Source organism: Corynebacterium sp. HMSC070H05 (assembly GCF_001837615.1).
GTDB lineage: Bacteria > Actinomycetota > Actinomycetes > Mycobacteriales > Mycobacteriaceae > Corynebacterium > Corynebacterium coyleae.
In genome coordinates this window covers 1-57,671 of the sequence record NZ_KV833288.1, presented here as the reverse complement: position 1 = coordinate 57,671, position 57,671 = coordinate 1, and the positions used below count along the sequence as shown (strand labels likewise).

Here is a 57,671-nt window from a genome sequence, read left to right as displayed (position 1 = left end):
GGCGCCGGAGGCGATGGCGCGGGCAACGGCGTCGCGGGTGGGCGCGTAGTCGAGGATGCCACGCATGCCGGATAAGTCATCGGTGACCACCACCCCGTTGAACGGCACTCCGCCGGGGTAGTCGCCCTCGCGCAGCACGCGGTAGGCCTCGGGGTTCATGGAGCTGGGCACGCCGTCGGGGCCAAGGCCCGGCACGATCATGTGGCCCATCATGACGCTGGCGCGCGGGAACTGCGTCAGCAGCGGGCCGTAGGGGCGCATGTCTAGGTCGCGGACCTGGTTCAGCGGCGGGGTGACGGCGAGTTGGTGGTGCGTGTCGCCGGAGGCGCGCCCGTGGCCGGGGAAGTGTTTGAACGTGGGGGTGACCTGGGCGTCGGTGAGCCCCTGGGAGAACAGCGTGGCCACCCGCACGACTTCGGCCGGGTCGCCGTGGAAGGCGCGGTCGCCGACGATGTCCAGGTCGGTCACATCGAGGTCCAACAGTGGCGCGTAGTCCACGTTGATGCCGTGCGCGCGCAGGGAGCGGCCGATGTCCCAACCGGTGCCGCGGATGACCTCCGGCGGGGTGCCGGCCAGCGCGCGCGGCGGCATGAACTCGCCGAGCACGTTGGTGTGGCGCTGCACCCGGCCGCCCTCAAAATCGATGGCGACGACAAACGGCCTGTCGTACTGTTCCCGCAGCGCATTGATGTTGCGGCCCGACTCGGTGAGCAGCTGCGGGTCCGCCCAACTCGGGATGATCAGCCCGCCGGCACCCTGGTCGAGCGCAAACCGCGCCTGCTCGTAGTTAGTCACGCCGACCACCATCAGCGACGCCACCCGTGCCCGCAGGTCCTCGGGCACGCGTTGTTGCGCGGGGCTGAGCAGCGCAGAAGCTTCTTGCTTATCGACGACCCCACCCTCCGACGCCGTCGACGTCACCGTCACCACCTCTGGGGTCGGGTTGGCTTCCTCCGCGGGCTCGGGGGCGCTACACGCGGCAAGCGCAACGCACGCCGCGAGCGCAACGGCGCGCGTGGCGTGCGCTGCGCGTGCGGCGACGGCTCGATTCCGCATGTGATTGACCCCTGTATTGCGTGTGAAAACGCCCTTACTCTACTCGCTGCTGGTAGCCTTTTCCGACATGTCCCATACCGTTGACCTCCCCGAGCCACTGAAGCGCCACGCCGCGTCCCCTGTCGTGGCGAGCGCCGTCGTTGGCATTGTGCTCGGCGTGGTTGGTGTGCTCGGTATTGCGGCAGCGTCGGGCCAATCGACGGTGCCGGAGAATACGGCTGTTTCCGCTGATGATGCGGTGCTTGGCGGGCCGGAGTACGGTTCGCGGAAGTAGGGCTGGGTGGGGTCGTCGAGAAGCGCCCATGTTCTTGGGTGGCTGGTCCTGACCCTGCTTGCGCTGGCGCAGCCGCCGGGGCAGGTGGCGGCCGACACCAAGTTTGATCTGGTTGCCAACCCGGCGCGGTTTTTGGCGCGGGCCACGCACGCATACACGGATGAGTTTCCGCTGGGCCAGGTGCAGAACCAGGCGTACGGGTATCTGTTTCCGCAGGGCGCGTTTTTCTGGTTGTTTGGGTGGTTGCCGGACTGGTTGACGCAGCGCGCGTGGTGGGCGTTGTTGCTGGGTGTGGCGTATTCGGGCACGTTGGTGCTGGCGCGTCGCATCGGGATCACGGGTACGTGGCCGCCGGTGCTCGCGGCGTTGCTGTACGCGTTGAGCCCAAGGATTTTGACCACGCTGACGGCGATTTCTTCGGAGGCCTGGCCGGTGGCGCTTGTGCCGTGGACGTTGGTGCCGCTGGTGCAGCGTCGTCCCCAGGTGGCGCCGGCTGTGGTGGCGGTGGCGTGCATGGGCGCGGTCAACGCGACGGCGACCATCGCGGCGTGCCTGCCGGCGTTTGTGCTGCTGGTGGCGCTGCGCCGCTTCCGCGAGGCCGCCCGGTTCACGCTGGGTGCGGTGTTGGTGTCGGCGTGGTGGATCGGCCCGCTTTTAGTGCTGGGTATATATTCGCCGCCGTTTACAGACTTCATCGAGTCCGCGCATGTGACCACCGCGTGGCTCAATCCGGTGGAGATTCTGCGCGGCACCACCAGCTGGACCCCGTTCGTGGACACGGAGCGCGTCGCAGGCCACCTGTTGGTCGCGGAGCCGGTATTCATCATCGCCACCTGCCTGATCGCCGCGTTCGGCCTGGCGGGCCTGGCCCGGTGCGACATGCCGTGGCGCGGGCCGCTGCTTGCGGTGTTTGTGGTGGGCTTTGTGGTGTTGGGGTCGTCGCCAATGCTTGCACCGCTTTACGACGACACCCTCGCCCCGCTGCGCAATCTCCACAAGTTCGACCCGCTGGTCCGGCTGCCGTTGGTGCTCGGGGCGGGGTTTGTGGCCTCACAAGTGCGTCGCCCGCAGGTGGTTGGGGTGGCGTTGGCGGCTGCGGTGGCGCTCGCGCCCGCGTGGTCGTTGCGCCTGCTGCCGGAGGGCACCTGGTCGGAGGTCTCCGAGGACTGGGTGGCGGCCGGTGAGTGGTTGGAGGAGCACGCCGCAGGCACGCGCACGTTGGTGGTGCCCGCCGCGTCCTTTGCGCGCCAGCATTGGGGGTGGACGCGCGACGAGCCGATCCAAGCGCTGACCAGCACGCGCTTTGCCTTTAGGGATGCGGTGCCGCTGGTGGATCCGGAGGCGATTCGTGGGCTGGACGGCCAGGTGGCGGTCGCAGATCAGCAGGCGCTGCGCTCTATCGGCGTGGGCGCGGTGGTGGTGCGCCGCGACCTGGAGCGCCAGCCCGTCACGCCGAACCTGGGCGAGCCGGACGCGAGCTTTGGGGAGGTGGATATCTTCCTGCTGGACCCACACGCGGACATCATGGACACCGACCGCGCGCCGATTGCCGTCGACGGCGGCGGCGAGGTCCTCGCGCTGTTGTGGCGCGAACTCGGCTACTTCCCGGCGCGCCTGACCGGCGAGGACCCCGACATCGTCACCGATACCCCGGCGCTTGCGGTGCGCAACTACGGCACGATCCACGGGCAATCCGGCACCCTGCAGTACGAGTGGGAGGACGCCACCGTGCGCAACCGGGTCAAGGACTACCCCTCCGCCGGCACCCGCACCGGGGTGGACATGGACGGGTTCGCGCGGGCGTCGTCCTCACGCGCGGACGCCGGCGCTTTCGGTGGTCCGGTGCCCGCGAACTCGCTGACCGCAGCCTTCGACGGCTTGGACGAGACCGCCTGGTGGCCCGCGCCGGGCGACCGCAACGCATGGATCGAGTTCGGCGCGCGGCAAGACACCGTCACGGTCACCACCACCGCGAACACCACGGTGCGGCTGTGCAAAGGCAACCGCGAATGCCGCAACGTCACCCTGGTCAAGGACCAGCCACGCACCATCACGCGCGGCGACGCCACCCGCCTGGAACTGACCGAACCGGTGGGCATCCGCGAACTCGACGCCGGCATCCGCCGCATCGTGGAGGTCCCCGGCACCGCGGACCGCTACTTCTTCCAACGCCGCTTCCCCGACACGGACGTGATCCAGCGCCGCTTCACCACCGCCGTGGACAGCGAATGGGAACTCTCTCAACCGGCGACGATCGACGGCGAACGCCACGTCGGCCACGTGTTCCTCGAGGCCGGCACGCATGAGATTGTCACCCGCGCCGAAACCGTCATGCTCTCGCGCGCGCCGCTGCCCAACCACACCGGCGAGCGCATGATCCTGACCACCCGCGCGTTCAACGAAGGCCTGCGCGCCACCCTCGGCGGCGTCCCGCTCGAGCCCATGCGTATCGACGCCAACGCCCAGGCGTTCCGCGTCCCCGAACACGCTGACGGCGAGTTTGAAATGTTCTTCACCGGCGACGGCGCCTACCGGTACTCGCTCGTCGCCGGCACCCTGCTCAGCCTGCTGGTCACCGCCCGGTGCCTGTGGGTGCCGTGGCGCCGCTTCGAACGCTTCACGCCCCCGCCCGGCGCGAACTGGCTGCCGGGCCTGGCTGTCATCGCCGCCGCTCCCCTGCCCGGCGCGGCCGCCGTCGTACTCGCGTGGCTGGTGCGCCGCTTCACCGTGATCCCGATGCCGCACCTGGCCGCCGCCACCATGACCGTGTGCGGCCTCGTGCTTGCACGTGCGCCCTGGCCGGCGGCGAACTACGCGGGCTCGTCGACCTTCCTCATCCTCGCCGCCTGCTTCGCCGTGGCCTGCCTGACCAGCCGCGCGCCGGGTACCTCCACCAGTTCATAAGAGATGTAGGAAACGGCGGTGCTCAGCAGGGTGGTCGTCGTAAAGATCAGCACGAAGTGCCCCGAAAACATGGGCACGCCGAGCATGGGGAACACGAAGTACAGCACCGCCATGTGCCACAAAAACACCGAGTACGACCAGTGGCCGAGCGTGCGCATGCTTTTCGACGACAACACCGTCCCCTCAAACCTCTGCCCCAGCGCAAAGGGTGCGACCAGCAGGGCGGCGAACACCGCGCCGAGTACCACCCGCACGTTAAATTCCAGCGGGCTCGGGTGCTCCAGGCCGCGCGGGCCGATCACGCCCGCCACCCACGCCACCGGCAGTGCCAACACCACGAACGGCCAGCGGGGTCCTGCGTAGCGCACCCCGGCGCGCTCCAATTCGGCGAGCACCAACCCGACCGCAAACCACAGCGCATACGACGGCGGCCAGATCTGCAGGTTCAGCACCGCCGGGTCCGCAATGCCCGAGACCGCCCACGGCCACACGAACCCGAGCGCCACCGCGACCGCCAGCGCCACGTACCGGCCCCGCGCACCCAGCCGCAGGTACAGCGGCAACACGAGGTAGAAGGCGACTTCGATGCATAGGGACCACATTTGGGTGAGGCCGTCGATAAGCGCGTGCGGCACGTAGACCTGCACCAACAGCACATTCGCCACCACCTGCGTTGCGCTGACCCCCGCGAGCGGCGGCAGCGCAAGCAGCACCACCGCCACGCACACCACATACGCCGGCACCAGGCGAGCAACACGCCGCGAGTAGTAGCCCGGCCGCATCCCACCGCGCGCCAGCAGGAACGCCGAGAGGGCAAAGAACACCGCCACGAAGTAGTCAAAGCGCTCCAACACCGCCGAGCCAGTCCCCGTCTGAAACGCGACGTGCGTGGCCACAATGCCGTACGCGGCCACAGCGCGCAGGCCGTCGAGCTCGGGCAACACAGCGGGTCTTGGATTCACGATGGGCAAAGTCTAGTCGCCCGGTAGGGTTAGGCGGGTGAACCTGCGTCGTCGATTAGCCACCTGCCTGGGCATCATTGTCGTCTGCGCCGCGCTCAACATCGCCTCCCCCATCGTGATTGCAAAGCAGCGCACCCTGCAGCCCGGCGAGTACACCATGCTTTTCGACGACGCCCGCTCCCGCACCGTCACCCTGACCAAACAGCCCAAATCCATGCTGGCTGAGGTGGCCATCGACGGCGATGTCGTAGACAGTTTTCTTATCGACCCCTCCACGGCATTCCCCGCCAAAGGCCGCGCCGGGCTCGGCCCGCTGCTGCCCTACCAGCCGGAACGGCGCACCTACCCGCTGTTCGACACCACGTCTGGCCGCGACGTCCCCATGGATTATGTCGGCCCCGGCAACGTGCGTGGCATGCAGACCTACAAGTACACCGCTGCGTTGTCCAATGATTGTGTGCGCACCGTCGACGCGGAACGCCGCACCGGCCGCATCCTCGACGAGATCTGGGACTGCCCGCCCGAGCAGTGGGTGCTTGCGGAGGAGACCAAGGCAGCAGCTGTCGACGCCGCGCGCCGCGACGTGGCCTGGCTGCGTGGCCTGCAAGTCATGGCGGTGCTCACCCGCTTCATCGCGGCCGCGGCGTTCATTGCTGGCCTGGTGGCCTATGCGCGCCGCCGCTAAAAGGTGGTGGGCGCCGGTCTATGGCGCCCTGCTGGTTCTGGCGCTGACCTGGCCGTTTCTTGTCCCCGGCGAGGCGTTCGCGCTGCGGGACATGATGGTCTTCGACGCAATGGAACTCACCCGCGCCTCGTTAGGGTGGGGTGACCTGCCCGCCCGCAACGTCCCCCAAGACGCCCTGCTTGGCATCCTGCCGTACCCGGTGCTGTTCCTGCGCGTGTTCATGGTGTCCGCCGCCGCGGCCGCCGCGTGGGCGGGGTGGAAACTCGGCCGCACCCCGCTGGGCCAGGCGGCAGCGATGACGGTGGCGGTATGGAACCCGTTCGTCGTGGAGAGACTGCTGCAGGGCCAGTGGTCGCTTGCCGCCGCGGCCTGGCTGCTGCCCCTGATAGCGCTCGGCGTGCACCCGATGTCCGGGCTTGCGCACTGGCTGGCGTCACTGACACCGACCGGCGCCATCGCCGCCGCGTGCGTGGCCCGCAGCCCCCTGACCACTGCGCTGACCTGCGCGCCGTGGGTCGTCGCAGGCATCTTCGCCGGGGCGGGCGGCACCTCATCGGCCGTGTCCGCCGAGGTGTTCGCCCCGCGCGCCGAAGGGCTCACCGGCACCCTCGGCGCGCTCGTAGGCCTTGGCGGGATCTGGAACGCCCACGCCGTGCCCGCCTCCCGCGAGGCCGGCTTCGCCCTGTTCGGCATCGCGCTGTTCGTGCTGCTCGCGCTGGCCTGGCGCGAGGTGCCCCGCCGCTTACTCGTGGTTGCTGGGGTCGGCTTCCTCATCGCGCTCGCGTCCTGGGCGGGCCTGCTGGGCCCGGTGGTCGCGCACGTCCCCGGGGCCGGCCTGCTTCGCGACGGCCAAAAGTGGCTCATCCTCACCATCCCCGCCCTGGTCACCGCCGCCGGCGCATTAAGCGCCCGCCGCGCCCTCGCCGGTCTCACCTTCGCGCTCCTGCAGGTCCCTGACGCGCCCGTCGCCGTCGCCGCACTCACCCCCACCACCGTCGAGGTCCCCGCCATCAACCATCACGGCCGCGACGTGCTCTTTGAATCCCGCCCGACGCTGATGCTTATCGACGACCACCCCACCGTCGACCCCGCCCCCAAAGCCATGAACGTGGTCGAATCCGGCGCGCTGACCGTCGACGGTGTCGTTGTGGACGCTCCATCACCACGCTGGGTCGCCGCCCAAGCGGCCATCGACGACACCGATGCGCTGCACGAGATGGGTATCGGGGTGGTGGTGCGTTCGGATGGGCGGGTCGTCGATACGCAAGCGCCCGCGAACCCGCTGCCACCTGCGGGGATCGCACTGTTCGCACTGTGGCTCGCGGTGCCAGCAACGCTGCGCCGCAACCGATAGTTGGAACCTCCCATGATTGAAAGCTTGCATGAATTGTGTTGTGCGGTTAAAGTGAACTCCAGATGAACAAAAGGTTACGCACCGCAGAATCAAGGAGGTATAGCCGTGGCCAACAACAACATCGATTTCAGCATCATCCGCGAGCGCGCCCTGCGTAACATCCGCGAGGACCTGCTCGTCGAGTTCGCCGGACAGTACGACGCACTCGAGATCAACGACGCCTTCGACGCCGTCGTCCGCGCACACAAGCGCACCGCAACCGTCGAAGACTTCATCCCCGTCCTCGTCGAAGCAGAAATGCGCGACCGACTCCGCGACGGCGAACTCTTCCCACAGGCCGCCGCATAACTCACAGCAAAACCCAACGCCCAACCCCTTTGCAGCGGTTGGGCATTTTGCTATGTTCGACACCTAACACTGTCGGTAGCGAAAGCACACCGGCACCCAGCGAACGTCAACCCCACGCGCCCGGGGAAAAGGGAGCACACACCGGCGCCTTGTGGCCGTATCAAGGCTGAAGCGGTTCGATTCCGCTCACACGCACAACGCATGCGGCCTGCACGACGCACACGGGCACAACCCCCACCACAGGGTTGCACCGAGCACGATTTACTACCGCGACGTTGGGGGTGACCCGGACACTTTCGTGAGGGTTGGGAACGGGGACAGAACTTTCAAGGAGGCACACATGCTGCTCGCAGAAGCACTCGCACGCCGCGCCGAGGCGCAAGACCGCCTGAACAAACTGCAGGAACGCCTCGTCCAGGGCGCGCTGATGCAGGAGGGCGACACCCCGCCGGAGGACCCGGCGGACATGCTCGAGGAAGTCGCCGCGCTGCTGCAGGAGATCGAAACGCTGGTGCGCCGCATCAACCACACCAACGCGCAGACCGCCTTCGAGGGCGCGACGCTTACCGACGCCATCGCGCGCCGCGACGCCCTACTGCGCTCCCGCCGCCTCTACGCCGCGGTCGCCGACGCTGCAACGATTTCAAACGCCCGCTACTCGCGCTCCGAAGTACGCTTCGTGCCCACCGTGGACGTCAAGGCGCTTCGCGACATGGCCGACAACGCCTCCAAGGCCTACCGCGAACTGGACACCAAGATCCAGCAGCTGAACTGGACCACGCAGCTCATCGAGGGGTAACGAGCTTCGCGAGCACCGCCGCGAACCTGCGGCCGGTCTCCTCCCACGAAAAGCGCTGCGCCCACCGCCTGGCATTGCCCGCCAGCTCGGCGCGGCGCTCAAGTGTTTCGCGGGTAACCTCGGCGAAATCTTCGCCCGATTGCACGAGCCGACCGGTTTCGCCGTCGCGGATCGAATCCGCCACCCCACCCGCCGACGCGTACGCCACCGTGGGCACCCCGTGCTGGGCCGCCTCAATCACCGCAATACCCCAGCCTTCCTTCCGCGACGGCAACAGATGCACATCCGCACGTTCCAGCAACGCGTGCTTGTACGGCTCAGACACATGCCCGTGGAACACCACGTCGCCACGCCCCTGCGCGTACGCCCGCAGCTCGTCCTCCCACCAGCCCGAACCGACCACATCCAGCACCGCGTCCGGGATGCGGGCCGCCGCGTCGATCGCCTCCTCGATCCGCTTGTGCGGCACCAGCCGAGAGAGGGTGAGCAGGTGGGTGCGGTGGTCGTCGTAAAGCGTGGGCACATGCGCAGGCACCGGATCGACGCCATTTTCCACAATCTCAATGTCACCCTCGCGCACGCCAAGCGCCACCAAATCGCTTTTCGACGCCTCCGACACCGTCACATACCGCGCCCCCCGATACACCCGCGGCGCCACCTTCGACTCCAAAAACCACCCCAACCGGCCAATGATCGGACCCGCCACCGGCCACTGCTCCTTATGGCAATGGTGCGTCAGCAACACCACCGGCCTACGCGTAAACAGCCGGGCGAAAAACGGAATACCGTTCTGCGTATCCACCACCACATCCGGCCGGTTGCGCCAGATAGACAACGGCGCCGCCAGGTACACACTGAACTTCCCGCCGGCACGCTCGTAGCGCACCCCGTTACGGCGCGACCGCCGCGGCGCATCCGTATGCTTCGCTGTCCGATACACCACCTCGTGGCCCTGCTCGGCCAAGTACTCCCCAACGCGTTCAAGGTAGCGCTCGGAACCTCCCCCTTGTGGGTGGGTGGAGTCGCGCCAACACAACAACAACACCTTCACGGCGCGATGACCTCGAGCCCAACTTCACGGGCGGCCTCGGCGAGCCTGTCGTCGTACGTCAACACCGCATCCGCCTCCACATCCAACGCAGCCTGTAAGTGAATCGCATCCAACGTACGCAAATACGGCATCGGCAACATACTCGCCGCTCGTAGTGTCCCCCGGCCAAGTTCCGCGATCGAAATTCCCCGCAAGATCATCGTAGCCTCCCCCTGCGGCCGGCCGAGGCGCACCGCCAAGCGCCGCAGCTCAATCTCCAGCAAGTCCGACGACACCACCTCGTATTCGCCTGCCTCGAGCCACAGCCGCATCGCGTGCGTGTGCGGCTCCAACTTGAGCAGACAGCCCATCGCCGACGTGTCGGCGTACACCCTGCGCATGTCAGTACCTGTCCGCGCGCATATCGTCGAGCGCATCCGCCAGCGACTCGCCCTCCACCTGCGGCACCGGAAGGTCGAGCCAACCACCCACCCGGGTCGCCGGACGGGTAATGGCCAGGCGTGGCTGCGGGTCGTCGAGAGGCATCAGGCGCCCGACCGGCTCGCCGTTGTTCGTCACCACGAAACTGCGCCCTGCACGCACCTCACGCAGGATCTTCGCCGAATCATTGCGCAGCTCGCGCTGGGAGATCCTGCGCTCCACCAGCGATTCGTCCCATTCCGGATGTGCCATACGCCGGAGCGTAGCACGGTTGCTACAGTGCTAACATTGCGCGAATGCACCACACCCGCCGGATGGCCACGCTCCGCCGCTCACTGCGGCTGCTGCGCTCGTTCCCCTACGAGCAGTTCCGCCCGCGCGTGTTCTACTCCTCCCTGGCGCGCGACACGCGCATGCTTATCGACGCCCTCGCCAACGACCTTTCCCTACCTCCCATCACCAACCAATCCGTCCTCGACGTCGGCGGGGGCCCCGGGTACTTCGCCGAAGAATTCGCCGACTGCTTCTACGTCGGCCTCGAACCCAGCGTCTCCGAAATGTCCGCCGCCGGCCTATCCGGGTTTGGCTCCGTACGCGGCGACGGCGCAGCGCTGCCATTTGCCGACGACACCTTCGACGTCGTGTACTCCTCCAACGTCGCCGAACACATCCCCAACTGGCAAACCATGGGTGCAGAAATGCTGCGCGTGGCCAAACCCGGCGGGCTCGTCGTACTGAGCTACACCGTGTGGCTCGGGCCGTTCGGCGGGCACGAAACGGGGCTTTGGCAGCATTATGTGGGAGGTCGGTGGGCGCGTCGTCGATACGCAAAAGTGCACGGGCACGAACCGAAGAACCGCTTCGGCGAAACACTCTTCGCCGTCTCCGCACGCGAAGGGCTCGAATGGGCCGAATCCACCGGACGCCTCGCCGCCGCCTTCCCCCGCTACCACCCAGCGTGGGCGTGGTGGGTCACCCGCGTGCCGGTGCTGCGCGAGTTCGCCGTCTCAAACCTCGTCCTCGTCCTGCGCGGCTAATACTGGGGCCTCAACAGCAGAGTGCGCTGTATTCGATCCATCTTCTTCATCACACCGAGTGTTTGGGGAGACATTGCATGTGCCAAGGCATACATGTCCGTCAACCGTTCCTGGTGGTCAACGTTAAGAATCTGTTCCTGGTGGCTTACACGGTTCCGGAGCCGACGCAACTGTTCTAAAGCAACCGCCACCGCATACCCATCCTCAACTTGGGCGGGAACTGGAGGTGAAATGCTCGAGCGGTGCCTTTCAACAAGCTTCGATGTCAACCCGGGGAAACCACCCACCAGTGCATGAATCCAAAGGTTCTCTTTTGCTGAAAATCCTGTCGCGAAATCCGCACGATTAGCCGGTGGATGCAACGGGAAAAGAGCACTTAGATTCCCAAACGAGAGCTGCGAAACCCTGTCATCCAATGTCACCGGAGCCTTAAATCGGGGATGATTCCGAGGTCTGCGCCGAGCGCTACGTTCCGCTGCATTCCGTGCGTCCGTTGCCATGCGCTCCACTACTTTTCTAAGTGGACGAGCCGGGTTCTCAAGCCAATCTTCAGTACTGCTTTGCGCTTGGTTCCACGACCTTAAAGATGCGTCAATACGATTTCTCAGCACAGGCTCGAAGACCGAAAGCGCCTCATACCAAGCCGAAGCAATTGCACTTTGCCACAGATACAAGGATTGAACTGAGCGATCAGAGATGCTGTCTGCGCTTCTCCCAGTCTCTCCCACAATAACCATGCGGTATGACCGAACACGAGCGTCACTCAATCCCCCAAGCATTTCACCCACCATGCCGTGAGCATAACAAAATGCCCGCCTCGCGGCGGGCATCCTGCAAAATTAACAACAGATCTTGTCTGAAGTTTTCCACGGGCGATGTTACAGCATCACCCCGTGGGCGGGCAAGGGGTTACTTCGCGGCGTGGATGCGCTCGTCGAGCTTCTTCAACTGGTCGAAGATCTCCTGCGGGATGCGGGAGCCGAGGCTCTCGAGGTAACGGCGGGAATCCGCGACGTCTTCCTTCCACAGCTCCGGATCGGCGGTGAGTGCCTCGCGGACGTCCTCGATCGGGGTGTCCAGGCCGTCGAGGTCCAGGTCCTCGGCGCGGGCGGTGTAGCCAACGACGGACTCCTCAGCCCCGACGTTGTCCTCGATACGGTCGATGACCCACTTGAGCACGCGGGAGTTCTCGCCGAAGCCCGGCCACAGGAAGCGGCCGTCCTCGCCGCGGCGGAACCAGTTGACCAGGAAGATCGACGGCATGCGGTCGCCGCCCTTCTTGCCCATGTCGAGCCAGTGCTGGAAGTAGTCGCCCACGTTGTAGCCCATGAACGGCAGCATCGCCATCGGGTCGTGGCGCAGGGAGCCGACGTTCGCCTCGACAGAGGCTGCGGTCTGGCCGGAGGAGAGCATCGCGCCGATCATGGTGCCATGCTCCCAGTCGTGCGCCTGGGTGACCAGCGGGACGGTGTCGGGGCGGCGGCCACCGAAGAGGATGGCATCGATCTTCACACCCTGCCAGTCCTCGAACTCCGGCGCTGCGGTCGGGCACTGCTCGATGGCCACGCAGTAGCGGGAGTTCGGGTGGGCGGCCTTGCTGGTGGAGTCCGGGTTCCAGTCTTCGCCGCGCCAGTCGATCAGGTGCGCCGGCTTTTCGCCGTCCATGCCTTCCCACCAGACGTCGCCGTCGTCGGTAAGAGCGACGTTGGTGAACAGCACATTGCCCGGCTCCATGCTCTTCATGGCGATCGGGTTGGAGGCGAAGTTCGTGCCAGGGGCGACGCCGAAGAAACCGTTCTCCGGGTTGACGGCGTAGAGGCCGTCTTCGCGCAGCTTCATCCACGCAATGTCGTCGCCAACAACCTCGGCCTCCCAGCCCGGCAGGGTCGGGGTGAGCATGGCCAGGTTGGTCTTGCCGCAAGCGGACGGGAATGCAGCGGCAACGTGGTACTTCTTGCCCTCCGGGTTGGTGAGCTTCAGGATGAGCATGTGCTCAGCCATCCAGCCCTCTTCCTTCCCCATCACAGATGCGATGCGCAGGGCGTAGCACTTCTTGGCCAGGATGGCGTTGCCGCCGTAGCCGGAGCCGTAGGACCAGATTTCCTTGGTCTCTGGGAACTGGGAAATGTACTTAGTGTCGTTGCACGGCCAGGCCACGTCTTCCTGACCCGGCTCGAGCGGGGCGCCGACGGAGTGGAGGCAGTGGACGAAGTTGTCACCCTGGATCTTGTCCAGCGCCTGGGTGCCCATGCGGGTCATGATGCGCATGGACATAACCACGTAAGCGGAGTCGGTGAGCTGCACGCCGAGCTTCGGGTCCGGGTCGGAGATCGGGCCCATGCAGAACGGGACAACGTACATGGTGCGGCCACGCATGGATCCGGCGAAGTGCTCGAGCATCTCTTCCTTGAGCGCTTCGGGCTTCATCCAGTTGTTGGTCGGGCCGGCATCTTCTTCGTTTTCGGTGGCGATGAAGGTGCGGGACTCGACGCGGGCGACGTCGGAGGGGTTGGAGCGCGCCAGGTAGGAGTTGGGGCGCTTTTCCTCATTGAGTTTGATGAGCGTGCCGGCGGTGACGAGTTCGTCGGCCAGGCGGTTCCATTCCTCGTCGGAGCCGTCTGCGAAGACCACCTTCTCCGGCTCGAACAGGTCGACGGCTTCGTTAATCCAGTCGATGAGGTGTTCGTTGTCGGTGGGCGCTTGGCCCTCCAGGCGCTTAACTTCGGCGGTCATGTGCACTCCTTGTGTAACTGGTTATTGCCAGTGCGTGGCGCACGGCAACCCCAATAATCGTTGCGTTTTGCCCCAAGAGTATCGAAATGTGTGTTCTTCAAGCCAAACCTTGGGCACTTCCACAGCATAGTGGATATAACCAGTACGCCCGAGCACTCATAACACTTTGGGCGGGGGTAACGCGCTACCCCCGACAGGGGTGCATGCGTATCGACGACACGGGGGTGACAACCCGGCCCCTCACCCCTCGCCGGGACACTTGCGTTTGACCTGTTCATATGGACAATAAACACGATGAATAATTCTGAAAACACGCGGTCGGGCACGGGCGAGTTGCCCGCTGGCCGCCCTTTGCAAACTGATTTTGAAACCGGCCTGGACTACCCGCGCCTGGGCTCCGTGACCTTTCGCCGCGGCACGCTGACCGACAACCAGGAGGCCCTGTTCAACGAGCACTGGCCCCGCCTGGGCAAGGTGCTGGCGGAGGGGTCGGACGAGCGCATTGATATCGACGACTGGTTTGGCCGCTCCGGCCACCCCACCATCGTGGAGATCGGCTCCGGCACCGGCACGTCCACCGCGGCGATGGCCCCGCTGGAGGCGGACACCAATGTGGTTGCCGTGGAGCTGTACAAGCCGGGTCTGGCGAAGTTGCTGGGCGCGGTGGTGCGCGGCGGCATCGACAACATTCGCATGGTGCGCGGCGACGGCGTGGAGGTCCTGGCCCGCATGTTCGGCGAGGAATCCCTCGACGGCGTGCGCATCTTCTTCCCGGACCCGTGGCCGAAGGCGCGCCACCACAAGCGCCGCATCATCCAGTCCGGCACGCTCAACCTCATTGCCACGCGCCTGAAGCCGGGCGGCGTGCTGCACGTGGCCACCGACCACGCCGACTACGCCGAGTGGATCGACGAACTGGTCAATGTGGAGCCGATGCTGGAGTACAAGGGCTGGCCGTGGGACGAGGCGCCGATGCTGACGGACCGCCAGGTGATCACCAAGTTCGAAGGCAAAGGCCTGGACAAGGATCACGTGATCCGCGAGTACCTGTGGGAGAAGAAGTAATGGACCTGCAGGCAATGACCCACCCCTACACCCCGGGCGCACCGGCCGGGCCGGAGAGCTACTTGCTGGTGTGGGACGCCCCGAACCTGGACATGGGCCTCGGCGCGATCCTGGGTGGTCGCCCGACTGCAGCGCACCGCCCGCGTTTCGACGCCATCGGCCGCTGGCTCATCGACCTTGCCGCCGACCGCTCCGACGAACTCGGCTACGAGGTCGAGCCGGAAGCCACCGTGTTCACCAACGTCTCCCCCGCCGGCGCAGACTCGATCCGTCCGTGGGTGGAAGCGCTGCGCAACGTCGGTTTCGCCGTCTTTGCTAAGCCGAAGAGCGAGGAAGACTCGGATGTGGACGGTGACATGATCGACCACATAGAGCGTCGTCGTAAAGAAGGCGTGCTCCAAGGCGTTGTCGTCGCATCCGCAGACGGGCAGAACTTCCAAGAGCTCCTGCAAGAACTTATCGACGACAACGTCCCCGTCACCGTCTTAGGCTTCCACGAACACGCCTCCTGGGCCGTGAACTCCCCCGACGTCACCTTCGTGGACCTCGAAGACATCCCGGGCGTGTTCCAAAACCCGCTGCCGCGCGTCCACCTGGACAAACTGCCCGACGAGGGCGCCTGGCTGCAGCCGTTCCGCCCTCTCAAGGCGCTTTTGCACAACCCGAAAGACTAGGAGCCCGCCGTGTTTTACAAGTGGGGCCACTTCGCCTACCGCCACCGCCGCATCATCCCGGTCATCGTCATCGCGCTGATCCTGCTGATGCAAGTGCTGTTCGGATCCAAACTCGCCGACCGCCTCTCCCAAGAAGGCTGGGAAGACCCGGGCGCGGATTCGACGACGGCGGCGCAGATCGAATACGACACGTTCGGCCGCGACAACTCCGGCGACGTGATCCTGCTGGTGACGGCGCCGGATGGGGTGGACAGCCCGGAGGTCGTCGATAAGGTCAATACGCAGTTGGGGGAGCTGAAGGCGCAGCACCCTGACCAGATCGCGCACATCACCAGTTACTTCGAGCGGCCCAACCCGCAACTGGTCAACGCCGATCACACCAAGGCGTTCGCCGCGATCGGGCTGAAGGGCGACGGCGAGCAGACGCTGAAGGACTTCCGCACCATCCAGCCCGCGCTCGAGGCGCTGGAGGTCCCTGGCGGCACCGCCCAGATCGCCGGCGCCACCGCCGTGGCCGACGCGTTGGACACCGGCATGGCCGACGACATCGCGCGCGCCGAAAAGATCGGCCTGGTGTTCGTTGCCATCATCCTGCTGTTTGTGTTCGGCGGCGTGGTGGCCGCTGCGATGCCGTTGATCGTGGGCATCCTGTCCATCATCGGCTCCCTGTCGCTGCTGGCGGTGCTGGCGCAGTTCCAGCAGGTCAACATCTTCTCCCAGTCGATCATTACGCTGCTCGGCCTGGGCCTGGCCATCGACTACGGGCTGTTCATGGTGTCGCGCTTCCGCGAGGAACTCGACCGCGGCCTGGACACCGAAGAGGCCGTCGCCGTGACCACCAACACGGCCGGCAAGACGGTGTTCTTCTCCGCCCTCATGGTCGGCGTCGCGCTGTCCGGCCTGCTCATGTTCCCGCAGGCGTTCCTCAAGTCGGTTGCCTACGGTGCGATCAGCGCGGTGGTGCTCGCCGCGGTGATTTCGGTGGCGGTGCTGCCGGCGCTGTTCAGCATGCTGGGCCCCAAGATCGATTTCCTGTCCGTGCGTCGTCGCAAAGAGCGCAGCATGGAAGATACGGTCTGGTACAAGATCCCCGCCTGGGCGATGCGCCACGCCCGCCCCGTTGTCGTCGGGGTGGCGGCGCTACTCATCGCCCTAACCGTGCCGATTGTCGGCATCGCGTTCGGCGGCATCAACGAAACCTACCTGCCGCCCAACCAGGTCACCCGCCAAGCGCAGGACGAGTTCAACGAAGAGTTCCCCGCCTTCCGCACCGACCCGGTGAAACTCGTGGTCCAGGGTGCCGACAACGCGCAGCTCGGCCAGATCGTCATGCAGACCCGCGAGATCGACGGCTTCACCCGCCCGCTCAAGCCCGACTACCCCACCGAAGGCGACATCACGGTGCTGTCGGCGCCGTTGGAGAACAGGGACGGTGGGGCGGACGTCGTCAAGCAATTGCGTCAGATTGACGTGCCGGAGGGCGTAACCACCTACGTCGGCGGCACCCCCGCCATGGAAGTCGAATCCATCGAAGCGCTGCTGGAGCGCCTGCCGTGGATGGGCGTTTACATGGTGCTCGCGACGTTCCTGCTCATGGCGCTCGTGTTCGGGTCGCTGATCCTGCCGGCGAAGGCCGTGATCATGAACATCCTCGGCATCGGCGCCACCCTCGGCTTCCTCACCGCCGTGTTCGTCGACGGGCTCGGCGCAGGGGTGCTCAACTTCACGCCGGGTCCGCTGATGAGCCCGATCCTGGTGCTCATCGTCGCCATCCTCTACGGCCTGTCCACCGACTACGAGGTGTTCCTGGTCTCCCGCATGGTGGAGGCCCGCCAAGACGGCGCACGTACCGACGACGCCATCAAGAACGGCACCGCCCATACCGGTGGGATTATCACCGCCGCGGCCGCCATCATGATCGTGGTCGCCGCCGCGTTCGCCCTGTCGGACATCGTGATGATGAAGTACATCGCCTACGGCATGATCTTCTCGCTCGCCCTCGACGCGACAATCATCCGCCTGCTGCTCGTGCCCGGCGTGATGCACCTGCTGCGCGAGGACAACTGGTGGGCGCCGCGCTGGGTCAAACGTGCCGCGGGTGCGCTCGGCGAGGGCTCTGGCGTATCGACGACACCACCCACCGAAACCCCCATCGAGCACATGGTCGTGGACACCCTGCCCGGCCGCGCCGGCGTCTCCGTCGAAGAGGACGCGACGCTGGTGCCGTTTAGCGAACTCATGCGCGACATCGAGCAGCGCCGCGCCCTCGAGCAGCTGAAGAAGAAAGAACTTGAACGCTAGGACCTGGCTGCGCTGGCTCGCCCCGGTCGTTCTGGTCGTGGTGGTGCTGGTAGTACTCCGCGACCAGATGCCGTTCTTCGGCGACGCCTGGCGCGCCCTCCGGGCCGCTTCGCTGCTGCCGCTGTTGGGCACGGTGGTCACAGCCTTGCTGGCGCTGGTGGCGATGGCCGGGGTGATGCAGATCCTGCTCAACGTCGAAGGGCGCATCACGGGGGTGGCGAGCACCAACGCGATCGTGTTCGCCTCCAACGCGTGGTCCACCACCGTGCCGGGCGGGCCGGCGTTGTCGGCGTGGCTGACGTACCGGGTGCAGCGCACCTGGGGTGCGTCGACGGGCCTGTGCGGGTGGTTCTTCGTCGTCTCCGGTGCGCTGTCCACGGTGTGGCTGGTGCTCATCGGCATCGTCGCCGTGGTGCTGCTGGGTGCCGACCTGTCGGTGACGTCGCTCGTGCTGTCGCTGGTGGCGGCCGCGCTGACCATCGCCGCAGTGTTCTGGGCGACGCTCAACCCTGCGGTGCTCAAACGCTGGGTGCGCTTCCTGCCCTCGCGCGTGCACGAGCGCGCCGTGGCGGTGATCGACCAGGTCTCCGCCATCCGCATCTCCGCCCCAGCCTTCGCAGGTGCGGCCGGGCTGTCGCTGTGTAACCGGCTGCTCGACCTTGCGACGATGGTGTGTGCGGTGTGGGCGGTGGGGTCGTCGTCAAGTATTTCGCTGTCGGGGATTTGCTTGGCGTTCATCATGACCAAACTCGCGGGATCCGCCCAGGTCACGCCCGGCGGCTTGGGCACGGTGGAGCCCGTTGCGGTGGGCATGCTCGTCGCCGGGGGGCTCTCGCTTGCCGACGCCACCGCCGCCACCGTCATCTACCGCGCCATCTCCTTCGCGCTCGTGACCGCCATCGGCTGGATCGTCTATTCCGCCTTCTACCTGGGGCGTGTGGATAAACCAACGGCATAATCGCGAGTTATCCACAGGGGTGTTGCGCAAGTTTGGCCGGCACTTTAGGTTGAAGTGCATGACCTCATTTACTGCTCTCGTGGACACGCTAGCCAGCGCCGTTGATGCGCTCGCCGGTTTCGACGAGCAGTACGCCCTCCAGGCAGGCCTCGACCCGGCGCAGGTGTCCGCGTGGGCGGGGCTGCGCGAGGTGTACTTCGGCCGCACCGCCTACACCCGCAAGCAGGCGGTGGCGCTGGAGCGGGCGCGGGGGTTCTCGCTGCACCAGTTGGTGGCCATCGAGCGCCGCCTGAAGCGCCTGCCAGTCAACGAGCGCTGGGCGCCGCGGCTTGCGCTGCTGGAGGTGCGCGGCGACTACCGGGCGGTGCAGAAAGCCGCGCGCGAATTGCTTCCCGACGACGCCCGCACCCCCGAGGACGCCTTCCGCTTCTCTGCCTCACGCGGTGGGAAGCGGAAGTTCTCCGGCTGCGGCGACGAACACGTGCTAGCAGCGCTGGAAAAGCAGCTGCGCGCCGGGCTGGACGTGTCGAAGCCGGCGGGCCCGCAAATGTTCGCCCGGTTCGCCGACATGCTCACCGTGGGCGGCGGGGTGCAAGTGCCGGCGCCGCGCCCGATCGTGGCGGTGCCGGCGGACCAGCACGTGACAATCCTCGCCGACCACGGCGACGACGTCCTGCTCGCACTTTCCGACGGCACCACCATCACCGGCGCCGAATACGTCGCCGCGCTGTTGGGCGAGATGTTCCCGACCGAGGTCGCGCTCGTGCACCCCGAGGCCGGGCCGGTGAACCTGTACCGGACCCAGCGCGTGGCCAACGCGAAGCAACGCGACTTAGCCCGCATGGCCACCCCGATGTGCCCCGTACCCGGATGTCGGGTGGCGGCGGATATGTGCGAGTTCCACCACATCACGGCGTGGTCCCAGGGTGGCGAGACCAACCTGGCCAACCTGGTGCCGCTGTGCAGGTACCACAACCGGGTCAACCACGACGATCCCCGCCACACCAACCGGCGCGGAAGGATCGAACGGATCCGGGGCCGGCCGGTGTGGGTTTCACCGCGCGGGTACCCGGTGTTTAGGCCCGGCGGAATCATGGACGCGCTGTTCGGGCGCTACCATCTGCGAGTATGACGAAACGAATCACACGCCCCACCGCGATCGCGGCCGACTACGTCGCCATCGCGGTATTCGCGCTGCTCGCACGCGCCGCCCACCAATCCGAAACCATGCCGTTCAACTTCACCGGCTGGCTGTCCACCCTGTGGCCGTTCGCCCTGGGTGTGACGCTGGGATGGCTGATCGCCCGTGACAACAAGGGCGGCATCATCTGGCCGGTCACCGTGATCACCGGCCTGGTCATCTGGGGCATCCGCAACGGCTCGATCCCCCACTGGTCGTTCATCATCGTGGCGACGACCATGTCCGCGCTGCTCATGCTCGGCTGGCGCGGAATCGCAAAACTCGTGCGCAAATAACAAAACGCACCCGCCAACCAAACGGGTGCGTTTTCGGCGTCCAGGCCTAGAAGCTCGAACCGAAGTTCCAGAGCGGATCACCCGTCTGGATGCCGTTGATGAACCAGATGATCATGCTGACAAGGTCGCCGAACAGGTCGAGGGTGGAGGAAAGCATAGAAGAAGGGCCTTTCTTACAGGGGGCTGATGGTGTGCTTCTTAGGAAGGTCGAATTCTTGTTTGGTGGCCAATTGGCGAAGGGCTCGTCGTAAAGCAATGCGTGTTTGATTGGGCTCGATCATCTGGTCGATGTAACCCCGCTCAGCAGCCACGTACGGGGAAGTCATCTCCTGGTCATAGAAGTCCATGAACATCTTCTTCATGGCCTCGCGCTGATCAGGGTCCTCGATGGCGGCGAGCTGCTTGCCCTGCAGCATCACCACCGCCGCCGCCGAACCCATCACGGCGATCTGGGCGGTGGGCCAGGCGAGGTTGATGTCGCCGTTGAGGTTCTTCGACCCCATCACCGCATACGCGCCGCCGTAGGCTTTGCGCACGACCAGCGTCACTTTGGGCACGGTGGCTTCCACGCCGGCGAACGCGAACTTCGCACCGCGGTGGATCAGGCCTTCGCGCTCCTGCTCCACGCCGGGCAGGTAGCCGGGGGTGTCCACGACATAGACGATGGGGATGTTGTAGGCGTCGCAGGTGCGGATGAAGCGCGCGCCCTTGTCGGCGGCGTCCGCGTCGATGCAGCCAGCGGCGTACATCGGGTTATTGGCGACGAAGCCGACTGCCTTGCCGTCGATGCGGCCGAAGGCACAGATGAGGTTTTCGGCGTAGCCGGCTTGGATTTCGACGAGGTCTTCGTCGTCGCCAAGTTGCACGAGCAGATCCATCATGTCGTAGCCGGCGTTGGTGTCGTCGGGCATGAAGGAATCGAGTGCGGAGTCGTCCAACTCGTCGTCCGCGGGGGCCGCCACGACGGGGGCCGCGTCGAAGGTGGAGGTGGGCAGGTGGGCCAGCAGGTCCTTGACGTAGTCGAAGGCGTCCTCCTCCGTAGCCACCACGGCCTGGATGTTGCCGGCCTGCTCCTGTACGCGCGCACCGCCGAGTTCGGCGGACGTGATGTCTTCGCCGGTGACCTCGCGGATCACGTTCGGGCCGGTGACGTACATCTCGGACTCGCCGTCAACGGCGATGACAAAGTCCGTGGTCACCGGGGCGTAGACGGCGCCGCCGGCGGACTTGCCCAGCATGATCGAGATCTGCGGGACGCGACCCGACAGCGGCAGTTGGCGTTTAGCAATCTCGGAGTACATGGCCAGCGACGTCACCGCGTCCTGGATGCGGGCGCCGCCGGAGTCCTGGATGCCGATCACGGGACACGAGATCTTGATGGCGAACTCCATGACCTCGGTGACCTTGCGACCGAACGTCACGCCGACGGAGCCGCCGTAGACGGTTTTGTCGTGGGCGTAGACGGCGACGGGGCGGCCGTCGATGCGCCCGTAGCCGGTGACCACACCGTCGGAGTAGACGGCGTCCGGGTCGCCGGGGGTGCGGGCGAGCGCGCCGATTTCGACGAAGGATCCCTCGTCGAGCAGGGCGTCGATGCGTTGGCGCGGGGTGGTGCGGCCGGCGTCGTCGCGACGCTTGCGCGAGCGTTCCGAGCCCGGGTCCTGCGCTTTGTCTAGCCGTTCGCGCAGGTCGGCGAGTTTGTCGGCGGTACTCATCGCTTCCCTTCGATCCATGCGTTCATGTGCTTACCGACGATGCCCACCGCCGGCTCGTCCACAACCGCCAAGTGGTCACCGGACAGGTGGACGATGGTCAAGTCGCTCACGATAGCGCCCCAGCCGCCGTCCTCGTCAATGTGGGCGTAGTTCGGCTCGAGCTGGATGGCGCCGTCGTGCATGCGCTCGGCGCGGAACAGCAGCACCGGCACGTCGACGTCCGCCCAGCGGGTGAAGTCGAGATGGTTGAGGATCTGGTTGTCCACAAACGACGCTCGCTGGTGCTCCAGGACGCCGGCGGCCAGGCCGTGTTCGGAAGCGTCGGTGCTGGCCAGGAACTCGGTGAGCATGGTCAGCAGCGCTTCTTCGCCGGCGGTCTCGAGCAGCTCGTAAGGCACCTCGAAGTCCAGGCCGTAGGTTTCCTTGGCAAAGGCGGCGTAGCGGCCCCAACGAGCCTTGGTCTCCTCGAGCGTGTCGGGGATCGGCTCAGACGGCTGGGTGGTGTCCAAAAGCGCGATGTAGTCGATCTTGTCGTTGCCCAACTGGGATGCGACCTCGTAGGCCAGGGCGCCGCCGAAGGACCAGCCGGCGAGGATGACCTTGCGCTCGCCTGCGATGCGCTCGATGTCCTTGACGTACTCGGCGGCACGCTCCTGGAGGGAGCCCTCCAGGCGTTCGACGCCGTAGACCGGGACGTCCTTATTCAGGCGGCGGGCCAGCGGCGCGTACACCGACGACGACCCGCCCGCCGGGTGGAAAATAAAGACAGGGTTCTTGGCGGCGTCGCCATCTCGGAAGACGCGGATGTTGCCGTCGACCGGGGTCTCCAGGCCCTCGCGGACCTTGTTCGCAAGCGGTTCGAGCGTCTCGGCGCCCAGCACATCCTCGGCGGTGACCTCGATGCCGGAGCGCTCGGTCAGGTGCGCGGCGATCTCGCCCGCCTGCTCCTTACTAATCTCCGGCAAATCCGACGTCACACCAGCAGCCGCCGCACCGGCGTACTTCGCCCAGGCACCGAACACCATGCGTTCGGACGCGTCGCGCGGGGCGACGCCCACGCCCTGGGTCTTTTCGGCAGCAGCGGCCGGGTCGCGCGCCTCGTCGTTGACAGCCATCGGCTGCGGGGCGTCGGTGCGGCCTGCGACGGCGTCTTCGACGATGCGGATGACATCGGCGACGGAGGCGTCGCGAAGCGTTTGCACCTGCAGCGGTGGGATCTGGAAGTCGTTTTCCACCCGGTTTTTGATGCGCATGCCCATCAGGGAGTCGAGGCCGAGGTCGATCAGCGGCAGTTCGTCGGGCAGGTCCTCGGGGTCGTAGCCCATGGATTCGGACACGATGCCGCGCAGGCGCTCGGCAACGGTCTCGCCGGAGGTGGGGTCCCAGCGCACGGCGTCGATGTCGTCGTCCTGGTCCTCGTCAGAGGCGGCGGCCGGGGTGTCGTCGCTACGCGTGGGCTCCATGACGCCCTGAACCGGGGCGCGGTCGATGGTGGAGGCGAAACCCTCCGCAACCAGCGCGGAACCGTCGTACACCTTGACGGACACGCCACCGAGAGAGGAGGCGACCACGGTGGTCACTTCGCCGTCGGCGGGCAGGTAGCCGTGCTCTTCCGTAGCGACGACACGCGCGCCCTCGGCTACCTCAGCCGCGGCGGCCTCGATGAGCTGGTGCGGGCTGAAGACCTGGTCGGCGGCGGTCGCGAACGCAACCTCGCCGCTCGGCAGCGTCACACGGGAGCCCAAAAGCGACGTGCTTGCCGACGACGGCCTCGCCGGCGTCCAGTGATCCACCTGCTTAAACGCCATCTTCGGCGCGTCGATGACCTTGCCTGCGCCGTAGAAGGCGCCGAAGTCCACCGGCACGCCGCCGGCGTAGAGCTTGGCGGCGAGGTCCAAAAGCGACTCGAGCTCGTCGACCTTGCGTTTCGTGGTGAACAGCAGCTGCGCATCCGGCTGGCCGGCGGCGAACGCGGTGTTCATCATGCCCATCAGTGCAACCGGGTTCGGGGTGATCTCCACAAGCGTGGTGTGGCCGGCGGCAAACGCGGCTTCGGTGGCGTCCTGGAAGTAGACCGGCTGGCGGGTCATGCGCAGGAAGTAGGCGTCGTCGTGGATGGTCTGGCCGGGCTGGTAGACCTCGCCGCGGTCGACGGACGAGAACAGCGGGACACGCAGCGGTCGGGCGTCCAGGCCTGCGATTTCGCCAGCGAGCTCGCCCATGATCGGGTCGAGCGCGCTGGTGTGGCCGGCGCCGCGCACGTTGAGTTTGCGGGCGAACTTCTCCTCGGCGGTGAGTGCCTCGACGATGTAGTCGACGGCCTTCGACGGCCCGCCGACGGTGGTCATGCCGGGGCCCGCGTAGACGGCTGGCTCAACGCCTGCAGCCTGCTCATGCTTATCGACGAACTCCGCCAACGCCTCGCGCGACAACTCCACAACCGCCATCGCGCCTTCTTGGTCGGTGCCGGCAATCATTTCTTCGCCTTCGCCCATGAGGCGGGCGCGGGCGGTGGCGATGAGGATGCAGTCCTCGTCGCTCAGCCCGCCGGCACCGTAGGCTGCGGCAATCTCACCCATGGACATGCCCATGGTGGCGGCCGGGGTGATGCCGGCGGAGGCCAGCAGGTCGGTCTGCGCGATCTGGATGGCGGTGATGGTGACCTGGCCGGTTTCGGTGTCGTAGGTCAGTTCGTCGTTTTCAATGATCTCGAGCATGGACCAGCCGGCCTGGAACTTGACCATCTCGTCGAGTTCGCGCATACGGCGGGCGAACAGCGGCGAGCGGGCGATGAGTTCCTTGGCCATCTTGCGGTGCTGGGAGCCGAAGCCGGAGTAGACGAAGACGGGGCCCATGGGGGTCGGTGCGTCGGCGGATGCGATGCCGGGGCCGATCTTGCCGGCAGCGACCTGGCGTAGGCGCTTGACGGCTTCTTCGGTGGTGGTGGCCTGGACGACGGCGGCGGAGCGGCCGTGGTTGCGCTTGGCCAGGGAGCGCGCCACCGGGATGAGGTCGGTGTCGGGGCGGCCTTCGAGGAAGTCGGCGAGCGCGCCGGCAGCTTCCTTGCGACGAGAGGGCAGCAGGCCCGACACCGGCAACGCCGCCGCAGCCACGCCCTCGAAGGACGGCTCGGTTTCGGGTGCCTGGGTGTCGTAGTCGGCCGGGTCGAAGTCGGCGACGACCACGTGCGCGTTCGTGCCGCCGAAGCCGAAGCCGGACACGCCGGCGATGCGGCGGCCGGAGTAGCGCGGCCACTCGCGCGGGTCCTGGACGACCTCGATGCGCTCGGTGTCGAAGTCGACGTAGCGGTTTGGGGCGGTGAAGTTAATGGACTCCGGAATCGTGTCGTGCTTGAGCGCCTCGATCACCTTGATCAGCGCGACGACGCCGGCGGCGGATTCGGAGTGGCCGATGTTGGACTTCGCCGACCCCAGCAGCAGCGGCGAGCCAGCGTCGCGTCCGCGGCCGAGGACTTCGCCGAGTGCGGTGGCCTCGATCGGGTCACCGAGGATGGTGCCGGTGCCGTGGGCTTCGACCACGTCGACCTGCAGCGGATCCACGCCGGCGTCGTCGTAGGCGCGGCGCAGCACGTCTACCTGGGCGTCCGGGTTGGGGGCGGTCAGGCCGTTGGAGTGGCCGTCGGAGTTGGTGGCCGAGCCTTTGATTACGCCGAGGATGTTGTCGCCGTCGGCGATGGCGTCGTCGACACGCTTGAGCACGATGAAGCCTGCGGCGTCGGCGCGGACGATGCCGTCGGCGTCGTCGGAAAACGCGTGGATGCGCCCGGTCGGCGAGATCACACCAAGTTCAGAGAATGCGAGCGAGGCAAACGGGTTGGCCAGGATGTTCACGCCGCCGGCTAGGGCGACGTCGGCTTCGCCGTCGCGAAGCGCGCGCACCGCGTGGTGCACCGACACCAGCGACGAGGAGCAGGCGGTGTCCACGTTCATGGACGGGCCGCGGAAGTCGTAGGCATAAGAGATGCGGTTCGGGATGACCGCGGAGGATGCGCCGGTCAGCGCGTACGGGTGCGCCTCGGCTGGGTCGGCGACGATGAGCATGCCGTAGTCGTTGTTGGACGAGCCAACGAACACGCCGACGGGTTCGCCGCGCAGCTTGCTGGGTGCGAGGCCTGCGTCTTCGAGGGCTTCCCACGCAACTTCGAGCATGATGCGTTGCTGCGGGTCCATGTTTTGGGCCTCGAGTGGGGAGACGCCGAAGAATTCGTGGTCGAAGGAGGCGATGCCGTCCATGTAGCCGCCGTCGGTGTTTTCTTCCGACATTTTAGTGCGGACGACGGGGTCGCCGAGGTATTCATTCCAGCGTGGTGCGGGAAGTGGGCCGGTGGCGGAGCGGCCTTCGATGAGCATTTGCCAGAATTCGGCGTTGTTTTTGGCGCCTGGGAAGCGGCCGGCGGAGCCGATGATGGCAATGTCGTGGGTGCCAGGGGTCGCAGTTGCTTGACGACGACGCCTTACCGGCCCCTCCGCCTTCACCGCCGTCAGCGCCGCGGCGATCGCGGCGACGGTCGGGTACTGGTAGGCGATGGTCGGGTCTACGCGGCGGCCGAGGAGCGTTTCCAGTTCGCCGGAGAGGATCACGGCGTCGCGGGATGCGAGGCCGTAGGTCTCCAGCGGCGTGGTCGGGTCGACGTTATCTACGCCGGTGGCGCGCTCAACCCAGCTGGTGAGCCACTGAATCAGATCATGCTCGTTCATAACAGCTCAGACTATCGCCCACCGGCGGGGTTTTGTTACTGCGTTGCAGCGTGTTCGCGATCGGTGAATCGCTTCGCGTTGACGCGGCGGGCGATCTTGCCTGCCGAGGAGCGTGCGATCTCGCCCGGACCGTAGAACTCGACGACCTCCGGGGCGATGCCGTGCTTGGCGGTGACGGCGGAGCGGATGGCGTCGATGGCGGCTGCGTCACCGTCGGCGGAGGCGTTGTCGGCGCGTTCGACCATGATGATGAGGCGCTCGACGTCGTCGCCAGGCACTGCGAATGCGGCGACGGAGTCCTTGCGCACGTGGTCGGTGGACTCCATGACGGTGGCTTCGATGTCCTGCGGGTAGTGGTTGCGTCCCGCCACGACCACGAGGTCCTTGACGCGGCCGGTGATGTACAGGTGGCCGTCGAGCATGGTGCCCAGGTCGCCGGTGGCGCACCAGTTGTCCTTCGGCATGCCGTCCTGGATGGTTTCGCCGATGGTGTTGTGGAACGTCGCGGCGGTCTCTTCCGGGCGGTCCAGGTAGCCGGCGGCGACGTTCTTGCCGTGGACCCAGATTTCACCGATGGTGCCGTCTTCGACCTCGTTGCGGGTCTCCGGGTCGACGATGGCGAAGTGCATCCAGTTCACCGGCTGGCCGTTCGACGCGGTAGCCACGCCGCCTTCCGCCGGGACGGCCTTGCCCTCTGCGAGTGCGTCGCGGTCGAACTCGATGAACTTCGGGCGCTCATCGGTGCGGTCGGTGGATACCAGCAGGGTGGTCTCGGCCAGGCCGTAGGACGGGCGCAGCACGGAGCGGTCGAGCCCGGAGGCGCTGAACGCGTCGATAAACGCGGTCACGCCCGCGCGGGTAACCGGCTCGGAGCCAATGATGATGCACTCCACGGCGGAGAAGTCGTACTGGTCCGCAGATTCCGGCGCGGCGTAGCGGGCGGCGAGGTCCAGGGCGAAGTTGGGGATCACGGTGTAGACGTGGATGTCGGCGAGGTCGTCGTCGCGACGCGACAGGCGCTCCACCCAACGCTTCGGCTGCTGGATGAAGTCGCGCGGGGCGAAGATCTCAATCTCCTGGCCCAGCACGACGCCGATCATGGCCACGATCATGCCCATGTCGTGGTGCAGCGGCAGCCAGGTCGGGATGCGCATCGGTGTTTCGAACTTCACCGCGTCGTTGATCTGCAGAACGTCGGTGACCAGCGCCTCGTTGGTGATCATCACGCCGGCCGGGTTGCGGGTGGAGCCGGAGGTGTACTGCAGGAAGCAGATCTGGTTCGCGGTGTCCTCGCCCGGCACGGGCGGGATCGGCTGGTAGGACTCGGCGAGCGTGTCCGGCAGGGAGTCCACGGCGATGACGCGGGGACGCTCGGTGCCGGGCAGGTCGGCGAAGTAGCGGCGCACGGCGGGGGCGGCGGCGGAGTTGGTGAGCACGATCTGGACGCCGGCGTCGCCAAGCACTGCGCGCAGGTGGCCCTCGTGGCCCGGCTCGGTCGGGTCGTACAGCGGCACCGGCACCTGGCCGGCGTAGAGCGCGCCCATGAAGCCGAAGACGTACTCGGCGGAGTTCGGCGCCATCAGCGCGACGCGTGCGCCCGGCTCGCCGACCTGGGCGAGGCGTGCTGCGACGGCCTTGATGCGGGTGTTGACCTCGGAGCGGGTGAACGTTGTTTCCACACCAGCTGGGTCGGTGGAAAAGTCCCACGCGCGGACGTTGATCGCGTCGCCGCCGCCGGCCTGCAGTTGGGCCTGGTGGATCATTTCGGCGAGTCGGGGCAGGGTGAAGTGTTCTGGCAGGGCGATGTCGCCGTCGGGGCCGATGAATTGGGCGGTCAGTTGCTGAAGATCCATCGAAAAACTCCTTGTTTTACACCTGTATTCGAGTTACAAACTCTCTACCACGTCACGGACCCAATTGACAGCCCACTCGGGCACTGTCGAGCCCGGAATCACGTCCGGATTTGTGGCATATAGTGCATGATTGCCGTTAGCCGAAATGAGTGCGTTTGCGCGTTCGATCGCGTTGCCTACACCCAGTGGGGCGTCGCAAACGGTGTCGTTCGGCGCGCAGATTTCGTAGGCACGATCCTCCACGAGACCGAAGCCGCCGGGGCGTGGTCCGGTCATGGTGGCGCCGGGGGTGACGGCGTCGGCGACGCGCTGCAGCGGCTGCAGGACGATCTCCGCGCCGGTGCCGTGCACTTCGGCGCCGGGGTTGATGCCCACGCCGTTTTCTCGGCGTCCGTCGGCGATCATCATCGCGCCGAGCAGACGGTCCGGGTTGATCGGACCCTCGCTATTGCCTATCGACGACGCCACGTCCCCCACAATCACCGCACCCTGCGAAAAGCCCGCAATGATGAACTTTGTCGACGAGCAGGTGCGCGCCACGAAGTCCAGTTCGCCTCGCAGTTTCGCGGTGCCCTCGGCGCGGGAGTCGTCGTAGGTCATCTCGGCGCGGCCGTGCGCGGTTTGGATGTTGCGGAACTGCGCGGTGTACGGGACGGTGAACACACGCACGTGGTTGATGTCGTACATCTCCTGCAGCGGGCGCGTGATGGACAGCATGAAGCTGGCCGGGTTGGCCTGGGGGTTGAACGGGTCGTCGTCTGCCGCGGATTCCCAGGTGCCCGGCACGGAGATGACTTCGACGGCGGGACACCAGTCGGGCTCGTCGACACGCTCGGGCGCGCTCGACTCTGGTGGCTTGCTCGCCGACGGCAGGTCGCTGTCGGTGGTGGTGCGCCACTGGTAGATACCTAGGCCGATAAGCGCAAGCACCACAATCACGGCAGCGACGACGACAACGTTGCGCGATCGGCGCATGAAAACTCCTTACACGTGCGGGGTTAGCCGCACAGGTTGGCGCGAGCGGTGTCGCTGAGCAGGGTCGCTACGGTGCGCGCGTCCATGTCGGTGCGGCGCTGTTCGACCAGTTGCCCGGCGACGGCGTCGCGGGTGATCGTATCGTCGTCGCACACGGTAAACCCGGTTGCTGTGAGTTGGTCTTCAAGACCGTCGACGTTCACCCCGTTTTGCCTGAGGTGATCCAGAAACGCCTGCTCCTCCGGCGCGTATGAAGGCACCTGGGTGGGCACGGTTTCCACTTCCCGTGCGGGTTGGTCGCCGGCGCCATTGCGTGACGACGACCCCGGCGCCGCAGCCGACGACGCCGTCGCGGATTCCGTCGCGGACGCGGTACCCGACTCAGTGGCCGAGGTGGCCGTTTCCGTGGCCGAGGTGGCCGCGGTTTCGGTGACGTCCTCGGAGTCCACGGTGGCTCCACCGCAGGCGGTTAAGGCGGCGGTGCAGGTGATCGTCGTCAAGCAAAGGGCGAATCTGCGCATTACTTCTTCCTTACGTTGACCACGCCGTTGACCTGCTCAACCGTGCCGTGCTGGAAGTCGATGGTCAGACCGCCAGCCGGAATCTTCGCCATGTCCTTCACCGGCCAGCCGAGTTCGCCCTGCTCGTAGCCACGCTTGCCCCACTCGTTGAAGATGTCGCCCTTGAGAATCGTGTGGGCGCCGGTGGCAACGGACCAGTAGATGTTGCCGTGCTCGAACTCCTGGAAGAAGCCGCCCTTGATGGCGATCTCGTTGGACTTCGGGTAGCCGAGCTCGGAGGTGGCGGTGCCGATCTCGCCGTACTTCTCGCCGATCGCACCGTGGACGATGTAGTGCTTGCCGTCCGGGTTGCGGGTGAGGTAGCCGCCCTGGAACTTCTGCACGTAGCCGTCGCCAACCTTGTTGGCCTCGGCGACCGGGTACTTCAGGTCGCCGGTCTCGTAGCCGTTGGCACCCCATGCCTTGAACATGTCGCCCGGGATGGCGTAGGCGCCGGTGTTCGCGGTCCAGTAGACGGAGCCGTTTTCGAAGTGGACGAAGCGGCCCTGTCCGTCCGGTGCCTGGAGCTCGCCGGTGGTGGGGAAGCCGAGCCAGCCAGCGGCGCCGCCGAGCGCATTGTACTTGGCCAGGATTGCGCCGTACAGGGCGTGCGCGCCGGTGTTCGGGGACCAGAACGCAGTACCGCCGCGGAAGTCCTGGGCCTTGCCCTTGCCGTCCTTGCCCGCGTTGTACTCGTCGTTGACACAGGTGCCGATGACGCCGGACTTGGTCTCTTCTGCGATCGCACCGATCGGGTTGCACTTGGAGCCACGGTCAGCCTCCGGCACGTCGAGGGCGTTAGCGATGTACGGCCATGCCTGTGCCATCTCGAACTGCCAGTACTCCCACGAGTGCACGCCAGAGGGGCGGAAGCGCACGATCGGCTTGACGGAGGTACGCGAGGCGTAGTCCACGAACGTCTGGGTGGACAGGCGCGAGATGACCTCCAAGCCCATGCCGGCAGCGTTCGCGCGGCCCTTGGCCACGGATTCGGCGTTGCCGTAGTCGTCGCGGCCCGAACCGGAGGAGACGTAGACCGTCATGTCCTTCAGGTTCTCAATGCCCAGCTTCGGGTCGTGGTCGATCCAGTCCTGGGAGCCCAGCGGGCCCCACATGGCCTCGGCGCTGTAGCCGCCGGCATCCAGCTGCGCGGCCTTGATCGCGGACGGCATGCCGGTGGTCGTGGTGTCCAGGTAGCCGGAGAACGAGCCGACGAAGTTAAACAGGTGCGGGTTGCGCTCAGCCAGGTTGACTGCGGCGGTGCCACCCATGGACAGGCCGACAACGGCGCGCTTGCCGTTGGAGCGGAACTCGTTGTTCAGCACCGGGACGAGCTCCTTGGTCAGGAACGTCTCCCACTTGTAGTGCTTGCCGTTGTTCTCCCGCTGCCAGTCGGAGTAGAAGGAGGACTCGCCGCCGACCGGGAGGATGACGTTGACGTTCTTGTCGGCGTAGAACTGCTCGATGTTGGTTTCGATGGTCCAGCCGTTTTCGTCGTCACGCGCGCGCAGGCCGTCGAGCGCCCACACTTCCGGGAACTTCGCGGTCGGGTTGGAGTGCCAGTCGCGTGCCAGCAGGATCTGCACCTGGATGAGTTCCTTCGGCATGGCCGCGGACTTGATGAATACGGCGACGCGACGGCTGGTGATCCACTCGATGCGGTCCACCTTCACGCCCTCCGGCAGGCCGGGGATCTCGGGGTTCTTCTCCACCTCGATCGGAGTGCGCTTTGGCGGGTCGGACGGGCGCAGACCGTCGGAGATGCCGCGGTTCGACGACAGCGACGAAAGGTCCGAGGACTGTGCTTGGGCGGTGACTGCGGCCGACGGCGCCAGCGTGAGAGCCAGCGCGGCAGGCAGCAGGGCTGCGGTGAGCCTGGTGGGGGTGATCCGGTTGTCTCGCATGAGTCTCCTACCTCGTCGGGCTACTTGTGTCACAAGAGTATCGCCCTAAATCTTAAGTTTCACTTGAGGGTTTAATCGAGCGCGACACGCGGGGCGTTACTGCAAACACTTCCGCAAACACTTCCATAAACAACAAAAGGCGCGTGCGGATCACATCCGCACGCGCCCTCACCTGGCTGGAAATCCGGGAACTACCAGGCGTTCATCACATTCAGGATGCGCGGCTTGGTGGCCTCGAGCTGGCTGCCAAACTGATCCCAGTTGTGCAGGCCGGTCGGGGTGAACACGGCAGTGTGCTTCACGCCGGTCACGGTGGCCTTGGCGGACCAGGCGCGCGTCGTCGCGTTGGCAACGCCCTCGAGCGCGATGCCGGAGGCGCGGTGCTGCGGCAGGTACTTCTCGTCGGCCGGGCCCGGCACGGCGGAGCCTGCGGAGACATACACGTCCTTGCCGCGCAGGTTGCCCATGTTCAGGAACGGGTCGTTTTCAAAGCGGCGCGGGTTCAGCGAGGAGCCCCACATGGCGTTGACGTTGTACATGCCGCCGTCGAGAAGCGCGGCGCGCAGCGCGGTCTGACCACCCGGGATGGTGGTGGCCAGGTAGCCCGAGTAGGACAGCACCTGACGGAACTGGTTCGGGTGCAGCGCAGCCAGGTTGACCGCGGCGGTGCCACCCATGGACAGGCCGAGGATGGAGTTGTTCGTCGGCGACACGCCGAAGTGCTGCTGCAGGTACGGCGGCAGCTCCTTGGTCAGGAACGTGTCCCACTTGTAGGTCACCGGGTTGTTGAAGTCGTAGGTCGCCGGGGCGTTCCAGTCGGTGTAGAACGACGACTGTCCACCCACCGGCAGCACGAGGGTGATGTTGTGGTTAACAAAGGTGCGTGCCGCGTTGACGTCGTTGAGCCACGCGTTGGTGCGCTCCGTCGCACGCAGGCCGTCGAGCATGTAGAGGCCCGCGTTGCCGCCGCGCTGGGCGGGCTGGATCTGTACCGGGATGTGGCGGTTCATTGCGGCCGACCACACGTTGCAGCGCTGGACCCAGTAGCCGACCCGGTCCCAGGTGCAGCCGGGGCGCAGCCAGTCACGGTTGGCCGCGGCGGCCTGTGGCGCGCTCACGATGGAGATCGCGCTGAGGATCGCGACCAGCACCGCGGTGAGTTTACGGCGCACGGAGGTTCGAGTGTTCATGCATTCCCCTCGAGACGTGTTTTCAGGCAAAAGACACGTTCACGTTACCAACCCGAAACATAGTCCGCTATTCACTCGGTCGGCCAGGCGATTTGTCGGGTGGGGCTGGTGTGACTGAGGTAGTGCGTGGGGTCGTCGTCAAGCGTGAGCGTGCGGCCCGGGCCCAACGAGTAGCGGACGTTGGCCCAGAAGCGGTCCCAGCTCATGGGTTCGCGGGAGGTGGCCAGCAGGTCGGCGATGTCGTCGCTACGCAATGCTTCGCGCGCGTCCTGCGCTTTTTGCCTATCGACGAACTGCGGCAACTTGTCCAGATCCGCATCCGTGTCCGCCACCTGCCACTCCAGGCCCAGTTCCTTGTCGTGGCCGATGCGCCCGTCCGGCACCCGCGGCATGCGCGCGGCAATCGGGGTGGCCAGGCCGACCGTGTCCAGGATGCGCGTGTTCAGCGGCGAGTTCATGCTGGTCATGCCAAGGTTGACCATGTAGGCGGTCAGCTCCAGATCGCGCTGGTCGGTTGCGTCGGGCTGGCGCTCGCGCACAAACCACTTGTAGCGCGTTGGATCAGAGCTCACGACGGCCAGGCTGATCTGGGCGGCGTCCTCCTCGAGGCCTTGCTCGATGGCCTCGTTCCAGTCCCCCATGAGTTTCGAGCCGAGGAAGTCTTCGGCGTACAGGGGTGGGTCGCCGGCGTCGCGGCCGACGGCCATGGTCCAAAAGTCGCGCTCGTCGACAATGCCGAGTTCTTTTTCGCCGGTGTTGTAGGGCTCCCAGTCGATGGGGTGGGCGCGCAGCACGATCACGCTGGCCCACACGACCAGCGCGGTACCGACGGCGGCGGTGACCTTGGTGTACGGCACCGCCATCATCGGCAGCAACAGCGCGAACAGGGGCAGCAGCCACATGCGGCCGTGCATGAAGTCGCCGCCGACGCGCAGTACGTACAGCATGTGCGCGAGTGCAACGCCGGTGGTCAAACACACAATTGCTAATCGACGCCCCCTCGCACCCCACAACAACCACACCGCCACCGCAGCAGCGCCGAGGAGAGGCAGGGCCAGCCAGTAGTAGCCGAAGAAGTCCGCAAAGTACTCCCAGCCGCGGGCCCATTCAGAGCCGCTGGCGGACTTGGCCACCGCGGTGTGCGGGGTGATCAGGCCGTAGTAGCCCATGCGGAACAGTTGGTAGCCGGCGGGAACCGGCAGCGCTACGGCGAGGATGCCTAGCGTTTTGCGGGGGCTAAACGCGATGAGCATGATGCCTGCCACCCCGCCGTAGAGCGCGAGTTCGGGGCGGACCAACCAGGACAGGCCGGACCAAAACGCGAGGAAGTAGCCGGCGTAGGGCGCGCGGCGCTTGACCGGGTCCTCGGCCCAGGCGACGAGTGCCGCCCACCAGATGGCGATCCACAGCAGCGACATGCCCCACTCGAGCCCGGAGGTGGCAAAGTCGCGCGCGGGCGGCAGCGCAATATAGATGATGATGCCGAACGGGATGACGGGGCCGACCCTGCCCCAGAACTTGCCGGAGGCGTACGCGGCGGTGGCGGCTGCTGCGGCGGTGCACAGCAACGCCAGCCACATGGCGATGCTTTCCAGACGGGCATCCGTGAGCCACCCGAACAGCGTGATCAGGTACTGCCACAGGGTGGAGGTGTTGGCCTCCACGCGCTCGCCGGCGTTGAACACGGGACCGTTGCCGGCCAACAGGTTGCGCACGGTGCGCAGGACGATCAGGCCGTCGTCGGACATCCAGCGGCGGGTCCAACCGCCCCAGAATGCGGCAACGCCCGCCACCACGGCTGCGGCGAGCGCGGAGATACGGGCGTTTTTGGTCATTGCGCAGATGTTACTGCGTTTCTGCCTACCAACCTAAGTTTGGTACGACATAGACGGCCATGACGATGCAGAAGATCCAAGCTGCGGCGAGAAGCTGCAGCACTCGGTCCTCGAGGGCGATCTCGTCGGGTGCACCACCCTGACCACCGTCGACGACGGAGGCGTAGCGCAGGATCGCGATCACGAACGGCACCATGGACACCTGGTACCAGATGGCGGCGGTGCCCTCGACGGAGTTGGAAAGCTGGAAGCCCCACAGTGCGTAGGACATGACCACGGCGGTGGCGGACAGGGTCCAGACGAAGCGCAGGTAGGTTTCGGTGTAGCCCTGCAGCGAGCGGCGGATCTCCGCGCCGGTTTCCTTGACCAGCAGCAGTTCTGCATAGCGCTTGCCGGAAGCCATGAACAAGGAACCGAACGCGGCGACCAGCAGGAACCACTGCGACAGCTCGATGTCGGCAGCGACACCGCCGGCCATGGTGCGCAGCATGAAGCCGGAGGACACCAGGGCGATGTCAATCACCGGGATGTGCTTCCAGCCGAAGCAGTAGCCCAGCTGCAGCGCAATATAAATACCGATGACCCAGGCCAGTGCAGCGCCGTCGGTGGCCAGCAGCGACAGGCCGAGTGCCGCGGCGATGAGCACCGCCGCCATGATGTATGCCAGGTTGATCGGCAGCATGCCGGAGGCGATCGGGCGGAAGCGCTTCGTCGGGTGGCGGCGGTCCGATTCGACGTCGCGGGCGTCGTTGATCAGGTAGATCGAGGACGCACCGAAGCAGAACACGATGAACGCCAGCAGGATGTCCACCACGGTGTGGCGGGTGAACGCTTCCGCGCCGGCAGCCAACGGTGCCGCCAGCACGAGGACGTTTTTCACCCACTGCTTGGGGCGCAGCCCCTTGATCATCGCGTCGACGAGGTTCTTCGGTGGGGTTTTCTTCATCACCTGGTCCACACCTGAGGTGTGGGGTTCAGACTTCAGCAGCGGCTCGTCGATAGGTTCTTGCGTGTGTGCCACTTAAATCCTCTTCTCCGCTTCAATCACGGCCTTCGCCGTCCCTGCGCCGAGCAGTGCGCCGGCGAGGGTGTCGGTCGGGTAATGGACGCCGAGCACGTTACGCGACAGCATCATTACGGGCACCAGCAGCCACGGCCACTTCTTTCCGGTGATGTTGGCCAGGTGCGCGGCGGCAGCACCCGTGTTCGCGGCGTGCGAGGACGGGAACGACAGTTGGGAGGGCGTTCCCACCCCGATCTTCACCCGCGGGTCGTTCGGGCGTGGGCGTCGCACGATGCGTTTGAGCACCACGGTTGCGGCGTGCGCGGCGAAGGTGCCAACGCCCAGTGCGAGCCACTTTGAGCGCCGTTGCTTATCGACGACCGCCCCTACCCCGGCTACACCCAACCATCCGAGGTCGTGCTCACCGAAGTATGAGAGCACACGGGCACCTTTGGCGGTGGCGGGAGAATACAGCGCGTCCTGGATGGCGACGAGCAGGTCTGTTTCCTTACTGGGCATCGAACACCTTCCCCCAGTTGTCGTGGCTGGTGAGGTCTTCGCGCGCGTCGCGGTAGATGCGCTTGAGTTCCGGCCAGCGCTGCTTGATGTCGGCGCGCAGCTGCTTTTGCTCTTCAACAAGTTTGTCGGCGAGGGCCTTGTCGCGCTTGCGGAAGGCCACGCCGGTGCCGCCGGCGGTGGACACGGTTGCGGAATCCACACGTGCCAGGGTGTACCAGCGGGCTTCCTCCGCGGTGAGGTTTAACTGCGGGGCATCCCAGTGGGCGCGGTCTTCGTCCTTACGCAGGTGCAGCAGCGCCTTAACGGCCCACGGGATCTTCTTCACCTTGGCTAGGCGGCCGCCGATCTTGTTCGTCGGCACACCCGGCGCGCCGGTGGGTGCGGGCAGTTCGGTCGCGGACGGCAGGACCTGCGCGTCGGAGTACTCGCTGCGGATCTTCTGGATGCGCGGCAACGAGGATTCGAGGATGTCGAAGAGTTGGTCCGGGCCCTTCAGGAAGTCACGCATTGCCTCGTTTTGGATGGCGATGGTGGAGTACTCCATGCAGAAGTAGTGCTTCGCGGTGGACTTCTGCATGTTCTTCAGCATCGCCTCGGGGTTGTCCGGCCCGTAGATGGAGGCGACGATGAGGCGGTTGCGCATGTGGAAGTAGGCCTGCCAGTCGATGGCGTCGTCCTTGTCGGCCCAGGCCATGTGCCAGATGGCAACGCCCGGCCAGGTGACGGTTGGGAAGCCCGCTTCCTTGGCGCGCAGGGCGTACTCGTTGTCGTCCCACTTAATAAATAGCGGCAGCGGCAGGCCCATCTTCTCTGCGACGACGCGCGGGAACAGGTTCATCCACCAGCCGTTGTAGTCCACGTCGATGCGGCGGTGCAGCGGGCGCGAGGTGGTCTTGCGCGGATCCAGATCCTCTTCCTCGGTGCCCACGTAGCCGAGTGGGTACTTGGCAAAGTCGTGGTCGTACACGGCGTGCTTGGCTGCAGAGAACATGAAGATGTTCGGGTCGACGGTCTCGCCGGTGGTGCGCAGCTGGGAGCGGTCCTGCAGGTTCAGCATCTGGCCGCCGACCAGGATCGGCTGCTTGGCGTAGCGCGCGGCCTGCACGGAGCGCACGATGGAGTCCGGCTCGATGGCAATGTCGTCGTCCATGTACAGGATGAACGGCGCGTCGGTGCTGTTGAGCGCCTCGTACATGATGCGCGAGTAGCCGCCGGAGCCGCCCAGGTTGCCCTGGTGGAAAATTTGCAGTTTGCCACCGAGATTCTTCTCCGCTTCGGCGAAGTCCGGCTCGTCCGCCGGATGCTGGTTGCCCTGGTCGGGCATGAGCACATTGCTAATCGACGCCTCCACGTACGGATCCTCAGCCAACGCATGCAACGCGTTGACCGCATCCCGGGGACGGTTAAACGTGGGGATGCCAACGGCGACTTGTTTGGGTTGGGGTGGGACCACGGTGCCGTCGTCAAGCACTTGCTCTTGTGGCTCCTGCGGGGAGCACCACGCCGCATCCGAGATGCGCGTGTCCTCCTCGGCGGTGATGTCGAACCACAGCCAGCCGCCGTCCTCGAAGTTGCCCAGCTTCAGCGGGATCTCCGTGTAGCCGGTCGCGTCCACGTTGGTCACGCTGATGCGGGTGCCGTCGTACTTCGAGCGGTACACCGAAATCGTCGCACGACCCTGAACCGTCATCGCCAGGACGACGGTGTCCAGCTGCGACCAGCGGCGCCAGTAGCTCGCCGGGAACGCATTGAAGTAGGTCTCGAAGGAAACCTCGTTGCCAGCCGGAACCTCAAAACTCGTCCGGTCCGACCAGCGCAGGCGCTGCTTGTTCTGCTCCTGCTCGATCAGGTACAGCATGCGCACGTCGTGCGGCTCGCCCTTCTTCGGCATCAGCACACGCGCAAGCGTGTCCACCGCGAGGTTGTTGCTCGTTTCCACAGCTCTCACTTTCTATTGTGGGCAGTCGGAGTTAAGCGTAATCGCTTCAAAGGTGATTCCTTGGTGTGGCTCGCGGGGTGGCGCGGGTTAGCCGGCGAAGAGGAGGCGCAGGCCCTCACGGAGGTCAGCCAGGATGCGGTCGGCCTCCGATTCGGGAACCCGCAGGTTGTCTAGAGTGAGGCCGTTGACCAGCGCGGTAACCAGGCGCGCTTTGGGCTTTGCGTCCTCCTCACCGCCCATCGCAGCGACAACGCTGTCCTGAAAGTCTTCGAGGACCTCGGTATAGAGATTCGCAATCCAGTCCCGGGTTGCAGAGGCGGAGCCGTACGTGACCCAGATTGCGGCGTCTTCGGAACGCACACCTCCGATCGGGAGGAGCTCTGCAAGCCTCGCCACCCAGGTTTCGAGCTCGCCTTCCCTTTCAGGCACCGCCGCCACCCGCTCGCTCTGGCGCTGGATGGAGCGGATGAACGCGTGAGCCAGCAGGGTGTCCCTGTTCGGAGCGTGGTACTGCACAGAGCCGGCGGCGAACCCGGATTCCTTCGCCACCTCCCGCACGCTCACGGCATCGAGCCCCCGCGACGCAATGATGCGGATGGTCGCGTCGGCGACGGTCGCGGCCGATTCTGAGAACTGATGGTCCAGGGAAAAATCATTCATGGTTGCGCCCCAGTCTAGATTCTCGTACGTTCGTACGGTGTAATACGTTCGTACGAGAGATCCGGAGATCCGCATGGGTTCAGTCATCGCCGTTGTTGGCTTGGCGCTGCTCGACAGCCTGAGCTTGGGCACCCTTGTCATCCCCCTTGCGCTTATCGTCCACTGGCGCGCCGTCCGCGTACCGGCGCTGACCACCTACCTGCTTACCGTTGCGGCGGTGTACTTCCTCCTCGGACTAGGGATCCTCCTCGGGTTCGCCGGCCTGGGCTCAATTGCCGAACGGGCCACGCAGACCGACGTCTTCCCATGGATCACGTTGATACTGGGCGCGGTCCTCGCGCTTTTCGGCATCTTCGGCCCCAACCCCAAGAAGCCCGAACCCGGGCAGTTGCCGAAACGCGCAGCCGGAGCCACAAGCAGTGTGCCAAGCATGGTCGCCCTGGGCCTCGGCGCATCACTTACCGAGGCGGCGACGATGCTGCCGTACATCGCAGCGATGGGCATCATCGGCAGCTGGGAAATCCCCTCCGCGGCAAAAGCCGGGGCCGTGGGCGTCTACTGTCTCGTCATGATCTTGCCGACGGTGATCCTCGCCACCTTGGCGCTGCTCTTCGGCCAGAAGTTCTTCCCGCGGCTCGAGCGCCTCATCCCCCGCCTCGAGTACGAGGCAAAAGTGACACTTCTCTGGATCGCCGCCATCGTCGGCATCTACATGGTGGCGTACAGCTTTGCGACGATCCGCGGCGACCTCCCCGCCCCGTAACAAGGACCGTTTTCGCGCGGCGGCTGCATTGGCGATCGCCTCCCCGGAACCGTTACGGTAGCTACGATTTCCACCCCTCACCTGCTCGAGGGAAACCATCTAACGCATTGAAAACGGTATACCTATGGCTGCCCCTCACACCGAGACCACTCGCGAACCGCTCGCCCCGACGGGCGTTGTGGAATCCTTCCGCTACGCATTTAGCTCCGCCGCGCGGCTTCGTCGTGAAGTACTCGCCGGGCTCACCGTCGCCTTAGCGCTCATCCCCGAGGCGATCGCGTTTTCCATCCTCGCTGGTGTGGACCCCGCGCTCGGGTTGTTCGCCTCGGTGATTATGGCGATCACCATCGCGTTCACGGGTGGCCGCCCCGCGATGATCTCCGCCGCCACCGGAGCTGTCGCGCTCGTCATCGCCCCGGTCGCACGGGAGTACGGTCTGGATTATTTCGTCGCCACGGTCATCCTCGCCGGCGTGCTCCAGATCGTGCTCGCGGCGCTTGGCGTGGCCAAACTGCAGCGCTTCATCCCACGCTCGGTGATGGTCGGCTTTGTCAATGCGCTGGGCATTTTGATTTTCTCCGCACAGCTCGAGCACCTTATCGACGTCCCGTGGCCGGTCTACCCGCTCGTCGCCGCGGGCATCGCGATCATGATCTTTTGGCCCAAGGTCACCGGCGCGATCCCGGGCCCGCTGATCACGATCATCCTGCTCACCGCGGTCGTCGTCGTTGCGGGCATCCGCGTGCCGACGGTCTCCGACATGGGCGAGCTGCCCCACTCCCTGCCCAGCCTGTTCATCCCGGACGTGCCGCTGACGCTAGAAACACTGCGCATCATCGGCCCGTACGCCCTCGGCATGGCGGTCGTTGGCCTGATGGAATCGCTCATGACCGCAAAACTTGTCGACGACATCACCGACACCCACTCCAACAAAACCCGCGAATCCTGGGGCCAGGGCGTGGCCAACATCGCCTCCGGTTTCTTCGGCGGCATGGGCGGGTGCGCGATGATCGGCCAGACGATGATCAACGTCAAAGAGTCCGGGGCCCGCACCCGCCTGTCCACCCTGCTTGCCGGTGTGTTCCTGCTGGCGCTAATCCTGGTGCTTGGAGACGTCGTCGGCATGATCCCGATGGCCGCGCTGGTGGCAATCATGATCATGGTCTCCGTCGGCACCATTGACTGGCACTCCATCCACCCCCGCACCCTGAAACTCATGCCGGTGTCCGAAACCGTGGTCATGCTGGTCACGGTCGTCGCCACGCTTGCAACGAGCAACCTGGCCATCGGCGTGGTGCTCGGCGTGGTCACCGCCATGATCATGTTTGCCCGCCGCGTCGCCCACCTCGCGTCGGTAGAGAAGGTGGCGGAGCTCGACACTGATGGCGACGGCCGCATCGACACCCGCACCTACCGCATCCACGGCCAACTCTTCTGGGCATCCAGCAACGACCTGGTCTACGCCTTCGACTACGCCGACGACGCCGACCACATCATCATCGATCTCAGCCACGCCGAAATCTGGGACGCCTCCACCGTGGCCACCCTCGACTCCATCACCCAGAAGTTCCACAACCGCGGCAAAACCGTCACCATCACTGGCCTCGACGGCCCCAGCAAAGCCCGACTCGACCGCCTCACCGGCCAACTCCCGTAGGCTCTTCGCCATGAAGCCTTACAACTACAACGGCGACTACGACGCCGACGGCCTCCCCATCGGGGGATCTGGAGACCGGAGTGGAACTGGCGGCGGACAGGGTGGCGGATTTCTCGGGGGAAACTCGGTTGATCGCTCGCCACTCGGCGCCCCCAATGAACACCGCACCCCCGGCACGCCCGCCCGCAACTACACCATCGGCGCAATCCTCATCGCCATCTGTGTGCTGTCCTTTTCGTTCCTTTCCGGCGCAACCGCCGTGTTCGTTGGCATCTTCGGCGCCATCGCCGGTGCCGTGTTCCTGATCATGGGTGTTCAAGGCAGCAACGACGCACCCAACCTGGAGCAGCACTACTTCGACTCCCAACCCGAGGTGGACTGGGACGACAACTTCAAGCGCGAGTTCGGCGACGGCCGGTAGGTGGTCGGCCTATGGGCCTAGCGCCCCGATCGGCACAACCACCACACCGTCCGCTCGACGGTGTGCAGGCCCACCAGAGGTGACAACGAGCAACACGGTGTCCTGCTCAAGCTGTTCGTCGAACCTCTTCAGCGTGTCTGCCGCGTGGTCGAGGATCTCCGGTGTGTAACCCAGCTTGACCTCGACCAGGATGTCAACGCCTTCGTAGTTCACCACGGCATCGACTTCGAGCTTCGTGTTGAGCCGCGCATGGTAGACCGTCTTGCCAGTCAGTGCGCGAAGCTCGTGGAAAACGAGCGACTCGAAAAGCTGCCCAAAGTAGCGCGGATCCTGCAACAGTTGCTGAGGACCGCGCTCAAGTGCAGCCATCGCAAAGGACGGGTCCGCGAGGTGACGCTTGGGTGACTTGCGCAAGGTTGCTTTCGACCGCAGGTGCGTAGACCACGCTGGCTGATCCACCGAAATAAAGATCCGCGATAACGCGTCGAGATAATCACGTGCGGTTTCACGATGCATGTCGATATCAGTCGCAATTGTTTGCAGATCAACCTCTGTAGCAACCGCGCGAGAGATGGACTGCATTATCCTGCGCACACGCTCCGAGTCTCGCGAGACTTCACCCACAGTGTGGATATCCACATCGGCGACCGTCTGCACGTAATCACGGACGTTCTCTATCGCGTCATCCAAGGAAAGGTCCGCGTTGTAAGGAAGGCCTCCGCGACACATTCGCTCAGCAAGCTCAGTCAGCGTCAAGGCAGGAGTTGCAAACTGAGGCGCATTGCCCGCAGCAATCTTGCTGAGGGATGCAGAACCTTCTGACTCTCCCGACTCGAACAGGGTCATCGTCGACATCGTTAGGCGCGCAAATCTTCCAGCACCAGAGTGGCGGGTTGCGTCCACTCCCGGAGCGGTGGAACCCGTGAAGATGAACTGTCCCTTCGCCTTACGAGAATCAATCTCGTGCCGCGCAAAATCCCAAAGACGCGGTTGCAATTGCCACTCGTCGACGAGGCGAGGGGTGCCACCTTCGAGCAGTACACGTGGATCGGTCGCCATCGCCAGCGGGACGCTCGGATCAGTTTCAACATTCAAGACACTCCCGGCCTGCCGGCTCGCGGTTTCCGTTTTCCCGCAGCCCTTCGGCCCTTGAATGAGCACTCCACCTTGGCGACGAAGAGCGCTTTCGAGTTGGCCATCCGCAAGCCTCGGAATGTATGAGTTTGACATGCCAAAACCATAGCCGACTACCTGCATATTCGACACTTTGAAACGGTTTTGTTCGACATTCTGAAACGATTTCGTTCCGCACTTTGAAATTCTGCGAGATAGTCGGCGGAACACGTCTCGCCGAAACGAAATAACCAGTCCGTAGACTCAGGGGCATGCCGAAGATTACTGAGGACACCGTCGCCGAGCACCGCGCCGTACAACACCGCGCAGTGCTTGACGCCGCCGAGCGCCTCATCGTCGAAAACCACGGCAAGGTGCCCACCCTGGCGGAGGTTGCTGCCGCGGTCGGTCTCGCGCGACCCAGCGTGTACCGGTATGCAAAATCCCAGCACGACCTGCTGGTCCAACTGCTCATCACGGCAACCGACGAGTGGAACGCCGAACTTGAGGCCAAGATTAAGAACGCGCCGCCGGAACCCCACCAGCGCATGCGCGCCTACGTGGACGCCACCCTGGACCTCTTCGCGCATGGTGGCCACGGCCCACTCATGGCGGCGGCGAAGAACTTCCCGGAGGCGTTTGCCGACGACAACGTGCAACGCTCCCACGCCGGATTCCGCACCATCGTGGCGGACTTTTGCCCTGGCGTATCAGCCGTGGATATCGCGCTGCTCAACTCCGCCATTGCGCGTGCAGCCGAGTTCGCCGCCACACCGGAGGCGTTCAAGGCGGCGCGGGAGACGTTATATGCGATGGCGGATGTGGTCGTCGATTAGCAACTAGGACTCCCACTTCACCATCTGGCTTGGGCGTGCGAGCACGTTGCGCTTGCTGGCCACGATAAGACGGTCCAGGTCAGCCTGCACCGCGTCCACATCCGCCGGGTTGTACTGGCGCTCCCTGCGCGCCCGGTGCAACTCGGAGCTCGCCGCCTTAAGCGCAACCTTCTGCATTTCAATCGCGCTTTCGCGAGCGCGCTCGAAAGCTGCCATGCGCTCGTCAGTGCTTTCCGGATCCTGCAGGCGCTGCTCCGTAATCGAGTTCAGCCACTCCTGCACCATCGTGTACGCCTCCGGCGCATGCTCCTCGCCGTGTTCGCGCACCGCCTTGTGCGCCGCCGCGTACGCCCGCTGGTTCAATTCTTCAATTGCCCGGTCTGCTTCTGGGCCTTTTTGCAGGTCCATCTTCCGTACCAGCCATGGCAGCATGAGGCCGGGGATCACCATCGTGCAGGTCAGCACCGTCAACGCAATGACGGACAGTTCGTGGTGGTACTCGGTTGCCGACGGCGGGATAGCCAACACCAGCGCCAACGTGACCAAACCGCGCATGCCAGACCACGCCATCAGGAGCACCTCCTGCAGGCGCAGTGGCGACACGTGCGTGCGACCCTTGCGCACGTTCAACTTGTACAGCACCCACATCCAGGCCAGACGCACCACAAATGCGACGACAGAGAGCACCACGCCGACTTGTACGGCGGGCCAAATATAGGTGCCGGCGGTGTCGATAGCATCACGCACGCTCATGCCGATCAACCCGAACGCCACGCCCGTGAACAGCAGCTCCACTGTTTCCCAGAACGAGTGACCGGTCAGGCGGTCCTCCGCTGTCATCGTGGAGCGCGACGACAACTCCACCGCGGCGATCACGATCGCGATCACGCCCGAAGCGTGGATCGCCTCACAACCCGCATAGATGGCGAACGGCAGCACCCACGTAAACGCGGTACGGATCACGGAATCTGGCACCGAGTTTGCAAACAGCGCAGCTAGCCTGCCGACGATCAACCCCACCACCACAGCAACCGCCGCGGCATAAAGGAACTCAACGAATCCCTTGGTGAAGTCCACTTCACCCTCTGCAATCACCGCAGCCATGGCGATGTTGAAGGTGACAATCGAGGCGGCGTCGTTAAACAGCCCCTCCGTCTGCAACGTTCCGGTGATGCGCTTCGGAATGCCAGCCGGTCCCGCCACCGCGTCGACCGCGACTGGGTCCGGCGGGGCGATCGCCGCCGCCAACACCATCGCGGTAGCCAGACTCACACCCGGCAGGATCCACATCGCCGTCGCCGTCAGCGCCGCGATAGTAAGGAACACCAGGATGACCGACATGGTCAGCACCACGTTGAGCTGCGAGCCGATCTGACCCCAACTCGTGCGCCTGGCCAGCGACCACAGCAGTGGCGGCAGGAAGATCGGCAAGATCAGGTGTGTGTCAATGGACACCGTGTCAATGCCTGGAATGAAAATCACCGGCGCCACCACGATGGTCAGCAGCGCCGGCCACGGAATGCCCGTGCGCTCACCAACCGCAGCGACAATGACGGTGGCCAGCAACAATCCGATTAGCGCAATAAACGTTCCCACGCTGGCTCAGCTTACGACGCTGACGCTGGTTCCTCGCCCATCTGCTGAATTCACAGAAATCCGATATCGGCTTCCGCCGGCGACGTGTTGGACGTCATCGGCGACTCCGACATCAACCGGTACCTCGTCTCGACGTTCGTCGCCCCGGTCCCGAGCGCCCAGACAAGGATTGTCACTTAGGCAAGGCATGCCTTAGGGTAATCACGTTAGGTCAGGGAGACCTAACGTGAAACTTTTTGACCACCTACGAAAGGTGCAACCTTGGCACTCTTTACCTCTCGCGCCCTGAAGGGGATCGCAGCCACGTTCACTGCGGCGCTCATGCTTGCCAGCTGCTCCAGCGGATCAAGCGATTCAACAACCGCTCCCGAAACTTCCGATGTTAACGGGTCAGAGGAGCGCATTGTGACAATGGGCCTCGGCGACGTCGATACGGTCCTTGCCCTGGGCGAACAACCGGTTGGTTACGCCACCTGGCAACAGGAAGGTACGGGGGACCCTTCCGGACTTGGACCGTGGGCCAAGGACAAGCTCACAGTCGAACCAAACCCGCTCCGGGACACGACCACCGAGTTCAGTACTGACACTGCCGAACAAGTTGCCTCGCTCAACCCGACAAAGATCATTGCAGTGAATAGCGGCCTCGAAGCCGATAAGAGGGCATTACTCGAGCAGATTGCACCAACCACCTTCCACTCGGATGAGTACCAAGATTGGCAGGTGCCATGGGACGAACAGATTAAGGAAATCTCCAAGGCGTTGAATAAGGAGGCCGAAGGCGAAAAGCTCATCGCCGACTCCGAGAAGGCCTTCCAGGATTTCCGTGAAGCGCACCCCGAGTTGCAAGGCAAAACAGCGGTAATCGGCATGCCTTACGACGGAAAGTTTGGCGTCTACACCTCGGGCGACGGCCGCGGCTCCTTCATCGAAAAACTAGGGTTCAAGATCCCGGAGAAGTTCAACGGCGATGGCTCCAGCTTCTTCCTTGACTGGTCCCCCGAGAACTACGCCGACTTCAACGACGTGGATTACCTCTTCGTGCTGGACTACTACGGCGCAATCGATGCTCTGAAGAACGACGCCACCTTCATGGACCTCGATGTGAATAAGCGTGGCGGGGTCTACTGGTTAGACACAGATACCGCCAACGCAATGAGCATGCCGAACCCCCTCACGATCCCGTACGCAATCGATCAATTCAAAAAGCAGCTCTAGAACACCAGGCAGAAGTGGTGCTTACCGGGGTACAACCAGTGGCCCCCCGTTTACCGGGTCTGTTGCCACGACAGCAGGCAGATGAAAAACACGGTCCAGTAAGGACTCGGTGAGCACCTCGGCGGGCGCACCGACCGCTTCCACCTCGCCACGCTGCATCACGATGAGTTGATCTGAGTAGCGTGCAGCGAGGTTCAAGTCATGCAGCACCATAAGCACGGTTCTCCCCTCCTGATCAGCGAGACGACGTACGAGTGACAAAACCTCGACAGAGTGAGACAAGTCGAGATAGGTCGTAGGCTCGTCCAACAACACGAGCGGAGTCTCCTGAGCTAAGACCATCGCAATCCAAGCGCGCTGACGCTGACCACCAGAAAGTCGCTCGAGCGGACGGTTTGCAAACTCCGTGATATTGGTCAGTTCCATCACCTCATCGACCACACGTGAATCCTCAGCCGAGCTCTGTCGCAACCAAGATCGATGTGGGTGGCGTCCACGGCCAACCAAATCATGCACTGTCAGCCCCTCGGGAGCCACCGGAGTCTGTGGCAACACTGCAAGCTGACGCGCAATCTCGCGGCGCTTCAGATTCGCCATGTCCACGCCGTTCAGCGTTACCGTGCCGCAGTCACGTGTAAGAAGCCCTGCCACAGCACGCAACAGCGTTGACTTGCCACAACCGTTTGGGCCGATGATTGTGGTGATTCCGCCTTTGGACACGTCGAAATCAATGCCCTTGAGGATGACGGAAGCGCCATAACTTACCTTAAGATTTCGGACCTGAAGCATCATATGGACACCTTTCGTGTTGCACGCAACAGCGTGTAAAGCAGCACTGCGCCACCAATTGCAGTTGTGGCTATTCCCACCGGCAGATTCCCCGGCACCAGGGTTCGCACCGCCAAGTCAGCGACGGATACGATCGCCGCGCCAGTAAGCATCGCGGTTCCTAATGGCGGCGTTGCTGCATGTGTGATCTTGCGTCCGATCTGTGGTGCGACAAACGCCACGAAGGCTATCGGCCCAGATGCCGCAATGCCCATCGATGCCAGCATTACAGCCATTAGCATGAGGATCAGCTGGGTACGCCGGGGCTCTACCCCGAGACCAGCAGCAGTGTCCTCCCCCAAAGAGAGTGCCTCAAGCTTGAAGGCTACCCACCGCAATAGTGGAATGACGACCGCCAGTGCAATGAGTACAGCGATGGCGTCGTGCCAACTAGAAGAACCCACCGAACCGGTCACCCACGCCTGCGCCTTGCCTACATCTCGATAGTCAGCACGAACAAGCAGGAACGAGTTGTAGGCCATCGCCAGCGCATTGATGATGATGCCGGCGAAGACAAGCTGGAAAGACCCTAGTCCAGCACCACGACTCAGCCACCAGATTGCCGCAGATACGGTCAGTCCCCCGAGGAATGCACTGAGCGGCACGCCCAATACACGCAGCATCATCCCGGCACTTCCACCAGCGAGTAGCGCGGTCAACGCGAAAGCGGAGGCACCCGAGGTGACCCCCAAGATGTCCGGACTCGCCAGTGGGTTCCTTGTAATGGTCTGGAAAATTGCCCCGGCAAAGCCCAGCGCAGCACCTACCCCCAGCGCCGTGACCACTCGTGGCAGGCGCCACTCGAGAACTACAGTCCGGGTCAACTCTGCCGTTTGGCCCATGAGAGCGGAAACTACGTCTCGAACCGATAGCTCGAAATCTCCAACCATCACGCCCCCGAGGGCAGCGGCTAGGGCCAGCACCGCAAGAGCAGTGTTTATCGCAAAAACCCGCATCAGAGTTTCGTCCCCTTCCGCAAGATATGCAGTGCAAATGGGGCCCCAACGAAGGCGAGTGTGATGCCCACCTGTAATTCTCCAGGGCGCGCGATGACGCGACCAATAACGTCAGCAAGCAAGAGCAACGTCGCCCCAGCCAGCGCGGAACACGGCAGCACCCAGCGGTAGTCCGGGCCGGTGAGGCTACGCACGAGGTGCGGAACAACCAGGCCAACGAACCCGATCGGTCCGGCTCCAGCCACCGCTGCGCCAGTAAGCAATGCAACCAGGACGATACCCAAGGTCCGCGCGATAGAAACTCGGACGCCAAGTGCATTTGCCACGTCATCCCCCAAGTTCAGGAGGTTTAGCTGATTCGCTGAAGCAAAGGCGCCCACGAGCCCAAGAACAATCACGGGAGCAAGGACCGTGACCACCTGCATATCGCGTCCGGCGATAGCACCCGCTGTCCAAAACCGCATCTCATTAAGGCTTCGCGTATGCGTCAGTACGATGCCGCTCGTCAGCGCAGAACAAACCGCACCCAACGCGGAACCACCAAGCACCACCGTGATCGGCGTAGATCCCAGGCTTCTCATGCTGAGCACGAACACAAGCGCTACCGCAAGTATCGCCCCGAGAAATCCCACCCCGACAGTGCCCAATACCGTCATTGACCCATGAAAGGAAATGGCTGCTGCCACAGCAAGCGCCGCGCCAGGCCCGACGCCCAGCAGGTTTGTGTCTGCTAACGGGTTTCGGGTGTGTCCCTGCAGCAGTGCGCCCGCAGTGCCCAACGCTGCTCCCACCAGCAGACCAAGCAGAGTGCGCGGAACACGGAGCTGCGCGATGATCTTCGCCTCATCGCTGGACGCCTCAGGCTGTTCGTCTGCGCCCGAGAACGCCAGCATGAGTCCATCACGAACCGCGCTCACCGTCGCCTCGAAACCCATTTCGCGCGCCCCGATCAACAGCGACACCAGCGCTGCACACACAGTGGAAATCACAAGGAGGGCGACAAGCCCAACACGTTTAGTCACGCTGTAACTCCGTTACCGCCAGTACCCCATGAACGACACGTGGTGACGAGGCACTCCCGCCTCACCCACCAGAAGCCGCCGCATCGCCGTCACAGCCGTATTCTTCCCAGCGATCCAGTAATAGGTATGTCCCACGGTATCCGGCGTGGAAGCTATGGACTCACCACTGCTGGAATACGTGGGTGTCTCCCAGACTTCATCGAGCTGGGCTTCATCCACAAGGCCAGTTTTTCCAGTTTCCAACGAAGCGGAGGCACAACGGGATCCAACTTCCTGTTTCAGCTGCGCAAGAAGCAAGCCTCCGTAGTCGAAGTCACCCTCTTCACGAAAGTGCCAACGGATATCAACCTGTGAAGGGGAGTCGATGGGCAGGTGATTGCCGGCGGGCACCTCGATATCAACCGAACCGGCGAGCCCCTCGGGCCAATCCCCCAAGATACGAGCCATTGCAGGCAACGCGGTTTCATCGCCGTAAAGACGCACAATCGCAGCAGATCCGGGGTCAAACTCAATACCAACACCGGAATCATCGTCGCGGGTTGGTCCAATAATCAGCAGCTGCTGCCCAGGGTGTGCGTCCTGCGCCCACGCCGAGGCGGGACCGGGACTATCGCTGTGCAAAACAAAATCCACATCCAATTCGTCAGGACCTTCAGCACTTCGCCGGAACTCCCGAATGGAATAGGTACGCAGGTGTCCGCGCATATGCTCCGGCATCGCACGCCACGTCTCCCACCACCCCTCTTCCGGAAGCTCGAACAGACCGCTGGCAGGCGGGATCAGCAGCTTGATACGCAAATCCCTGATAGGAACGGCGGGTCCCATGTCGTCGACCCCGGTGAACGTCACCCGCTGGAAACTCGGCGCAATGCGTTCACTGCGGACGACGGTTGCAAGGAAAGGTCTAAAACTCACCCCGCAAACTATATAGGCTTGCCTATCCTAAGGAAAGCATTGAGGTGAGCAGTCCCGGCGCCCGTGTAGCCGGCCAAACGGCTAGTCGCCTTTAAGACCGGTGACGGCACGGGCGCGGGCATCATCAACCGCCCTGACATCAACCGGTACCTCGTGTCCGCCTTCGTCGCCCCGGTCCCGAGCGCCTAGCCACCCGGTTGCGGAGTTGTTTGAAACAACTCCGAAACAACTCTTCGCAAAACTCACCCGAAATTAAACCATCGACGCAGGTCACAATAGTTGTTTCGAGTTGTTTTGAGTTGTTTATACCGAAACCCAACGGACACTCGGGCCTCGCGTTGGGCTCCCGTCGGCGATTTTCGCTTTCCCTAGGTCCCGAAGGTGGCGAAGGATTCGGCTCACTGATTCACGCTCGACGCCGAGTTCATTCGCAACCTCACGAGCGTTCAGGGACTTCCCCTCGCGCAACTGAGCAACGATCCAGTCCTCGGTAGTCACGGATGCAATCACAGTGGAACCGTTTTCCTCAAACGCCGTCCGTGCTCGAGCAGACAATATCCACTCGGGGGCATCCCGCAAAGGTTCTAGGAAGCCCTGACTTGCGTACCACCCCAAGTATTCTTGGGCCTGCGCTTCCGGGACTTGCATGAGTCGGGCCGCCGTGGACGTCATCAAAATCTGGTTGTTCGCCAGATGACGCGCCACTAAGAGCCCATTTACGCTATTGAATATCGCCTCTCCGAACTCAGCACGCAGCAGGTACAGCGACTTAATAAAAGCCGAATCGACGTTTCCGGCGGGCAACGTGACCTCCACAAACGGTCCATCGGCATTCAGACTAGGCGCTTGTCTACCACTGGCGAGCATGGAGACCCACATGCGATCGAAGCCTCGCGAAGACTCTTCAGCGAGGCCCAACCGCCGCAATGCACCCATCAGAATCGGGTTACGCGGGATCGATTGGGTGGTCAGAATCCTTTCCTCAGGCACGCCGACAGGGAGACCACCAGGAGACCAAACGGTCAGACTGGTCGGAGACTGATCAACAACGATTGCAGTGGTCGCTCCCCAGTCGCGGTGCGCGAATGCGTTGGAAACAATTTCGTCTACAGCAGCCGCAGGAAACGCCGGAATGGGAAACTCTTGCCCGTTCGGGAGTTGCACTCGCGCAATTTCCTGCGACGTGTGAGCCTTAATCAACGCACGAAGCTGTTCTGATGCAGTAATCAACGGTGCGGAGATCTCGGTGACTTTCGGATCGCCACTGGGCACGTCGCGAAGCAAGTGTCGCACGACCGTCCGGTTGCGCAGCGGCTGCATGAAGAGAATTTCTGCCGCAAAGGTCAGCGCGCCATCGGGCGTAAACAATCCCAACTCACTGCAGAGTTCAAGACTCGTCTGGGGTACAGGAGAGTCATCACCCAAGGCATGCTTCCGGTTGGCAAGGAGTGCTTTAGCCTGCTCAATTGCCTTAGGATCGAGATCTTCAGGGCTTCGTCGAGACGCAGTAGCGCTCAGGTCAGGGTTCGAACGGGACAGGTGAATACTGCGACGCTCATCCTCGCCCAGAGGGACGCAGTTTTTCCCGACACGTTTACTGGCTTGGCCTTTGGAACGCTGATACAGCGCCATCCCCCGTGGGATGCGCAATGCAATCAAACGCTTGCCGCAGCGCTCGATTTCAGAAGCTTCGACCTGAATATGAGGCTGCGTCTTGCTGTAAATCTTTTCCACCAACCAGTCGCATGAGCGATCGGTGCCAGTGAACGCAGCAGGGCCTGCCTTCTTGTCATTGACGCCAAGGACGATGTAGGCGACACCGCCGTCGGCGTTGGAGAAACAAATGACCTCGTCGACAAGAAACTCCACAAGCCCCGCATCGGGGTTCTTGTTCATCGGGTGGACAGCAGGATCTTCCTTGAAATCCAGTACCTGGGATTCCCAGCTCCCAGCGCTATCTCCGGCCTCAATTGCCGACAGCGCTTCCTCCACACCCTCAAAACCCGAATCGAGCATGGGCTCAGAATAACAAAAGTTGTTTCAAAGTTGTTTGAAACAACTCCGAAACAACTTACCGCAAAACTCGCCCGAAATCAGCCCATCCGAGCAGGTCAGAATAGTTGTTTGGAGTTGTTTTGGGTTGTTTATAACTCGACCGTCGTGCCGTCGATCACCTTGGACGGCACACCGATCTTGCCGGCGGCGCGCACGTCAGCGAACCCGTCAAGCGAGTCGCGCAGGGTGAGGAAGCGTTTGAGGTTGCGCAGGTTGGTGACGTCGAGAAGTTCGGCGTCGCCGAAGGCCTGCGGGTCTGCCTTAAACTGCGCGATCACGTCCGTGCAGTCAGGGCAGTCGGGGTGAACGAAAATCTCAGCGCTCACAAGTACCTCCTAGTGGCCGCGCGGCTGGGACAGTGGCTCGCCGGACTCGAAGAACGGACGGAGCTGGTTGTCGAACAGGGTCAGTGCAGACGCGATGGCCATGTGCATATCCAGGTACTGGTAGGTACCCAGGCGGCCGCCGAAGAGGACGTTGTGTTGTTCGGATTCTTCCGCCGCGAGTCGTCGATAAGCCTCGAGCTTCGCGCGGTCCTCGGGGGTGTTAATCGGGTAGTACACCTCGTCGTCACCCTCGGCGAAGCGGGAGTATTCCTTGACAATGACGGTCTTGTCGGTGGGGTACTCGGTGCGCTCCGGGTGGAAGTGGCGGAACTCGTGGATGCGGGTGTAGGGGACGTCGGCGTCGTTGTAGTTCATCACCGAGGTGCCCTGGAAGTCGCCGGTGTTCAGCACTTCCTGCTCAAAGTCGAGGGTGCGCCAGCCGAGGTGGCCTTCGGCGTAGTCGAAGTACTGGTCGAGCGGGCCGGTGTAGACCACTGGTACGTCGGGGTTTTCGGCGCGGATGTCGTCGCGGACGGTGAACCAGTCGGTGTCGGTGCGGACGTCGATAAGTTCGTGCTCTGCCATCTTCTCCAGCCAGGCGGCGTAGCCGTCGACGGGCAGGCCTTCGTACTTGTCGTTGAAGTAGCGGTTGTTAAAGGTGTAGCGCACCGGCAGGCGGGAGATGATCTCCGGCGGCAGGTCAGTCGGGTCGGTTTGCCACTGCTTGGCGGTGTAGTGCTTGACAAACGCCTCGTAGAGCGGCTTGCCGATCAGGGCGATGCCGCGCTCTTCCAGGTTGGTCGCGGCGGCCGGGTCGAGGCCTTCACGCTGCTGTTCGATGAGCTTCTTCGCTTCGTCTGGCGAGTAGTACTTGCCGAAGAACTGGTTGATCAGGCCGAGGCCCATGGGGAATTGGTAGGCGGTGCCGTCGTGCATCGCAAACACGCGGTGCTGGTAGTCGGTGAACGAGGTGAAGCGGTTGACGTATTCCCACACGCGCTCGTTCGACGTGTGGAAGAGGTGCGCGCCGTATTTGTGCACCTCGATGCCGGTTTCCGGCTCTTGCTCCGAGTAGGCGTTGCCGCCGATGTGGTTGCGCTTTTCCACCACCAGCACGCGTTTGCCCAGCTCGCTCGCCGCTTGCTCGGCCACCGTAAGGCCGAAGAACCCTGATCCAACAACAATGAGGTCGTATGCCATGCGGTCTATTTTCGCACAGTTGCTTATCGACGACACCACGCCGCGACACGCCACAAAAGCCTCAAGTCTTTCTTGAGACTTTAAATTGCACTACACTGCGTTCCAGTCACAATTGCCACTATTTTCACAAGAAGTGTCAGGAGTTTTACCGTGCAACAACGCCGTAGTCTTCAGGGCGGTGCGGTCCAACCACGCCGGGCCGTCATCCTGCCTGTCGTGGTGTCCGTTCTCCTCGTGGTGGCTCTCGTCGCTACGCAAGTGTTCAGCGGCAACCGCATCCTCCACGTCCAATCCCTCGGCGCCGGCGCACCCGAGGTGTACAGCGCGTCCGAGTCCTTCGCGTCGGGTGCGAACATCACTGTCGACGACGCCGCCATCCGCACCCAAGGCGGCGAAGAAGGCGAAGTACGCCGCGTGGTCAAGGAGTTCACCAACGACCGCGACTTCTCCATCGTCGGCCTGACCTGGACCGGCGACCGCGACATTGCCGCATTCGTCCGCTCCCAGAAGGCCGACGGCACCTGGTCCGAATGGTTCGAAATGGACCCGATCGACCCGCCGAAGGGCAGCGACAAGTTCGGCACCGAACCGATCTTCGTGGGCAAAACCAAGCGCGTCCAGGTCTCCACCGGCGGCGTTGATCTTCTCGACGGCGGCCGCACCGACTCCGGCGCACCCACCACCGCCAAGGACCTCCAGGCCGTCTTCCTCGACGGCGGCGAAGGCCAAACCCAAGGCGGCATCAACCCGGTCGCGGACTCCTACACCTGGGGCATGCCCAAGGTGATCACCCGCGCACAGTGGGGTGCAGGGTCCAGCCAGGCCCCGTACTACTCCGAACCAACCACCGCAGCGACCGTGCACCACACCGCCGGCTCCAACAACTACACCGAGGCCCAGGCACCGGGCATCGTCCGCGGTATCTGGACCTACCACGCCCGCAACCTGGGCTGGGGTGACATTGGCTACCACGCGCTCGTGGATAAGTACGGCAACATCTACGAAGGCCGCGCAGGCGGCATGGACCGCAGCCCACAAGGCGCACACGTCGGCGGATTCAACCAAAACACCTGGGGCGTCTCCATGCTTGGCGATTACCAAAGCGCCCAGCCCACCACCGCAGCACTGCGCGCCATGGGCGAAATCATCGGCTGGAAGGCAGCCGTCGCCGACTTCAACCCAATGGGCTACAGCTACCACCAGGCAGAATTCAGCTTCAAGGGCTCCAAGTACGCGGCTGGCCAGGGTGCATCGTTTAGCAACATCAACGCCCACCGCGACTTCCACTACAGCACCTGCCCAGGCGACAACCTGTACTCCAAACTGCCCATGATCCGCGCCACCGCCGCAGCGAAGTACCGCACGCTCAAGGCCGGCAACCGCGCAGGCCTGGGCAACCGCGGCACCGAGTCGACCGCTGTCACCACCACGGCGCAGTCCCCGGCATTGCCAGGCGACACCGGCAATCAGGGCAACACCGGCAACAACGCCACAGGCGTTCTCACCGGCCTGACCTCCGGCGACCCGATCGCCATCGCCACCGCGGCCGGCACCGTCATCGGCGCAATCCTGCTGTTCCTGGCTGCACGCGACATGCTCCCCGGCGTCAGCGAACGCCAGGGGGTGGAGGTCTTCCAGGGCCTCAACCTCGCACAGGTCTCGGAGTTGGCCCAAAAGATTGGCCCGGCCGTCGGCCCAGCGCTCAACGCCTTCGGTGCCACCGAGGCCGCCGCCGTCTGGACCGCGCTCGAGCCCACCCTGGGCAAACTCATCGCAGGCGTTGGTGGACCGACCGGCCCGGCAATCACCTTCTACTCCAACGGCATCGCCGCGCGTAATGACCAGGGCGAGATCATCTCGCTCGTCGGCAAGATTGCGGAGACCTGGCTGCAGCAAGGCCTCGACGCCGGCCCGTTGGGTATGCCGATCACCCGCGAGTACTACCCGACCACCGACGTCGTGCGCGTCGACTTCGAAGGCGGCTCCATCACCTACAACCCGGTCACCAACGCGGTGGACATCTCCACCCGCTAGGCCCTCGCAGGCTCGGGCCTAGGCAAGATCTAGACAGCGCTCCACCGCGTCTTCCCACGCGGTGACCAGCCGGTCCCGTTCGGGGCCGGCCATTTCGCTTTCCCAGGTGGTGGAGGTGCCGAGGGATAAGGGTTCGTCGATAAGCGAAATGCCCATCGCCGCCGCCGACGCCGCCCCCATCACCGTCGTCTCCGTATTCGCGGGTCGCTCCACCGTCACGCCGAGGATGTCGGCCTGCATCTGCATCAACAGGTTGTTCTCCGTCATGCCGCCATCGACCTTCAGCGTCGTCGGGTCGCAGCCCATCGCACACACCACCTCACGCGCCTGCAGGCACGTCGCCTCCAGCGCAGCCCGAGCAATGTGCCGCTTATCGACGAACCGCGTCAACCCCACAATCACACCCCGCGCATCCGGACGCCACCGGGGTGCGAACAGGCCGGAAAACGCAGGCACAATCACCACTCCCCCGCTGTCTTCGACCTGCTCCGCGAGGGTTTCCGATTCAGCGGCGGTGCTCAGGATGCCGAGCTGGTCGCGCAGCCACTGAATCAACGACCCGCCCACGGCCACCGAGCCCTCCTGCGCGTACACCGGCGGCTGGCCCTGCACCTGGTAGGCGACGGTGGTCAGCAGGCCACGGTCGCTGAACTTCGGCTCGGCACCCGTGTTGAGCAGCATGAACAGGCCGGTGCCGTACGTCATCTTCGCGTCGTTCTCATGCAGGCCGCCTTGGCCGAACAGTGCGGCCTGCTGGTCGCCGAGCACGCCCGTGATCGGCACGCCCGCCAGCGGACCCCGCGGACGGATCTTGCCAAAGTTGCCCACAGACGGCCGGATCTCGGGAAGGATTCGGGGTGGGATGCGGAGGTCGTCGCAAAGCTGCTCGTCCCAATCGAGGGTCTCCAAATCCATGAGCAACGTGCGCGACGCATTGGTCACATCCGTCAGATGCAACGCCTTGTCCTTGTCCTTCGCCCCGCCCGTGAGGTTCCAGATCAGCCACGTATCCATCGTGCCCGCCAGGAGTTCGCCCTTTTCGGCGCGCTCGCGAGCGCCTTCGACATTGTCCAGAATCCACGCCCACTTCGGCGCCGCAGGATACGAATTGTGCAAAAGCCCGGTCTTACTCAGGTACTTCGTGGCGTCCCCGTCGTGGTTCGTGCGGGTGTCCTGCCACACGATCGCGTTGTAGATCGGCTTGCCGGTTGCTTTGTCCCAAATCACGGCAGTCTCGCGCTGGTTGGTCAGCCCGAGAGCGTAAATGTCCTGCTCAGCGATGTCCTTGTCAGCAAGTGCTTCGCTGAGCGCCCGGCGTGTGTTACGCCAGATCTCCATCGGGTCGTGCTCCACCCACCCCTTGCGCGGCATGATCTGCTCGTGCTCAAACTGCGCCTGGGTGATGACCTTCCCGTCCGTGCGCGTGATGCACACACGTGTCGACGTCGTACCCTGGTCAATCGCCGCAATCAAAGCCATGCGCGTGATTCTACGGTGGGCAGGGGTGCGGGTTGGGTTGTTGTGTGGGTTTCTGGCCCGTTTCCGGTGCTTTTCTGGCGCTTTCTGGCTCGTTTCCACTGCTTATCGTCTAGCTTCCGCTGATCGTCTAGCTGCATTTTTGCCGAACCAGACGATCAGCTAATTACTGAAAACCGTGTTCATCATCACCTGGGGAAATACCTGGTCCTCCCCGAGGCCGTCTAGCTGGATTCGAGGCGGAGCTAGACGATGAGCCGAACTAGACGTGTTATGTCCATGAACATTTT

48 protein-coding genes (1 of these 48 running past the window's edge) are annotated in these 57,671 nt (G+C 64.3%); 19 read left to right on the top strand and 29 right to left on the bottom strand.

Annotation, left to right across the window (positions count from 1 at the left end; translation table 11 throughout):
* Positions 1-1,056, bottom strand: partial view of a glycoside hydrolase family 3 N-terminal domain-containing protein gene (locus HMPREF2617_RS02485; protein WP_070839654.1) — the 5' portion only. Its footprint begins 147 nt before the window's first position; only the first 1,056 of its 1,203 coding nucleotides appear in the window; the start codon lies at positions 1,054-1,056; its stop codon lies off the left edge, out of view.
* A 67-nt stretch (positions 1,057-1,123) separates the two neighbouring features.
* Between HMPREF2617_RS02485 and HMPREF2617_RS02480 the strand changes: the two genes are divergently transcribed.
* Positions 1,124-1,330, top strand: coding sequence for a DUF2613 domain-containing protein (locus HMPREF2617_RS02480; protein ID WP_070482275.1), 207 nt, complete (start codon positions 1,124-1,126; stop codon positions 1,328-1,330).
* Between the two features lie 6 nt (positions 1,331-1,336).
* Positions 1,337-4,234, top strand: a complete 2,898-nt coding sequence (locus tag HMPREF2617_RS02475) for an alpha-(1->3)-arabinofuranosyltransferase domain-containing protein (protein WP_070839652.1) — start codon at positions 1,337-1,339, stop codon at positions 4,232-4,234.
* Here the strand turns inward: HMPREF2617_RS02475 and HMPREF2617_RS02470 are convergent.
* On the bottom strand, positions 4,141-5,196 hold the full coding sequence (locus HMPREF2617_RS02470; RefSeq protein ID WP_246821679.1) for an acyltransferase family protein: 1,056 nt from the start codon (positions 5,194-5,196) through the stop codon (positions 4,141-4,143). The two genes, HMPREF2617_RS02475 and HMPREF2617_RS02470, sit on opposite strands and share 94 nt — an antisense overlap.
* A gap of 37 nt (positions 5,197-5,233) precedes the next feature.
* On the opposite strand from HMPREF2617_RS02470, the gene HMPREF2617_RS02465 reads away from it, so the two are divergent.
* The 4 genes from HMPREF2617_RS02465 to HMPREF2617_RS02450 all read left to right on the top strand — a co-directional run bounded on the left by HMPREF2617_RS02465 (position 5,234) and on the right by HMPREF2617_RS02450 (position 8,382).
* On the top strand, positions 5,234-5,881 hold the full coding sequence (locus HMPREF2617_RS02465) for a porin PorA family protein (protein ID WP_070839645.1): 648 nt from the start codon (positions 5,234-5,236) through the stop codon (positions 5,879-5,881).
* Positions 5,865-7,235 (top strand): MmpA family trehalose lipid delivery protein, encoded by a 1,371-nt coding sequence (locus HMPREF2617_RS02460; protein WP_070839642.1) that lies wholly within the window; start codon positions 5,865-5,867, stop codon positions 7,233-7,235. Before HMPREF2617_RS02465 ends, HMPREF2617_RS02460 begins: the two co-directional genes overlap by 17 nt.
* Positions 7,236-7,340: 105 nt before the next feature.
* Complete coding sequence (locus HMPREF2617_RS02455; RefSeq protein ID WP_244268645.1) at positions 7,341-7,583, top strand: three-helix bundle dimerization domain-containing protein; 243 nt, start codon at positions 7,341-7,343, stop codon at positions 7,581-7,583.
* 340 nt (positions 7,584-7,923) lie between these two features.
* A complete protein-coding gene (locus HMPREF2617_RS02450) occupies positions 7,924-8,382 on the top strand; it encodes a DIP1984 family protein (RefSeq protein ID WP_070839639.1) in 459 nt (152 codons plus the stop codon).
* Here the strand turns inward: HMPREF2617_RS02450 and HMPREF2617_RS02445 are convergent.
* The 3 genes from HMPREF2617_RS02445 to HMPREF2617_RS02435 are packed head-to-tail and all read right to left on the bottom strand — an operon-like array spanning position 8,369 to position 10,105.
* Positions 8,369-9,433: a glycosyltransferase family 4 protein gene (locus tag HMPREF2617_RS02445; RefSeq protein WP_070839636.1), complete on the bottom strand. Its 1,065-nt coding sequence runs from the start codon at positions 9,431-9,433 to the stop codon at positions 8,369-8,371. The genes HMPREF2617_RS02450 and HMPREF2617_RS02445 overlap by 14 nt on opposite strands.
* Complete coding sequence (locus tag HMPREF2617_RS02440) at positions 9,430-9,813, bottom strand: type II toxin-antitoxin system VapC family toxin (RefSeq protein ID WP_070423308.1); 384 nt, start codon at positions 9,811-9,813, stop codon at positions 9,430-9,432. The genes HMPREF2617_RS02445 and HMPREF2617_RS02440 overlap by 4 nt, the downstream gene beginning before the upstream one ends.
* A gap of 1 nt (position 9,814) precedes the next feature.
* Positions 9,815-10,105, bottom strand: coding sequence for a type II toxin-antitoxin system Phd/YefM family antitoxin (locus tag HMPREF2617_RS02435; RefSeq protein ID WP_070453229.1), 291 nt, complete (start codon positions 10,103-10,105; stop codon positions 9,815-9,817).
* A 44-nt stretch (positions 10,106-10,149) separates the two neighbouring features.
* Here HMPREF2617_RS02435 and HMPREF2617_RS02430 point away from each other — a divergent pair, with 44 nt between their 5' ends.
* Positions 10,150-10,890: a class I SAM-dependent methyltransferase gene (locus HMPREF2617_RS02430; RefSeq protein WP_070839633.1), complete on the top strand. Its 741-nt coding sequence runs from the start codon at positions 10,150-10,152 to the stop codon at positions 10,888-10,890.
* On the opposite strand, the gene HMPREF2617_RS11815 is transcribed toward HMPREF2617_RS02430, so the two are convergent.
* Both HMPREF2617_RS11815 and HMPREF2617_RS02420 read right to left on the bottom strand, forming a co-directional pair.
* Complete coding sequence (locus tag HMPREF2617_RS11815) at positions 10,887-11,681, bottom strand: Abi family protein (RefSeq protein WP_168168323.1); 795 nt, start codon at positions 11,679-11,681, stop codon at positions 10,887-10,889. The genes HMPREF2617_RS02430 and HMPREF2617_RS11815 overlap by 4 nt on opposite strands.
* Positions 11,682-11,799: 118 nt before the next feature.
* A complete protein-coding gene (locus HMPREF2617_RS02420) occupies positions 11,800-13,623 on the bottom strand; it encodes a phosphoenolpyruvate carboxykinase (GTP) (RefSeq protein ID WP_070839630.1) in 1,824 nt (607 codons plus the stop codon).
* 294 nt (positions 13,624-13,917) lie between these two features.
* On the opposite strand from HMPREF2617_RS02420, the gene trmB reads away from it, so the two are divergent.
* From trmB to HMPREF2617_RS02390, 6 genes are read left to right on the top strand one after another with little or no spacing between them, the layout of a single operon-like run.
* Positions 13,918-14,688 (top strand): tRNA (guanosine(46)-N7)-methyltransferase TrmB, encoded by a 771-nt coding sequence (gene trmB, locus HMPREF2617_RS02415; RefSeq protein ID WP_070771333.1) that lies wholly within the window; start codon positions 13,918-13,920, stop codon positions 14,686-14,688.
* On the top strand, positions 14,688-15,362 hold the full coding sequence (locus tag HMPREF2617_RS02410) for an NYN domain-containing protein (RefSeq protein WP_070839627.1): 675 nt from the start codon (positions 14,688-14,690) through the stop codon (positions 15,360-15,362). The genes trmB and HMPREF2617_RS02410 overlap by 1 nt, the downstream gene beginning before the upstream one ends.
* Before the next feature lie 9 nt (positions 15,363-15,371).
* Positions 15,372-17,663 (top strand): MMPL family transporter, encoded by a 2,292-nt coding sequence (locus HMPREF2617_RS02405; protein WP_070839624.1) that lies wholly within the window; start codon positions 15,372-15,374, stop codon positions 17,661-17,663.
* Positions 17,653-18,621 carry a lysylphosphatidylglycerol synthase transmembrane domain-containing protein gene (locus HMPREF2617_RS02400; protein WP_070839622.1) on the top strand — a complete coding sequence of 323 codons (969 nt, stop codon included), beginning with the start codon at positions 17,653-17,655 and terminating at the stop codon, positions 18,619-18,621. Before HMPREF2617_RS02405 ends, HMPREF2617_RS02400 begins: the two co-directional genes overlap by 11 nt.
* A 58-nt stretch (positions 18,622-18,679) precedes the next feature.
* A complete protein-coding gene (locus HMPREF2617_RS02395) occupies positions 18,680-19,753 on the top strand; it encodes an HNH endonuclease signature motif containing protein (RefSeq protein ID WP_070839620.1) in 1,074 nt (357 codons plus the stop codon).
* Positions 19,750-20,097: a DUF3054 domain-containing protein gene (locus HMPREF2617_RS02390; RefSeq protein WP_246815477.1), complete on the top strand. Its 348-nt coding sequence runs from the start codon at positions 19,750-19,752 to the stop codon at positions 20,095-20,097. The genes HMPREF2617_RS02395 and HMPREF2617_RS02390 overlap by 4 nt, the downstream gene beginning before the upstream one ends.
* Before the next feature lie 173 nt (positions 20,098-20,270).
* On the opposite strand, the gene HMPREF2617_RS02385 is transcribed toward HMPREF2617_RS02390, so the two are convergent.
* The 12 genes from HMPREF2617_RS02385 to HMPREF2617_RS02330 all read right to left on the bottom strand — a co-directional run bounded on the left by HMPREF2617_RS02385 (position 20,271) and on the right by HMPREF2617_RS02330 (position 38,968).
* Positions 20,271-21,812, bottom strand: a complete 1,542-nt coding sequence (locus HMPREF2617_RS02385) for an acyl-CoA carboxylase subunit beta (protein ID WP_070839617.1) — start codon at positions 21,810-21,812, stop codon at positions 20,271-20,273.
* Positions 21,809-26,530, bottom strand: coding sequence for a type I polyketide synthase (locus HMPREF2617_RS02380; protein ID WP_070839615.1), 4,722 nt, complete (start codon positions 26,528-26,530; stop codon positions 21,809-21,811). Before HMPREF2617_RS02380 ends, HMPREF2617_RS02385 begins: the two co-directional genes overlap by 4 nt.
* 35 nt (positions 26,531-26,565) lie before the next feature.
* Entirely contained in the window at positions 26,566-28,383 is a 1,818-nt protein-coding gene (locus HMPREF2617_RS02375) for a FadD32-like long-chain-fatty-acid--AMP ligase (RefSeq protein ID WP_070615576.1), read from the bottom strand.
* Between the two features lie 33 nt (positions 28,384-28,416).
* On the bottom strand, positions 28,417-29,358 hold the full coding sequence (locus HMPREF2617_RS02370) for a cutinase family protein (protein WP_070423320.1): 942 nt from the start codon (positions 29,356-29,358) through the stop codon (positions 28,417-28,419).
* Positions 29,359-29,381: 23 nt separating this feature from the next.
* Complete coding sequence (locus HMPREF2617_RS02365) at positions 29,382-29,879, bottom strand: DUF732 domain-containing protein (protein ID WP_070839612.1); 498 nt, start codon at positions 29,877-29,879, stop codon at positions 29,382-29,384.
* A complete protein-coding gene (locus HMPREF2617_RS02360) occupies positions 29,879-31,822 on the bottom strand; it encodes an alpha/beta hydrolase-fold protein (RefSeq protein WP_070839609.1) in 1,944 nt (647 codons plus the stop codon). Before HMPREF2617_RS02360 ends, HMPREF2617_RS02365 begins: the two co-directional genes overlap by 1 nt.
* Positions 31,823-32,013: 191 nt before the next feature.
* Positions 32,014-33,012, bottom strand: coding sequence for an alpha/beta hydrolase (locus HMPREF2617_RS02355; RefSeq protein ID WP_070453278.1), 999 nt, complete (start codon positions 33,010-33,012; stop codon positions 32,014-32,016).
* Between the two features lie 71 nt (positions 33,013-33,083).
* A complete protein-coding gene (locus HMPREF2617_RS02350) occupies positions 33,084-34,847 on the bottom strand; it encodes an arabinofuranosyltransferase AftB family protein (RefSeq protein WP_070839606.1) in 1,764 nt (587 codons plus the stop codon).
* Between the two features lie 25 nt (positions 34,848-34,872).
* Positions 34,873-35,868 (bottom strand): decaprenyl-phosphate phosphoribosyltransferase, encoded by a 996-nt coding sequence (locus HMPREF2617_RS02345; RefSeq protein WP_070423325.1) that lies wholly within the window; start codon positions 35,866-35,868, stop codon positions 34,873-34,875.
* Entirely contained in the window at positions 35,869-36,369 is a 501-nt protein-coding gene (locus tag HMPREF2617_RS02340) for a phosphatase PAP2 family protein (RefSeq protein WP_070839604.1), read from the bottom strand.
* Positions 36,359-38,308 carry a glycosyltransferase gene (locus tag HMPREF2617_RS02335; RefSeq protein ID WP_141762985.1) on the bottom strand — a complete coding sequence of 650 codons (1,950 nt, stop codon included), beginning with the start codon at positions 38,306-38,308 and terminating at the stop codon, positions 36,359-36,361. The genes HMPREF2617_RS02340 and HMPREF2617_RS02335 overlap by 11 nt, the downstream gene beginning before the upstream one ends.
* 87 nt (positions 38,309-38,395) lie before the next feature.
* Positions 38,396-38,968 (bottom strand): TetR/AcrR family transcriptional regulator, encoded by a 573-nt coding sequence (locus HMPREF2617_RS02330; RefSeq protein WP_070568842.1) that lies wholly within the window; start codon positions 38,966-38,968, stop codon positions 38,396-38,398.
* A 73-nt stretch (positions 38,969-39,041) separates the two neighbouring features.
* On the opposite strand from HMPREF2617_RS02330, the gene HMPREF2617_RS02325 reads away from it, so the two are divergent.
* The 3 genes from HMPREF2617_RS02325 to HMPREF2617_RS02315 all read left to right on the top strand — a co-directional run bounded on the left by HMPREF2617_RS02325 (position 39,042) and on the right by HMPREF2617_RS02315 (position 41,809).
* Positions 39,042-39,731: a GAP family protein gene (locus tag HMPREF2617_RS02325; RefSeq protein WP_070815705.1), complete on the top strand. Its 690-nt coding sequence runs from the start codon at positions 39,042-39,044 to the stop codon at positions 39,729-39,731.
* A gap of 124 nt (positions 39,732-39,855) precedes the next feature.
* Positions 39,856-41,388 (top strand): SulP family inorganic anion transporter, encoded by a 1,533-nt coding sequence (locus tag HMPREF2617_RS02320; RefSeq protein WP_070839601.1) that lies wholly within the window; start codon positions 39,856-39,858, stop codon positions 41,386-41,388.
* A gap of 10 nt (positions 41,389-41,398) precedes the next feature.
* On the top strand, positions 41,399-41,809 hold the full coding sequence (locus HMPREF2617_RS02315) for a hypothetical protein (RefSeq protein ID WP_070453285.1): 411 nt from the start codon (positions 41,399-41,401) through the stop codon (positions 41,807-41,809).
* A 9-nt stretch (positions 41,810-41,818) separates the two neighbouring features.
* Here the strand turns inward: HMPREF2617_RS02315 and HMPREF2617_RS02310 are convergent, their stop codons facing one another.
* Complete coding sequence (locus tag HMPREF2617_RS02310) at positions 41,819-43,039, bottom strand: ATP-binding protein (protein WP_070615592.1); 1,221 nt, start codon at positions 43,037-43,039, stop codon at positions 41,819-41,821.
* A 155-nt stretch (positions 43,040-43,194) separates the two neighbouring features.
* Here HMPREF2617_RS02310 and HMPREF2617_RS02305 point away from each other — a divergent pair, with 155 nt between their 5' ends.
* Positions 43,195-43,758 carry a TetR/AcrR family transcriptional regulator gene (locus tag HMPREF2617_RS02305; RefSeq protein WP_070839598.1) on the top strand — a complete coding sequence of 188 codons (564 nt, stop codon included), beginning with the start codon at positions 43,195-43,197 and terminating at the stop codon, positions 43,756-43,758.
* Between the two features lie 3 nt (positions 43,759-43,761).
* Here HMPREF2617_RS02305 and HMPREF2617_RS02300 read toward each other — a convergent pair whose 3' ends face one another.
* A complete protein-coding gene (locus tag HMPREF2617_RS02300) occupies positions 43,762-45,354 on the bottom strand; it encodes a cation:proton antiporter (protein WP_070453294.1) in 1,593 nt (530 codons plus the stop codon).
* Between the two features lie 261 nt (positions 45,355-45,615).
* Here HMPREF2617_RS02300 and HMPREF2617_RS02295 point away from each other — a divergent pair, with 261 nt between their 5' ends.
* A complete protein-coding gene (locus HMPREF2617_RS02295; protein ID WP_308313644.1) occupies positions 45,616-46,569 on the top strand; it encodes an iron-siderophore ABC transporter substrate-binding protein in 954 nt (317 codons plus the stop codon).
* 21 nt (positions 46,570-46,590) lie between these two features.
* Here the strand turns inward: HMPREF2617_RS02295 and HMPREF2617_RS02290 are convergent, their stop codons facing one another.
* From HMPREF2617_RS02290 to glf, 7 genes are all read right to left on the bottom strand, one after another.
* A complete protein-coding gene (locus tag HMPREF2617_RS02290; protein WP_070423332.1) occupies positions 46,591-47,361 on the bottom strand; it encodes an ABC transporter ATP-binding protein in 771 nt (256 codons plus the stop codon).
* Positions 47,358-48,287 carry a FecCD family ABC transporter permease gene (locus HMPREF2617_RS02285; RefSeq protein ID WP_244268758.1) on the bottom strand — a complete coding sequence of 310 codons (930 nt, stop codon included), beginning with the start codon at positions 48,285-48,287 and terminating at the stop codon, positions 47,358-47,360. Before HMPREF2617_RS02285 ends, HMPREF2617_RS02290 begins: the two co-directional genes overlap by 4 nt.
* 65 nt (positions 48,288-48,352) lie before the next feature.
* Complete coding sequence (locus HMPREF2617_RS02280) at positions 48,353-49,375, bottom strand: FecCD family ABC transporter permease (protein ID WP_070568860.1); 1,023 nt, start codon at positions 49,373-49,375, stop codon at positions 48,353-48,355.
* Positions 49,376-49,387: 12 nt separating this feature from the next.
* Complete coding sequence (locus HMPREF2617_RS02275) at positions 49,388-50,290, bottom strand: siderophore-interacting protein (protein ID WP_070839594.1); 903 nt, start codon at positions 50,288-50,290, stop codon at positions 49,388-49,390.
* Positions 50,291-50,593: 303 nt separating this feature from the next.
* Positions 50,594-52,306, bottom strand: a complete 1,713-nt coding sequence (locus HMPREF2617_RS02270) for an RNA-binding domain-containing protein (protein ID WP_070453310.1) — start codon at positions 52,304-52,306, stop codon at positions 50,594-50,596.
* Positions 52,307-52,434: 128 nt separating this feature from the next.
* The gene (locus HMPREF2617_RS02265; RefSeq protein ID WP_070423337.1) at positions 52,435-52,671 is read right to left on the bottom strand and encodes a hypothetical protein; all 237 of its coding nucleotides are present in this window, start codon (positions 52,669-52,671) and stop codon (positions 52,435-52,437) included.
* Between the two features lie 9 nt (positions 52,672-52,680).
* Complete coding sequence (glf, locus tag HMPREF2617_RS02260) at positions 52,681-53,871, bottom strand: UDP-galactopyranose mutase (protein WP_070839590.1); 1,191 nt, start codon at positions 53,869-53,871, stop codon at positions 52,681-52,683.
* A gap of 150 nt (positions 53,872-54,021) precedes the next feature.
* Between glf and HMPREF2617_RS02255 the strand changes: the two genes are divergently transcribed.
* On the top strand, positions 54,022-55,905 hold the full coding sequence (locus tag HMPREF2617_RS02255) for an N-acetylmuramoyl-L-alanine amidase (protein ID WP_246821678.1): 1,884 nt from the start codon (positions 54,022-54,024) through the stop codon (positions 55,903-55,905).
* An 18-nt stretch (positions 55,906-55,923) separates the two neighbouring features.
* Here HMPREF2617_RS02255 and glpK read toward each other — a convergent pair whose 3' ends face one another.
* The gene (glpK, locus tag HMPREF2617_RS02250) at positions 55,924-57,384 is read right to left on the bottom strand and encodes a glycerol kinase GlpK (protein ID WP_070839587.1); all 1,461 of its coding nucleotides are present in this window, start codon (positions 57,382-57,384) and stop codon (positions 55,924-55,926) included.
* Between the last annotated feature and the right edge of the window lie 287 nt (positions 57,385-57,671).

What these genes read in the sequence shown, in the direction of transcription:
- HMPREF2617_RS02480 (WP_070482275.1), top strand. Translation starts at nt 1,124, where the DNA reads ATGTCCCATACCGTTGACCTCCCCGAGCCACTGAAGCGCCACGCCGCG.
- HMPREF2617_RS02460 (WP_070839642.1), top strand. Translation starts at nt 5,865, where the DNA reads ATGCGCGCCGCCGCTAAAAGGTGGTGGGCGCCGGTCTATGGCGCCCTG.
- HMPREF2617_RS02450 (WP_070839639.1), top strand. Translation starts at nt 7,924, where the DNA reads ATGCTGCTCGCAGAAGCACTCGCACGCCGCGCCGAGGCGCAAGACCGC.
- HMPREF2617_RS02440 (WP_070423308.1), bottom strand. Translation starts at nt 9,813, where the DNA reads ATGCGCAGGGTGTACGCCGACACGTCGGCGATGGGCTGTCTGCTCAAG.
- HMPREF2617_RS02435 (WP_070453229.1), bottom strand. Translation starts at nt 10,105, where the DNA reads ATGGCACATCCGGAATGGGACGAATCGCTGGTGGAGCGCAGGATCTCC.
- HMPREF2617_RS02430 (WP_070839633.1), top strand. Translation starts at nt 10,150, where the DNA reads ATGCACCACACCCGCCGGATGGCCACGCTCCGCCGCTCACTGCGGCTG.
- HMPREF2617_RS11815 (WP_168168323.1), bottom strand. Translation starts at nt 11,681, where the DNA reads ATGGTGGGTGAAATGCTTGGGGGATTGAGTGACGCTCGTGTTCGGTCA.
- HMPREF2617_RS02420 (WP_070839630.1), bottom strand. Translation starts at nt 13,623, where the DNA reads ATGACCGCCGAAGTTAAGCGCCTGGAGGGCCAAGCGCCCACCGACAAC.
- trmB (WP_070771333.1), top strand. Translation starts at nt 13,918, where the DNA reads ATGAATAATTCTGAAAACACGCGGTCGGGCACGGGCGAGTTGCCCGCT.
- HMPREF2617_RS02410 (WP_070839627.1), top strand. Translation starts at nt 14,688, where the DNA reads ATGGACCTGCAGGCAATGACCCACCCCTACACCCCGGGCGCACCGGCC.
- HMPREF2617_RS02395 (WP_070839620.1), top strand. Translation starts at nt 18,680, where the DNA reads ATGACCTCATTTACTGCTCTCGTGGACACGCTAGCCAGCGCCGTTGAT.
- HMPREF2617_RS02390 (WP_246815477.1), top strand. Translation starts at nt 19,750, where the DNA reads ATGACGAAACGAATCACACGCCCCACCGCGATCGCGGCCGACTACGTC.
- HMPREF2617_RS02385 (WP_070839617.1), bottom strand. Translation starts at nt 21,812, where the DNA reads ATGAGTACCGCCGACAAACTCGCCGACCTGCGCGAACGGCTAGACAAA.
- HMPREF2617_RS02380 (WP_070839615.1), bottom strand. Translation starts at nt 26,530, where the DNA reads ATGAACGAGCATGATCTGATTCAGTGGCTCACCAGCTGGGTTGAGCGC.
- HMPREF2617_RS02375 (WP_070615576.1), bottom strand. Translation starts at nt 28,383, where the DNA reads ATGGATCTTCAGCAACTGACCGCCCAATTCATCGGCCCCGACGGCGAC.
- HMPREF2617_RS02370 (WP_070423320.1), bottom strand. Translation starts at nt 29,358, where the DNA reads ATGCGCCGATCGCGCAACGTTGTCGTCGTCGCTGCCGTGATTGTGGTG.
- HMPREF2617_RS02365 (WP_070839612.1), bottom strand. Translation starts at nt 29,879, where the DNA reads ATGCGCAGATTCGCCCTTTGCTTGACGACGATCACCTGCACCGCCGCC.
- HMPREF2617_RS02360 (WP_070839609.1), bottom strand. Translation starts at nt 31,822, where the DNA reads ATGCGAGACAACCGGATCACCCCCACCAGGCTCACCGCAGCCCTGCTG.
- HMPREF2617_RS02355 (WP_070453278.1), bottom strand. Translation starts at nt 33,012, where the DNA reads ATGAACACTCGAACCTCCGTGCGCCGTAAACTCACCGCGGTGCTGGTC.
- HMPREF2617_RS02350 (WP_070839606.1), bottom strand. Translation starts at nt 34,847, where the DNA reads ATGACCAAAAACGCCCGTATCTCCGCGCTCGCCGCAGCCGTGGTGGCG.
- HMPREF2617_RS02340 (WP_070839604.1), bottom strand. Translation starts at nt 36,369, where the DNA reads ATGCCCAGTAAGGAAACAGACCTGCTCGTCGCCATCCAGGACGCGCTG.
- HMPREF2617_RS02330 (WP_070568842.1), bottom strand. Translation starts at nt 38,968, where the DNA reads ATGAATGATTTTTCCCTGGACCATCAGTTCTCAGAATCGGCCGCGACC.
- HMPREF2617_RS02325 (WP_070815705.1), top strand. Translation starts at nt 39,042, where the DNA reads ATGGGTTCAGTCATCGCCGTTGTTGGCTTGGCGCTGCTCGACAGCCTG.
- HMPREF2617_RS02320 (WP_070839601.1), top strand. Translation starts at nt 39,856, where the DNA reads ATGGCTGCCCCTCACACCGAGACCACTCGCGAACCGCTCGCCCCGACG.
- HMPREF2617_RS02315 (WP_070453285.1), top strand. Translation starts at nt 41,399, where the DNA reads ATGAAGCCTTACAACTACAACGGCGACTACGACGCCGACGGCCTCCCC.
- HMPREF2617_RS02310 (WP_070615592.1), bottom strand. Translation starts at nt 43,039, where the DNA reads ATGTCAAACTCATACATTCCGAGGCTTGCGGATGGCCAACTCGAAAGC.
- HMPREF2617_RS02305 (WP_070839598.1), top strand. Translation starts at nt 43,195, where the DNA reads ATGCCGAAGATTACTGAGGACACCGTCGCCGAGCACCGCGCCGTACAA.
- HMPREF2617_RS02290 (WP_070423332.1), bottom strand. Translation starts at nt 47,361, where the DNA reads ATGATGCTTCAGGTCCGAAATCTTAAGGTAAGTTATGGCGCTTCCGTC.
- HMPREF2617_RS02285 (WP_244268758.1), bottom strand. Translation starts at nt 48,287, where the DNA reads ATGGTTGGAGATTTCGAGCTATCGGTTCGAGACGTAGTTTCCGCTCTC.
- HMPREF2617_RS02270 (WP_070453310.1), bottom strand. Translation starts at nt 52,306, where the DNA reads ATGCTCGATTCGGGTTTTGAGGGTGTGGAGGAAGCGCTGTCGGCAATT.
- glf (WP_070839590.1), bottom strand. Translation starts at nt 53,871, where the DNA reads ATGGCATACGACCTCATTGTTGTTGGATCAGGGTTCTTCGGCCTTACG.
- glpK (WP_070839587.1), bottom strand. Translation starts at nt 57,384, where the DNA reads ATGGCTTTGATTGCGGCGATTGACCAGGGTACGACGTCGACACGTGTG.